Annotated in this window: 58 protein-coding genes (2 of these 58 cut by a window edge); 31 read left to right on the forward strand and 27 right to left on the reverse strand. The window is 61.0% G+C overall.

Features of this window, described 5'->3' with window-relative positions; all coding sequences use genetic code 11:
* Together AC1DON_RS18540 and AC1DON_RS18545 are read right to left on the reverse strand one after the other, a co-directional pair.
* On the reverse strand, positions 1–1,319 hold the 5' portion of the coding sequence (locus tag AC1DON_RS18540) for a PleD family two-component system response regulator (protein WP_476936298.1). 49 nt of this gene lie to the left of the window's left edge; only the first 1,319 of its 1,368 coding nucleotides appear in the window; it begins with the start codon at positions 1,317–1,319; its stop codon lies off the left edge, out of view.
* A gap of 9 nt (positions 1,320–1,328) precedes the next feature.
* Entirely contained in the window at positions 1,329–1,697 is a 369-nt protein-coding gene (locus AC1DON_RS18545) for a response regulator (RefSeq protein ID WP_476936467.1), read from the reverse strand.
* Between the two features lie 286 nt (positions 1,698–1,983).
* Between AC1DON_RS18545 and AC1DON_RS18550 the strand changes: the two genes are divergently transcribed.
* From AC1DON_RS18550 to AC1DON_RS18570, 5 genes are all read left to right on the forward strand, one after another.
* Positions 1,984–2,454, forward strand: coding sequence for a RidA family protein (locus AC1DON_RS18550; RefSeq protein WP_476936299.1), 471 nt, complete (start codon positions 1,984–1,986; stop codon positions 2,452–2,454).
* A gap of 25 nt (positions 2,455–2,479) precedes the next feature.
* Complete coding sequence (locus AC1DON_RS18555; RefSeq protein ID WP_476936300.1) at positions 2,480–4,186, forward strand: Hsp70 family protein; 1,707 nt, start codon at positions 2,480–2,482, stop codon at positions 4,184–4,186.
* Positions 4,183–5,892, forward strand: a complete 1,710-nt coding sequence (locus tag AC1DON_RS18560; RefSeq protein ID WP_476936301.1) for a hypothetical protein — start codon at positions 4,183–4,185, stop codon at positions 5,890–5,892. The genes AC1DON_RS18555 and AC1DON_RS18560 overlap by 4 nt, the downstream gene beginning before the upstream one ends.
* 61 nt (positions 5,893–5,953) lie before the next feature.
* Positions 5,954–7,087, forward strand: coding sequence for a GNAT family N-acetyltransferase (locus AC1DON_RS18565; RefSeq protein ID WP_476936302.1), 1,134 nt, complete (start codon positions 5,954–5,956; stop codon positions 7,085–7,087).
* 17 nt (positions 7,088–7,104) lie between these two features.
* Complete coding sequence (locus AC1DON_RS18570) at positions 7,105–7,431, forward strand: Mpo1-like protein (protein ID WP_476936303.1); 327 nt, start codon at positions 7,105–7,107, stop codon at positions 7,429–7,431.
* Here AC1DON_RS18570 and AC1DON_RS18575 read toward each other — a convergent pair.
* Genes AC1DON_RS18575 through crcB form a run of 4 tightly spaced genes read right to left on the reverse strand, consistent with a single transcriptional unit; the run spans position 7,418 to position 10,186 of the window.
* Positions 7,418–8,161 carry an ATP12 family chaperone protein gene (locus tag AC1DON_RS18575; protein WP_476936304.1) on the reverse strand — a complete coding sequence of 248 codons (744 nt, stop codon included), beginning with the start codon at positions 8,159–8,161 and terminating at the stop codon, positions 7,418–7,420. The two genes, AC1DON_RS18570 and AC1DON_RS18575, sit on opposite strands and share 14 nt — an antisense overlap.
* Positions 8,158–8,838 (reverse strand): HAD-IA family hydrolase, encoded by a 681-nt coding sequence (locus tag AC1DON_RS18580; RefSeq protein ID WP_476936305.1) that lies wholly within the window; start codon positions 8,836–8,838, stop codon positions 8,158–8,160. Before AC1DON_RS18580 ends, AC1DON_RS18575 begins: the two co-directional genes overlap by 4 nt.
* Positions 8,835–9,842, reverse strand: coding sequence for an RluA family pseudouridine synthase (locus tag AC1DON_RS18585; RefSeq protein ID WP_476936306.1), 1,008 nt, complete (start codon positions 9,840–9,842; stop codon positions 8,835–8,837). The genes AC1DON_RS18580 and AC1DON_RS18585 overlap by 4 nt, the downstream gene beginning before the upstream one ends.
* The gene (crcB, locus tag AC1DON_RS18590; RefSeq protein WP_476936307.1) at positions 9,839–10,186 is read right to left on the reverse strand and encodes a fluoride efflux transporter CrcB; all 348 of its coding nucleotides are present in this window, start codon (positions 10,184–10,186) and stop codon (positions 9,839–9,841) included. The genes AC1DON_RS18585 and crcB overlap by 4 nt, the downstream gene beginning before the upstream one ends.
* Before the next feature lie 96 nt (positions 10,187–10,282).
* Between crcB and AC1DON_RS18595 the strand changes: the two genes are divergently transcribed.
* Genes AC1DON_RS18595 through AC1DON_RS18605 form a run of 3 tightly spaced genes read left to right on the forward strand, consistent with a single transcriptional unit; the run spans position 10,283 to position 13,120 of the window.
* A complete protein-coding gene (locus tag AC1DON_RS18595) occupies positions 10,283–10,714 on the forward strand; it encodes an HIT family protein (protein WP_476936308.1) in 432 nt (143 codons plus the stop codon).
* 1 nt (position 10,715) lies between these two features.
* On the forward strand, positions 10,716–11,336 hold the full coding sequence (locus tag AC1DON_RS18600; protein WP_476936309.1) for a histidine phosphatase family protein: 621 nt from the start codon (positions 10,716–10,718) through the stop codon (positions 11,334–11,336).
* A gap of 47 nt (positions 11,337–11,383) precedes the next feature.
* Positions 11,384–13,120 carry a DUF4153 domain-containing protein gene (locus AC1DON_RS18605; protein WP_476936310.1) on the forward strand — a complete coding sequence of 579 codons (1,737 nt, stop codon included), beginning with the start codon at positions 11,384–11,386 and terminating at the stop codon, positions 13,118–13,120.
* On the opposite strand, the gene AC1DON_RS18610 is transcribed toward AC1DON_RS18605, so the two are convergent.
* Both AC1DON_RS18610 and AC1DON_RS18615 read right to left on the reverse strand, forming a co-directional pair.
* Entirely contained in the window at positions 13,121–14,122 is a 1,002-nt protein-coding gene (locus AC1DON_RS18610; protein WP_476936311.1) for an LLM class flavin-dependent oxidoreductase, read from the reverse strand.
* A 58-nt stretch (positions 14,123–14,180) separates the two neighbouring features.
* On the reverse strand, positions 14,181–14,312 hold the full coding sequence (locus AC1DON_RS18615) for a hypothetical protein (RefSeq protein ID WP_476936312.1): 132 nt from the start codon (positions 14,310–14,312) through the stop codon (positions 14,181–14,183).
* 151 nt (positions 14,313–14,463) lie between these two features.
* Here AC1DON_RS18615 and AC1DON_RS18620 point away from each other — a divergent pair, with 151 nt between their 5' ends.
* Positions 14,464–15,495 carry an aldo/keto reductase gene (locus AC1DON_RS18620; protein WP_476936313.1) on the forward strand — a complete coding sequence of 344 codons (1,032 nt, stop codon included), beginning with the start codon at positions 14,464–14,466 and terminating at the stop codon, positions 15,493–15,495.
* A gap of 58 nt (positions 15,496–15,553) precedes the next feature.
* The gene (locus AC1DON_RS18625; protein ID WP_476936314.1) at positions 15,554–16,849 is read left to right on the forward strand and encodes a hypothetical protein; all 1,296 of its coding nucleotides are present in this window, start codon (positions 15,554–15,556) and stop codon (positions 16,847–16,849) included.
* Positions 16,850–17,045: 196 nt separating this feature from the next.
* Here AC1DON_RS18625 and clpA read toward each other — a convergent pair whose 3' ends face one another.
* Both clpA and clpS read right to left on the reverse strand, forming a co-directional pair.
* Positions 17,046–19,382, reverse strand: coding sequence for an ATP-dependent Clp protease ATP-binding subunit ClpA (clpA, locus tag AC1DON_RS18630; RefSeq protein ID WP_476936315.1), 2,337 nt, complete (start codon positions 19,380–19,382; stop codon positions 17,046–17,048).
* A gap of 264 nt (positions 19,383–19,646) precedes the next feature.
* Positions 19,647–19,976: an ATP-dependent Clp protease adapter ClpS gene (clpS, locus tag AC1DON_RS18635; protein ID WP_476936468.1), complete on the reverse strand. Its 330-nt coding sequence runs from the start codon at positions 19,974–19,976 to the stop codon at positions 19,647–19,649.
* Between the two features lie 356 nt (positions 19,977–20,332).
* On the opposite strand from clpS, the gene AC1DON_RS18640 reads away from it, so the two are divergent.
* Entirely contained in the window at positions 20,333–21,763 is a 1,431-nt protein-coding gene (locus AC1DON_RS18640; RefSeq protein WP_476936316.1) for a cytochrome ubiquinol oxidase subunit I, read from the forward strand.
* Entirely contained in the window at positions 21,753–22,757 is a 1,005-nt protein-coding gene (cydB, locus tag AC1DON_RS18645) for a cytochrome d ubiquinol oxidase subunit II (protein ID WP_476936317.1), read from the forward strand. The genes AC1DON_RS18640 and cydB overlap by 11 nt, the downstream gene beginning before the upstream one ends.
* Before the next feature lie 164 nt (positions 22,758–22,921).
* Here the strand turns inward: cydB and AC1DON_RS18650 are convergent, their stop codons facing one another.
* Entirely contained in the window at positions 22,922–23,359 is a 438-nt protein-coding gene (locus AC1DON_RS18650; protein WP_476936318.1) for a phasin family protein, read from the reverse strand.
* Between the two features lie 435 nt (positions 23,360–23,794).
* Here AC1DON_RS18650 and AC1DON_RS18655 point away from each other — a divergent pair, with 435 nt between their 5' ends.
* Positions 23,795–25,516: a serine hydrolase gene (locus AC1DON_RS18655; RefSeq protein WP_476936319.1), complete on the forward strand. Its 1,722-nt coding sequence runs from the start codon at positions 23,795–23,797 to the stop codon at positions 25,514–25,516.
* Positions 25,517–25,646: 130 nt separating this feature from the next.
* Here AC1DON_RS18655 and AC1DON_RS18660 read toward each other — a convergent pair whose 3' ends face one another.
* The 3 genes from AC1DON_RS18660 to AC1DON_RS18670 all read right to left on the reverse strand — a co-directional run bounded on the left by AC1DON_RS18660 (position 25,647) and on the right by AC1DON_RS18670 (position 27,624).
* Positions 25,647–26,195, reverse strand: coding sequence for a hypothetical protein (locus tag AC1DON_RS18660; protein WP_476936320.1), 549 nt, complete (start codon positions 26,193–26,195; stop codon positions 25,647–25,649).
* A gap of 155 nt (positions 26,196–26,350) precedes the next feature.
* Positions 26,351–26,806, reverse strand: coding sequence for a J domain-containing protein (locus tag AC1DON_RS18665; protein WP_476936321.1), 456 nt, complete (start codon positions 26,804–26,806; stop codon positions 26,351–26,353).
* Complete coding sequence (locus tag AC1DON_RS18670) at positions 26,803–27,624, reverse strand: division plane positioning ATPase MipZ (protein WP_476936322.1); 822 nt, start codon at positions 27,622–27,624, stop codon at positions 26,803–26,805. Before AC1DON_RS18670 ends, AC1DON_RS18665 begins: the two co-directional genes overlap by 4 nt.
* A 164-nt stretch (positions 27,625–27,788) precedes the next feature.
* Between AC1DON_RS18670 and map the strand changes: the two genes are divergently transcribed.
* Both map and radC read left to right on the forward strand, forming a co-directional pair.
* Positions 27,789–28,592: a type I methionyl aminopeptidase gene (map, locus tag AC1DON_RS18675; protein WP_476936323.1), complete on the forward strand. Its 804-nt coding sequence runs from the start codon at positions 27,789–27,791 to the stop codon at positions 28,590–28,592.
* A gap of 62 nt (positions 28,593–28,654) precedes the next feature.
* Positions 28,655–29,392 carry a RadC family protein gene (gene radC / locus AC1DON_RS18680; protein ID WP_476936324.1) on the forward strand — a complete coding sequence of 246 codons (738 nt, stop codon included), beginning with the start codon at positions 28,655–28,657 and terminating at the stop codon, positions 29,390–29,392.
* 9 nt (positions 29,393–29,401) lie between these two features.
* Here the strand turns inward: radC and AC1DON_RS18685 are convergent, their stop codons facing one another.
* The 3 genes from AC1DON_RS18685 to AC1DON_RS18695 are packed head-to-tail and all read right to left on the reverse strand — an operon-like array spanning position 29,402 to position 31,382.
* Positions 29,402–29,689, reverse strand: a complete 288-nt coding sequence (locus AC1DON_RS18685) for a Dabb family protein (RefSeq protein WP_476936325.1) — start codon at positions 29,687–29,689, stop codon at positions 29,402–29,404.
* 45 nt (positions 29,690–29,734) lie between these two features.
* Complete coding sequence (locus AC1DON_RS18690; protein WP_476936326.1) at positions 29,735–30,025, reverse strand: putative quinol monooxygenase; 291 nt, start codon at positions 30,023–30,025, stop codon at positions 29,735–29,737.
* Between the two features lie 55 nt (positions 30,026–30,080).
* On the reverse strand, positions 30,081–31,382 hold the full coding sequence (locus AC1DON_RS18695; RefSeq protein WP_476936327.1) for a peptidoglycan-binding domain-containing protein: 1,302 nt from the start codon (positions 31,380–31,382) through the stop codon (positions 30,081–30,083).
* Positions 31,383–31,558: 176 nt separating this feature from the next.
* On the opposite strand from AC1DON_RS18695, the gene purB reads away from it, so the two are divergent.
* Entirely contained in the window at positions 31,559–32,860 is a 1,302-nt protein-coding gene (gene purB, locus AC1DON_RS18700) for an adenylosuccinate lyase (protein ID WP_476936328.1), read from the forward strand.
* A 133-nt stretch (positions 32,861–32,993) separates the two neighbouring features.
* Positions 32,994–33,683: a 2OG-Fe(II) oxygenase family protein gene (locus AC1DON_RS18705; protein ID WP_476936329.1), complete on the forward strand. Its 690-nt coding sequence runs from the start codon at positions 32,994–32,996 to the stop codon at positions 33,681–33,683.
* Here AC1DON_RS18705 and AC1DON_RS18710 read toward each other — a convergent pair.
* Together AC1DON_RS18710 and AC1DON_RS18715 are read right to left on the reverse strand one after the other, a co-directional pair.
* A complete protein-coding gene (locus AC1DON_RS18710; RefSeq protein WP_476936330.1) occupies positions 33,680–34,174 on the reverse strand; it encodes a hypothetical protein in 495 nt (164 codons plus the stop codon). The two genes, AC1DON_RS18705 and AC1DON_RS18710, sit on opposite strands and share 4 nt — an antisense overlap.
* A gap of 55 nt (positions 34,175–34,229) precedes the next feature.
* A complete protein-coding gene (locus AC1DON_RS18715) occupies positions 34,230–34,556 on the reverse strand; it encodes an ATPase inhibitor subunit zeta (RefSeq protein WP_476936331.1) in 327 nt (108 codons plus the stop codon).
* Positions 34,557–34,812: 256 nt separating this feature from the next.
* Here AC1DON_RS18715 and purC point away from each other — a divergent pair, with 256 nt between their 5' ends.
* From purC to purL, 8 genes are all read left to right on the forward strand, one after another.
* Positions 34,813–35,574: a phosphoribosylaminoimidazolesuccinocarboxamide synthase gene (gene purC / locus AC1DON_RS18720; RefSeq protein WP_476936332.1), complete on the forward strand. Its 762-nt coding sequence runs from the start codon at positions 34,813–34,815 to the stop codon at positions 35,572–35,574.
* Positions 35,574–35,813, forward strand: coding sequence for a phosphoribosylformylglycinamidine synthase subunit PurS (purS, locus tag AC1DON_RS18725; protein WP_476936333.1), 240 nt, complete (start codon positions 35,574–35,576; stop codon positions 35,811–35,813). The genes purC and purS overlap by 1 nt, the downstream gene beginning before the upstream one ends.
* Positions 35,813–36,490, forward strand: a complete 678-nt coding sequence (purQ, locus tag AC1DON_RS18730) for a phosphoribosylformylglycinamidine synthase subunit PurQ (RefSeq protein ID WP_476936334.1) — start codon at positions 35,813–35,815, stop codon at positions 36,488–36,490. The genes purS and purQ overlap by 1 nt, the downstream gene beginning before the upstream one ends.
* A 4-nt stretch (positions 36,491–36,494) precedes the next feature.
* Positions 36,495–36,923: a DUF3592 domain-containing protein gene (locus AC1DON_RS18735; RefSeq protein ID WP_476936335.1), complete on the forward strand. Its 429-nt coding sequence runs from the start codon at positions 36,495–36,497 to the stop codon at positions 36,921–36,923.
* A gap of 54 nt (positions 36,924–36,977) precedes the next feature.
* Positions 36,978–38,414, forward strand: a complete 1,437-nt coding sequence (locus tag AC1DON_RS18740) for an alpha/beta fold hydrolase (protein ID WP_476936336.1) — start codon at positions 36,978–36,980, stop codon at positions 38,412–38,414.
* A 166-nt stretch (positions 38,415–38,580) separates the two neighbouring features.
* Complete coding sequence (locus AC1DON_RS18745; RefSeq protein WP_476936337.1) at positions 38,581–39,306, forward strand: hypothetical protein; 726 nt, start codon at positions 38,581–38,583, stop codon at positions 39,304–39,306.
* Positions 39,303–40,181, forward strand: coding sequence for a hypothetical protein (locus AC1DON_RS18750; RefSeq protein WP_476936338.1), 879 nt, complete (start codon positions 39,303–39,305; stop codon positions 40,179–40,181). Before AC1DON_RS18745 ends, AC1DON_RS18750 begins: the two co-directional genes overlap by 4 nt.
* A gap of 51 nt (positions 40,182–40,232) precedes the next feature.
* Entirely contained in the window at positions 40,233–42,449 is a 2,217-nt protein-coding gene (purL, locus tag AC1DON_RS18755; protein WP_476936339.1) for a phosphoribosylformylglycinamidine synthase subunit PurL, read from the forward strand.
* Between the two features lie 4 nt (positions 42,450–42,453).
* On the opposite strand, the gene AC1DON_RS18760 is transcribed toward purL, so the two are convergent.
* The 3 genes from AC1DON_RS18760 to AC1DON_RS18770 all read right to left on the reverse strand — a co-directional run bounded on the left by AC1DON_RS18760 (position 42,454) and on the right by AC1DON_RS18770 (position 45,202).
* Complete coding sequence (locus AC1DON_RS18760) at positions 42,454–42,894, reverse strand: hypothetical protein (protein ID WP_476936340.1); 441 nt, start codon at positions 42,892–42,894, stop codon at positions 42,454–42,456.
* A gap of 124 nt (positions 42,895–43,018) precedes the next feature.
* Positions 43,019–43,813 (reverse strand): formyl transferase, encoded by a 795-nt coding sequence (locus AC1DON_RS18765; protein ID WP_476936341.1) that lies wholly within the window; start codon positions 43,811–43,813, stop codon positions 43,019–43,021.
* A gap of 48 nt (positions 43,814–43,861) precedes the next feature.
* Positions 43,862–45,202 carry a DUF4910 domain-containing protein gene (locus AC1DON_RS18770; protein ID WP_476936342.1) on the reverse strand — a complete coding sequence of 447 codons (1,341 nt, stop codon included), beginning with the start codon at positions 45,200–45,202 and terminating at the stop codon, positions 43,862–43,864.
* Between the two features lie 107 nt (positions 45,203–45,309).
* Here AC1DON_RS18770 and AC1DON_RS18775 point away from each other — a divergent pair, with 107 nt between their 5' ends.
* From AC1DON_RS18775 to AC1DON_RS18785, 3 genes are all read left to right on the forward strand, one after another.
* Entirely contained in the window at positions 45,310–46,221 is a 912-nt protein-coding gene (locus AC1DON_RS18775; RefSeq protein WP_476936343.1) for an aldo-keto reductase family protein, read from the forward strand.
* Positions 46,222–46,300: 79 nt separating this feature from the next.
* Complete coding sequence (gene grxD / locus AC1DON_RS18780; protein ID WP_476936344.1) at positions 46,301–46,630, forward strand: Grx4 family monothiol glutaredoxin; 330 nt, start codon at positions 46,301–46,303, stop codon at positions 46,628–46,630.
* A gap of 63 nt (positions 46,631–46,693) precedes the next feature.
* Complete coding sequence (locus tag AC1DON_RS18785; protein WP_476936345.1) at positions 46,694–48,250, forward strand: tetratricopeptide repeat protein; 1,557 nt, start codon at positions 46,694–46,696, stop codon at positions 48,248–48,250.
* Between the two features lie 162 nt (positions 48,251–48,412).
* Here AC1DON_RS18785 and rpsD read toward each other — a convergent pair whose 3' ends face one another.
* From rpsD to AC1DON_RS18810, 5 genes are all read right to left on the reverse strand, one after another.
* Positions 48,413–49,030, reverse strand: a complete 618-nt coding sequence (gene rpsD, locus AC1DON_RS18790; RefSeq protein ID WP_476936346.1) for a 30S ribosomal protein S4 — start codon at positions 49,028–49,030, stop codon at positions 48,413–48,415.
* A gap of 129 nt (positions 49,031–49,159) precedes the next feature.
* Positions 49,160–50,482, reverse strand: a complete 1,323-nt coding sequence (locus tag AC1DON_RS18795) for a hemolysin family protein (protein ID WP_476936347.1) — start codon at positions 50,480–50,482, stop codon at positions 49,160–49,162.
* 99 nt (positions 50,483–50,581) lie between these two features.
* Positions 50,582–51,091, reverse strand: a complete 510-nt coding sequence (locus tag AC1DON_RS18800) for a hypothetical protein (protein WP_476936348.1) — start codon at positions 51,089–51,091, stop codon at positions 50,582–50,584.
* A complete protein-coding gene (gene fghA, locus AC1DON_RS18805) occupies positions 51,088–51,954 on the reverse strand; it encodes an S-formylglutathione hydrolase (RefSeq protein ID WP_476936349.1) in 867 nt (288 codons plus the stop codon). The genes AC1DON_RS18800 and fghA overlap by 4 nt, the downstream gene beginning before the upstream one ends.
* 213 nt (positions 51,955–52,167) lie before the next feature.
* Complete coding sequence (locus AC1DON_RS18810) at positions 52,168–53,277, reverse strand: S-(hydroxymethyl)glutathione dehydrogenase/class III alcohol dehydrogenase (protein WP_476936350.1); 1,110 nt, start codon at positions 53,275–53,277, stop codon at positions 52,168–52,170.
* A gap of 154 nt (positions 53,278–53,431) precedes the next feature.
* On the opposite strand from AC1DON_RS18810, the gene AC1DON_RS18815 reads away from it, so the two are divergent.
* The 3 genes from AC1DON_RS18815 to AC1DON_RS18825 form a co-directional block, all read left to right on the forward strand.
* Entirely contained in the window at positions 53,432–54,250 is an 819-nt protein-coding gene (locus tag AC1DON_RS18815) for a HAMP domain-containing protein (RefSeq protein ID WP_476936351.1), read from the forward strand.
* A gap of 122 nt (positions 54,251–54,372) precedes the next feature.
* A complete protein-coding gene (locus AC1DON_RS18820) occupies positions 54,373–54,804 on the forward strand; it encodes a YciI family protein (RefSeq protein ID WP_476936352.1) in 432 nt (143 codons plus the stop codon).
* Between the two features lie 172 nt (positions 54,805–54,976).
* Positions 54,977–55,471, forward strand: partial view of an RNA polymerase sigma factor gene (locus AC1DON_RS18825; RefSeq protein ID WP_476936353.1) — the beginning only. It continues 747 nt past the right edge of the window; 495 of the gene's 1,242 nt are visible here — the first part of the coding sequence; its start codon is at positions 54,977–54,979; the stop codon falls past the right edge of the window.

Consider the following 55,471-nt stretch of genomic DNA (forward strand, 5'->3'; position numbering starts at 1 on the left):
TCATAAACGGCTTCGTCGGCGCGCTTCAGGAAAGCCTCGGGCGAGTCGCCGACGCCCTGCGATGTCGAGACACCTACGGAAACCGTGACATTCAACGCCCGGCCGTCGCCCAGGACAAATGGCGAATCGGCGACCTGCGCCCTCACCCGTTCAGCGATATGCGCGGCATCCGTGCCGTCGGTTTCCGGCATCAGGACAACGAACTCTTCGCCGCCGAACCGGCACGGCATGTCTATCGCGCGAACATTAAGCCCCAGCCGGCGGGCAAATTCTTTCAACACTTCGTCGCCGGCGTCGTGGCCATAGCCATCGTTGACCTTCTTGAAGAAATCGATGTCGAGCACCAGCAGCGATGGCGCCTGGCTGCCCTTGAAGTGGCGCGCCATCAACAGATTGAGCTGATGATCCAGGAAACGGCGATTGTTCAGCCCCGTCAGCGGGTCGGTTACCGCCAATTCAAGACTACGGTCCAGCGAGTTGCGCAGGAAGTCGCTATAGCGTTTCCGGCGGATCTGGGTGCGAGCGCGCGCCAGCATTTCCTGCATGTCGAGCGGTTTGCCAATAACGTCATTGACGCCCAGTTCCAGGCATTTCAGCAGCTTGTCACGGTCGTCGGGATTGATAATCCCCAGCACCGGCCGCTGACGCGTTGCTTCCTGTGAGCGCAACTGCGCCACCCAGCGCAATGGATCGAAAGCCTTGGCGGTCATGTTGAGCACGACCAGATCAACCCGGCCGGCCGCTACCTGAAGCGCGTGCGATGTATCCGTCAGATAGGCGCAGCGATGATCCTGGCCCAGTTGCAGCATCAGCCTCTCGGCCTGGCGTTCATTATCATCCAGAATCAGCACATTGCCGGTCGCCGAGATATGGCGCTGCAATTGTTCCGAATCGCTCAGTCCCGCCCGCCGCGACGAGGCTTCGCGCAGGCGGATGTCGTCGACCATCTGCTTCAGGCGCACTAATGCTTTCAGACGCGCCATCAGCACCATGTCGTCGAACGGCTTGGTCAGGAAGTCATCAGCGCCGGCCTCAAGGCCCGACAGGCGATCTTCGCGGCCATCGAGCGCGGTCACCAGAATAATCGGAATGTGCCGCGTGTCCGGATTATCCTTGAGCTGGCGGCAAACCTCATAGCCATCGATGCCGGGCATCATGACGTCGAGCAGAATAATGTCGGGTTGCGACTGTATGGCGGTTTCGATGGCGCCCAGGCCGTCGGCTGCCGTCAGGACCTCATAATAGTCCGCTTCCAGCTTGGCCTGGAGCAGGCGCACATTGGCGGCAATATCGTCAACGATCAGAACGCGCGCGGTCATAATCTAAACTCAGCCGAGATAGCGGCGAACCGTTTCCAGGAAATGCGTAACCGAGATTGGCTTGGAGATATAGGCCTCACAGCCGCCGTCACGGATACGCTCTTCGTCGCCCTTCATAGCGAAGGCGGTCACAGCCACAACGGGAATATGCGACAGGTCGTCGTCCTCTTTCAGCCACTTGGTGACTTCGAGGCCGGAGATTTCGGGCAGCTGGATATCCATGAGGATCAGATCCGGACGATGCAGGCGGGCAAGCGTCAGGGCCGACAGACCTTCACCTGTCTGAAACGTCTCATAGCCCTGCGCATCGAGCAGGTCATGAAACAGCTTCATGTTCAGTTCGTTGTCCTCAACGATGAGGACCTTCTTGTTGGTCATATCGACAACCTTTGTGCCCTCGAACATCTAAACCGCCACCTTAAGCAAGTGTCGAATCGGGGCGCAGCCGGATTCCGTAAGTCTTCTGAGAATGTTTAGCAGGGAGTCTCTTAAAGGCAGGTGAAGGGGAAGCTAACGAGAGGTAAAAATGCGTAGTTAATTCCTTAGCAAAACGTTAGTATATAAGGCTTTTTCACGTCCATTAGGGATATGTTTACCGCTCCTCGACAAGGCGGCAGATTCGGCTATAAGCGTGCCAATCTTACAGCCCGAAAAGGTGACCCTCATGTCCAAATGCGAAGAGCGTCTGAGCGCCCTCGGCCTCGCTCTGCCGACCCCGACCTCTCCCGTTGCCAACTATGTGCCGTTCGTACGCACCGGCAACTACGTCCACATCTCCGGTCAGCTGTCGAACGACGGCACGGGGCGGATCAAGGGCACGCTGGGCGTCGACGTCTCGATCGAGGAAGGCCAGGAAGCGGCGCGCCTGTGCGGCCTGAACCTGCTGGCGCAGATGAAGGCAGCCGCCGGCGGCGATCTCGAAAACATCGTCCGCGTTGTCAAACTCAATGCATTCGTCCAGGCGGGCCCGGACTTCTATGACATCCCCCAGGTTATCAATGGCTGCTCGGACCTGATGGTCGCCGTCCTGGGCGATGCCGGCCGCCACGCCCGTTCGGCCGTGGGCATGTACAAGATCCCGCTTGGCTTCGCCGTCGAGATCGATGCGTTCATCGAAGTCACTGACCGGCGCTAATATAAGGTCACAGGGGGGTATCAGCGTGATAATTGGCATCGATCTCGGCACCACAAACTCGGCCGCGGCGGTCTGGCGTGACGGCAAGGCGGAATTAATTCCGAACAGCCTTGGGCACTACCTCACGCCGTCCGCGGTGGGTCTTGACGACAACGGCGAATTGCTGGTCGGCCTGCCTGCGCGCGAACGCCAGTCCACGCACCCCCAACTGACGGCAACGGCCTTCAAACGTTATATGGGTAGCCAGCGCGCGACCCGTCTGGGCAAGGGCGTCTATGCGCCTGAAGAACTGTCGGCCATGGTATTGCGCAGCTTGAAAGCCGACGCCGAAGCTCTTCTCGCTGAACCGGTAACCGAGGCTGTCATTACCGTCCCGGCCTACTTTAATGACAAACAGCGCAAGGCCACGCGACGGGCGGGTGAGTTGGCAGGTCTCAAGGTCGAGCGACTGCTCAATGAACCGACAGCCGCCGCGCTCGCCTATGGGATTCATAATCTTGAGGACGAATCACGTCTCCTCGTCTTCGATCTCGGCGGCGGCACGTTCGACGTGTCGATTCTCGAAATCTTCGAAGGCGTTATCGAAGTGCGTGCCTCGACCGGCGATAACCGCCTGGGCGGCGAAGACTTCAACGACCTGCTTGTCCGGGCGACCCGCACCAGGTTCGCAAAGGAATTGACCTTCGTCAACGCGGCCGAAGAGGAAGCGCTCACCCAGATCGTGCGCGCCGCCGCCGAACGTGCCAGGCGCGCCCTCTCCTCGGAATCCACAGCCTCGCTGAACCTTGTCTGGAAGGACAAGGCCTACAGTCACGAAATCACGGCCGACCTGTTCGAGAGCCTGGCCGCTCCTCTGCTCGAACGCTTGAAAGAACCGGTGCTGCGGGCGGTGCGAGACAGCGATATGCGTCCTACCGACCTTAATGAGATCGTCCTGGTTGGCGGCGCGACGCGGATGCCGCTGGTTCGACGCACTGTTACGCGCATGTTCGACCGCTTCCCGTCGCACGCCGTCAATCCCGACGAAGCCGTGGCTTTGGGCGCCGCAGTCCAGGCCGGTTTGAAGGCACGCGACGCCGCCCTTCGCGAAGTCGCGGTTACCGACGTCTGCCCCTACAGCCTGGGCGTCGATATTTCGGAACGGCTGGACAACGGCAATATGCGGGGCGGGCTGTTCGCGCCTGTCATCGAACGCAATATTGCTGTCCCGGCCAGCCGGGTGGAAACCTTCTCGACGATGCAGAGCGGCCAAACCGTCGTCGAATTCGCCATCTATCAGGGCGAGTCGCGCTACGTCGCGGACAACATCAAGCTGGGAAATATCTCTGTCCCCGTGCCGCCACGGCCGGCCGGAGAGGTCCAGATCGAGTGCCGCTTTACATACGATATCAATGGCCTGATCGAAATCGATGTCCACGTGCCTTTAACCGGAGAACGACGCCAGCTTGTCATTGTGGATGATGACGGGCCGACCGGGGCCGACCTGGAAAAGCAGCGCAAGGCCTTGGAAAAGCTGAAGGTCCATCCGCGCGAAAGCGACGCCTCCCGCGCAGCGCTGGCACGCGCCAACCGCTGCTACGAAAATTTCCTCGGCGACAAACGCGCAATGGTCGGCCATCTGATCAGTCAGTTCGAGACCGTTCTCGACGCCCAGGATCCGCGCCAAATCGAACGTGCCCGCGCTGAACTCACACAGGCGCTGGACCGGCTCGAAGGCGAGACCTTCCTTTGAGTCGCCCGTCGATCTGGAAAACACTCGGCATATCGCGCAGCCAGGACCGCACCGAAATCCGCCGCGCCTATGCCAAAAAACTGAAAGTCACCAATCCGGAAGACGATCCCGAAGGGTTCAAGGTGCTGCGCGCCGCTTACGAAGAGGCGCTCGACTACGCCGACAACCGCTTTGTGACGCATGATCTGGACGAGACAGAGGACGAAGTTGCGGCGACGGACACAAACACGCACGACGGCCAGGTACCATTGCGCGCCGACGCGGCCGAGACCTACACGACGCCTGTCGTCGATGAGGTCACGGACAGCTTTTTCGCCGCCCGCGCAACGCTGGAAACCCAGTTGCAGGCTAGATCGGCTGCGAGTGAGGACGACCGCCTGGCGTCTCTCGCCCTGATCCTGTCCTCCCCCATGCTCGACAATATTGAAACGCGCAGCGCAGCGGAGATGTGGCTGGCCGACCTGGTGTCGCGCAATCAGCCAAGATCCGATGCGCTGATTCCAGGTCTGGTAGAACGCTTCGGCTGGAACAATCGCCGCATCGATCGTCATCGGGCCTATGCTGTCCTCCAGGTTTTGCAGCGCGAGGCCGATCTCGTCTTCTTACGCGCCGTCAGGCGGGGGACCGACCTCGACACCGACGCGTGGCAGATATTAAGCCGCCCCCCGGAGCCACCAACGCTGTGGCGCCGGCTATGGCCAAAGGTATCCCGATCCGAAATCAAAAACTTCCTTGACCGCATCCGCAACGATCATCCGACGGTTATCGATGACCTCAACGCGGACAGCATCCGCAGGTGGGAAAAGGATGGAGAGACACGCGACCTGTTCGACCAGGTTCGCATATGCTTGTTGGTCCTTTTTCCAATCGGCGTTTGCGCCATGCTGTGTGTCTGGTTGGGCTGGGGCTTGCATCCAGCGCTGATCGCCATTCCCGTGACAATCCCACTTCTGGCAGTCGGCGGCGTCCTGATCTTTGAGTACGGCTATTGCCGCACACGTCAGTGGTGGGCAGGCAACTGGCGCCTGCAACGGAACGGCTTTCTGGTGTTCGGCTGGGGACCGGCGCTTATCGCGATATTGTGTCTGGCAGCCGCACCGGCATCGATCTGGCTGACCGCCATTGTTGCCGTCCTGTCGGTTACCGTCGCATTGTGGGCCGCGATCGTCGGGGATCCCGACAAGAGCCAACATTCCTGGCCTTGGCAAATCCGCCTCTTCGTTGCCGAACTTTTCCTTGTGGCCTGGTGGGTTTGCGCGCTGTGGGACGTTCCAATGGCCGCCGCCGTGCAGATGACACCACCTGTCATTGCCGCAACCCTGGTCAGCGGCTTCGGTCGCATGCCGTTATTTCACAAGTGGTTGATAATCCATCCCTGGGGTCAGCGAGTCATCCTGGTCGCCCTGATGGCAGCCATAGCCGGGGCCATTCTTCTGCTGTGGCAAAGCTACGCCGTTGCCGACTGGAAGACGCCTGCCTTCGCTTGCGCCGCCATCATGGTCCTGCTGCATCGCGTTCCAACGCTCGCCATAGCCCACTGGACGGCCGGCTTTCGTTATGTCGTCGCCTACGGCGTGTTGTTTATCGCGCGTACGCAAGGCGGTGAGATGATGACTCTGGCTTTTGCCGGATCGGTCCTGCTGCTGTGGGCCGCGTTAAACTCCGTCCTGGCGCTGTACAACACGTGGCGCAAAGCCACCGGATAAGTTTACCGCTTATCACGTAAAGGCCCTTCACCCTGTGGAACGACAAGGCTATTGTCGGCACATGAGCTCCCCCGTCCTTTCCCTGCACGACCGCATCGCCGATATCGGTGAGGCCGCGTGGGATGCCCTGCTGCCCGATCAGAACCCCTTCACCACCTTCGCCTATCTCGAAGCGCTGGAAAGCACGGGCTGCGTCGGTGAAGAGTCTGGATGGCAGCCGGCGCACCTGGCCTTGCGTGACGGGGGGGCCGTCATCGGTGCCATGCCGCTCTACATCAAGTATCATTCGATGGGCGAATATGTCTTCGACCACGCCTGGGCGAAGGCCTATGAACAGGCCGGCGGTGACTATTATCCCAAGCTGCAATCGTCTATTCCGTTTACGCCCGTAACCGGTCCGCGTCTGCTCAGCCGCCATGCGGCGACACGCGCAGCCCTTCTCGACGCCGCCGTGCGCGTCTGCGATCAGAACCGCCTGTCGTCGCTGCACATCACCTTTCCGCTTGAAGACGAGTGGCTGAGCGCGGGCGAACAGAACATGCTGTTGCGCCAGGACCAGCAGTTCTGGTTCGACAATCCTGGCTATGGCAGCTTTGACGACTTCCTGGCCGCCCTGTCGTCCAACCGCCGCAAGGTCATCCGCCGCGAACGCCGCGACGTCCAGGCGCAGTTGTCATTCAAACTGCTGACCGGCCACGACATCACCGAAGGCCATCTCGACGAGATGTACGCCTTCATCCAGAACACCTATGACCGCAAATGGGGCCAGCCCTACCTGACGCGCGCCTTCTTCTCGGTCGTCACAGAACGGATGCGCGACCGCATTCTTCTGGTCTTTGCCTATGATGGCGAACAAGCCGTCGCCGGCGCCATCAACTTTATCGGCAGCGATATCCTCTATGGCCGCCAGTGGGGCGCCACGGTCGATGTCCCCTTCCTGCATTTCGAAGTCTGCTACTACCAGGCCATGGACTATGCCATCACCCACGGCCTCAAACGCGTCGAAGCCGGAACCCAGGGCGAACACAAGCTGATGCGCGGCTACCTGCCCCACCCCGTCTATTCCGCCCACTATATCCGCGATGCCCGCCTGCGCCGGCCGGTCGCCGACTACCTGGAACGCGAACGCGTCGCCGTCGTCGAACAGATGGAACTGATGGAGGCCGAAGCCTCGCCATTCAAAAAAGGCGAATAAGGGCGTATGATCGCCGAATGGACCGCCACCGCACCTATTCGGCCTTTTTCGACTTCTACCTCGGCGAACACAGCCGGCCGCTGACGCGCGCCCTGCACTATGTGGGCTCGAGTTGCGGCATCGCGGCGCTGATCGCCACCGTATGGACTGGCAATCCTTTATGGATATTGGCGGGGCTGCTGGCCGGATACGGCTGCGCCTGGATCGGGCATTTTTTCGTCGAGCACAACAGACCGGCGACGTTCAAATATCCGATGTGGTCGTTTATCGGCGACTACCACATGTTCTTCCTGTGGTTGGCCGGTCAGCTTGGCAAGCGCATGGCCCGCGCTAAAGCGCCCTGAACCAGACATCGAGGCTCTTCGCCTGAACCTGCATCGATGCCGCGCGTTTTGCGGCTTCTTCGTCGCGGCCCCAGGTCTCGGTCTGAAAATCCTCACCAACGCGCGATGCCGCAAAGGCCGCCTCGCCGTCGATCCGGCCTTTCCATACAGCCAGGGCCAGCACGACCGAACCAAACAATGGAATGGCCGACATCAGGCCTGCGCGCTCGTAGGCCGAAGCGTTTTCGACCAGCGCCGCAATGCGCGTGGCGGTTTCCGCCGGCTGCGGCCTATGGATCAGGGTGCGGTTCTGGTGAAATTCGAGGCCAAGCTCTTCCTTGGCCCAACCGAGCAAAGGCAGCCATGCGGCATCCTCGCGTTCGGTCAATGCCGTTGGATATTCCGATGGATAGCAGACCAGATCGGTCTCGGTATAGCGCAACACCTCGGCGACGGTTTCACCTACCAGCGTATCCATGCGATCGACTGCGGCAAAGCCCAGGCGCGTCAATGGCATGTCTTCATAGCCGACATATTCACCGACAGTGGCCCATTCCCCGGCAACCTGCCCGGCGACAGCCAGGGTCGGAAAGCGCAGCACGTGGCCCTGCGGCGTCTTGACTGCCCGGCCATCGAGGTGGATTTCGAACTCTTCCGCGACTTGGGCAGGCACAGCTTCGTGCCAGAAGCGCTTGGGGCGGTGGCCCAGTTGGTCACTCTTCTTCGAAGGGGCTTCGGCCTTGTAGGTCATGTCGCAGCCTTTACATCTTCGGGCACAAACGCATCCAGCGCAGCGTTCAGTTCGTCGAAATCGTGGACGATGATGTGGGCACCGGCGGCTTTCAGCTCGTCGACCGTATGAAAGCCCCACGACACGCCAATGGTATGGACGCCGGCGCTCAAACCCATGCGGATATCATGCGACGTATCGCCGATCATCACCGTCTGATGCGGATCGACACCGACATGATCGAGATTGCGCTCAAGCATATGCGGGTGCGGCTTGCTTGGGCCGTCATCGGCGCAGAAGCTGCAGTCGAAAATGCCGTGCCAGTCATAGACCGCAGTGTTGCGCTCGATGCCGCGGCGCGACTTACCCGTCGCCATGCCCATCAGCCAGCCCTCGGCCTTCAGGCGACGCAGGCAGGCATCGGCGCCATCATAGAGCGGCTCATGGAAATCGGGCTGGGCGTGCGCGCGGATAAAGGACTGCTTGTATTCGGAGGCGTAGCGCTCGGCGACATCCAGCGCCAGATCAGGCCGCATGCTCTGGATCGCTTCCAGCAAGGACAGGCCGACAATCTGGCGGACGTCCTCGTAAGTCGGCTCCGAAAGACCAAGTATCGCTGCTGCTTCCTGCAAGCCTTTCAGAATCGAGGCGCGGCTATCCACCAGCGTCCCATCGACATCCCAAACGGCTAGTCTCATCTACGGCTCTTCTTGCTCTTCTTCACAAACGGATCGGCTTCGGCATCATGCCAGTCGAAGCCGAAGCGTTCAAACCCCGCCTTGATAACCGGATCGAGCGGGGCTTCGACAATCAGCGTGCCCTGCGTCGGGTGCGGCAGTTCGATACGGCGGTGATGCAGTTGCAGCCCCAGACCTTGGGACAGGTCGCCACTCGCCTCGGTGCCGTATTTCGGATCGCCCAGAATGGGGTGACCCACGGCCTGCATGTGGGCCCGCAGCTGGTGCGTTCGGCCGGTATGCGGGCGCAAGCCCATCCAAGACACGCGCGGACCGGCGCGGCCGATGGTGACGTATTCGGTCTCGGCCACTTCTGCGCCCGGTTCCTTCGGGTCGGCGACCTGGACGATTTCACGGTCGTGGAAGCCCTTCTTGACCAGCGGCACGTCGATATAGCCATCTTCCGGCTTGGGGTTGCCGACGACCAAAGCCCAGTAGGTCTTGTTGGCCCGGCGCTTGGCAAACGCGCCGGCCAGGCGCGCGGCAGCCGCCGGAGACTTGCCCAGCAGCAGCACGCCCGACGTATCGCGGTCGAGACGGTGGACCAGGCGCGGGCGTTCCAGCCCTTCGCCCCACGCCGACAGCAGCCGGTCGATATGGTTCTTGGTCTTGGTTCCGCCCTGGACCGCCAGGCCCGACGGCTTGTTGAGGGCGATGACGTCCTCGTCCTCGTAGATGACCATGGAACGCGCGAACTTGATTTCCTGCGGGCTCAGCGTCGCGCGCTCGCGCTTCTGCTGGTCCTCGGTCGGCGCGTCCGGCAGCGGCGGTACGCGCACGGTCTGGCCCGTGGTCAGGCGGGTATCGGCCTTGACCCGGCCGCCGTCGACACGCACCTGCCCCGATCGGACCAGCTTGTTCAGTACGACGTGATTGATATGCGGCCAGCGGCGCTTGAAAAACTTGTCGAGGCGTACCCCGTCCTCGCCGTCCGTGACGTAGAGGGTTTTGACTTCTTTACTCATGCGGCAACCTTTCGCACGATGAACAGCCCCAGCGCAACCGCGCAGACCGATAATACCACCGACAGACCGGCATAAAGTAACGCCGGCATATACTCACGGCGCTCCAGCATCTGGACCGTCTCCAGCGAAAACGACGAAAAGGTCGTAAACCCGCCCAACACGCCCGTCGCAAGCAGCAGACGCATGCGTTCGCCTTCCCCGGGATTACGCAGGATAAAGCCCATGACCAGCCCCATCAGCAGCCCGCCCAGCACATTCGCAGCAAAGGTGCCGTAGGGCCAACTGCCGTTCAGCCAGCGTCCCAGGCCGTACCGCGCCCCCGATCCAAGGGTGCCACCTATCATGACAAGAAAAACATTCAGCATAAGGCGGTATTACGCCTCTTGGCCCAGGGTGCATAGTCCACTAAGTAGCCAATATTAAAATGAAGGACGCAACCCATGAGCCTCGATCTGACCTACGACGCCGGCAATATCTTCGCCAAGATTATCGCCGGCGATATCCCGTCCGCAAAGGTGCACGAGGATGATCGCACGCTCAGCTTCATGGACGCCTTTCCGCAGGCGAAGGGCCACACCCTGGTCATCCCCAAGGTCAATGCCTGCAACCTGTTCGACATCTCGCCAAAAGACCTGCGCGACCTGGTCGGCAAGACGCAGCGGATCGCCCGTGCCGTTCGCGATGCGCTTGAGCCCGACGGCGTGCGCATCATGCAGTTCAATGGTGAGGCAGCGGGGCAGACCGTCTTCCACCTCCACTTCCATATCCTGCCGGTGTGGAATGACACCGCCGACGGTAAGCATGCTTCGGGTAAGATGGCCGACCTGGGGGAATTGAACGCGTTGGCCGAACAGATCAGGGCCAAGCTGTAAGATGTTCTTCGTTCTTCGCCACGGCCAGACCGACTGGAACGTCGAAGCCCGCCTTCAGGGCTCGACCGACATTCCGCTCAACGAGACGGGCCGCAGACAGGCGCGCGCCGCTGCGGCCTTCTTCGCCGACAAAGGCCTGACGAAGATCGTTGCGAGCCCGCTGATCCGCGCCCATGAAACGGCGCGTCTGGTCGGCGAGCAACTGGGCCTGGAACCGGTCATCGACGCCCGGCTAATCGAGCGCAATTTCGGCCAGTTCGAAGGCATGACGATCGACGAAGTTCATCAGCACCGCGAAGAGATGCGCGAGCACATGAACCCGGCGGCGGACATCGACGGTAAGCACTATCCATGGAATGCCGAATCCTTGGCGTCTGTCATCGATCGCGTCTTCGACTGCGTCAACGCCTACCGCCATGACGACACCTGCCTGTTCGTCTGCCACGGCATCCCGTTCCGCGCCATTTCGCGCAAGTTCATCGACGACATGTATTCCAGCCCGAACTGCGCGCCGGTCATGTTCGATGATGCAGATGGCAAATGGCGCATGGTCGCGCTCGATCCCGACAATGCCCCGATCCAGCAGATCTACAATGCCCAGACCACCATGGGACGGATTTAACTGTCACCTATAGTGTGTTAACCTTTCCCCCAAATCAGGGGGATGACATGCCGGCCAACAGCACATTTACACCGCAACAGGCCTTCATCTTCAGGCTGGCGGTAGGTCTTGTCTTCGGCCTCGGGCTTGCCTGGCTTACCGATCAGCCCGGCGCTGCGCGGATGGAAAACTGGCATCCCGAAACCTGGCGCATCGCCGCCACCTCCACGCTTGGCCTAGGCGCCTTCATCTTCTGGGCCGGCGCCGGCGCCATGCGCCGCCTGAGCCTGACCGTGTGGGGCGTGGCCGCCCTGGCGCTTATCGCCTTTATCAGTTGGAGCCACGCTGCCGGCGACGCCACTTACGCCGCCTTCTTCAGCCAGAGCAGCTTCCTGATCTACCCCTTCCTGTTCATCATGCACGAACTGGTCAGCAGCGGCGACCAAGCGCGGAAAATCATCGCGCCCTATCCGACCTATTTCGACGAAGCGTGGAAGCGCGGTGTGCAACTGGCTCTGTCGATCCTGTTCACCGCACTGTTCTGGGCCATACTGTGGCTGGGAGCGGCGCTGCTCGGCTTTATAGGCTTCAACTGGCTGAAAGACCTGCTGAGCGAGTCGTACTTCGCGTGGCCGATGACGGGCCTCGCCTTTGCCGCAGCTGTGCATCTCGGTGACGTCCAGCCCAAGCTTATGGCCGGCTTCCGCGCCCTCGTCCTCGGCGTCCTGTCGTGGCTCCTGCCGGTCATCTCCCTGATAGGCGTCGTCTTTGCCGCCTCATTGTGCGTCAGCGGACTTGAGCCGCTGTGGAAGACCAAGGCCGCGACAGCGTCGCTGCTCGCCGCCTGCGTGGCGCTCGTCCTGCTGATCAACGCCGCCTATCAGCAAGGCGATGAAGAACGGCCGGTTCACACCATCATGAAGTGGTCGGCACGGCTGGCCTGCGGCTTGATGCTGGTCTTTTCGGTACTGGCCGCCTTCAGCCTCGCCCTCCGTGTCGGGCAATATGGCCTGACGCCCGAACGCGTCCTGGCCGGCGTTGGCGTCATTGTCGCCGTCATCTATGGTATTGGCTATACGATTGCCGCCGTCTGGCCGAAGGACCGCTGGCTGAACCTGCTGGAGCCGATCAATATCGGCCTGGCCTTTATCAAGGCCGTACTGCTTCTGGCGGTGCTGACGCCGGTCGCCGATCCGAACCGTCTGAGCGTCGAAAGCCAGGTGGCGCGTGTCCAATCCGGCAAGGTCACTACCGATCAGTTCGACTGGCAACTCCTGCGTTTCAATACCGGCGCCTATGGCCGCGATGCGCTGAAAACGCTGGCCACGACCGGCAAGACCGAAGCCATCCGCGCCGCGGCGCTGACGGCCAGCCAACTTAAGGCCGACGACCGTTACAACTCCGCCCCTGCGGACACCGCACTAAAAACGCCGTCCCCCAAGCAATTCACGGTCGTCTTCCCCCAAGGCGTGGCCGTACCGCAGGAGTTCTTTGCTCAACGGTTCCGTCTGTACACCCTGCCTGACTGCGCGACAGAAATGACAGCAACCCCGTCGTGCTTCGTAGCGCTGATCGACCTGTCACGCGATGGCAAGCCCGAAATGCTCGTCCTTGACGAGACTCAGGTGACCGTCTTTACGCGCGAAGCGCTCGCCTGGGAGAAGGCTGGAACACTAATCCTGTCGGATACGCAGGCAGCCGATTTCAAAGCTGGTAAGCTTGCAACGCAGCAACCTGAGTTCGACGACCTGAAGGTCGGTGACGCCCGCGTAGAGCGGATGTTTGATATGAAGTCGGCAAATTAGTCAGGCCGCCAGCTTCATGCCGTCGCGCACCTGAGCGAACAACTCGACGGACTTCAGCCGGGCGGCGATGTCGTGGATCGGCACGGAGACGATCAGTTCATCGGCTTCGGTCTGATTGAGGAAGTTACCCAGGCGCTTTGAAATCGTCGCTGTCGAGCCAACCATGGCGTAGCGTAGCATATGATCGATCATCGCCGTCTCTTCCGGCTTCAGATCGGCGACGGCATCGTAACTTGGCTTCGGAAACGGCACGCGGACATTGCGGCGCAGATTGGCGAAGGACTGTTGCATCGAGGTATAGAGGAACTCGGCCTCGGCGTCCGTGTCGGCCGCCACGCCCATGACACCGACCATGGTGTGCGGCTTTTTCAACGCCTCGGACGGCCTGAAATTGCTGCGATAGATGTGAAGCGCATCGAACAGAAGCTCCGGCGCGAAGTGCGAGGCAAAGGCGTAAGGCAGGCCAAGCTGCGCCGCCAGTTGCGCGCTGTAGAGCGATGAGCCCAGAAGCCAGATCGGCACATTGGCATTCATGCCAGGCACGGCCAGAATGCGCTGGTTGTCGTCGGGTGCACCGAAATAGGCCTGAAGTTCCAGAATATCCTGCGGGAAGCTGTCGACGCCATCTCCCATGTTCCGGCGGAGCGCTCGCGCGGTCATCATGTCAGTGCCAGGCGCACGCCCCAGCCCCAGGTCCACCCGGCCGGGAAACAGCGCCTCAAGTGTGCCGAACTGCTCGGCGATCACCAGGGGCGAATGGTTGGGCAGCATGATGCCGCCAGAGCCGATGCGGATCGTCTTTGTCGCCTGGCCGACATGGGCGATGACGATCGAGGTCGCCGCCGAGGCAATGGCCGGCATGCCGTGGTGCTCGGCCAGCCAGTAACGGTCATAGCCGTGCGCTTCCGCCGTCTGCGCCATCCGCGCCGAATTGGCCAAGGCATCGGATACCGTACCGCCTTCGGAAATCTGCGACAGGTCGAGGATGGAAAACGGGATCATGGCGGCACCTGATGAAAGTTATGCCGCTTATGTAGGTGATCCGGTTACGATTGTAAGGCTAGCGGAGGCCGTCAGTGAAACCTTCGCCCAGGCCGATGAAGAAGTCAGGAAACAAGGCGCGCATAATCCATAACAGGCAGAAAGCCGTCAGAATGAACGGAAAGGCACGCTTAGTGGTCGATTTCGCCATGACACTCCCCTCGGTTGCATATCCATCATGATGCAGACGCAGAAATTATCAACAGGAAAGCGTTATCGCGCCGTGGAAATACTCGCCAGTCCTTTGCACCCTGGAAATTGCCTTCCCAAATACAAAGCGCAATCAACCGATGGAGCCTCCCGTGGAATATCGTCAGCTTGGCCGGTCTGGCCTAAAAGTCCCCGTCCTCAGCTACGGCACCGGCACCTTCGGCGGCAAGGGCGATTTCTTTGAGAAGTGGGGCAATGCCGACGTCGCCGAGGCGACCCGGCTTGTCGATATCTGCCTCGACCACGGCATCAACTTCTTCGATACAGCCGACGTCTATTCACGCGGCGCCTCCGAGGAAATCCTGGGCGCGGCGCTGAAAGGCCGGCGCGACAACGCGCTGATCTCGACCAAGGCCAGCTTCACTATGGGCGATGGCCCCAACGACAAGGGCTCTTCGCGCTACCACCTGATCCGTTCGGCCGAAGCCAGTTTGAAGCGCCTCGGCACCGACCATATCGACCTCTACTTCATGCACGGTTTCGATGCGCTGACACCTGTCGATGAAGTGTTGCATACGCTCGATACGCTGATCACCTCGGGTAAGGTCCGCTATATCGGTGTTTCCAATTTCTCCGGCTGGCACCTGATGAAGGCACTGGCGACCTCCGAAAAATACGGCCTGGCGCGCTATGTCGCCTATCAGGGCTATTACTCATTGATCGGCCGCGACTACGAATGGGAGCTGATGCCGCTGGCCCAGGACCAGGGCGTCGGCACCATGGTTTGGTCGCCGCTGGGATGGGGGCGCCTGACCGGCAAGATCAAGCGTGGCCAGGTGCCAAGCGAAGGCCGCATTGCCTCGGGCGGCGAAGGGGGTGGCCCCGCAGTCGATGACGAAACCCTCTACAATGTCGTCGATGTGCTGGAAGAGATCGCGGGCGAAACCGGCAAGACGATCCCGCAGGTGGCGCTCAACTGGCTGCTGCAACGCCCGACCGTGTCCAATGTCGTTGTCGGCGCTCGCAACGAAGCGCAGCTGATCCAGAACCTCGGCGCCGTCGGCTGGAACCTGACGGCGGATCAGGTCGCGCGCCTCGATGCCGTCAGCCGCAAAGCCCCGCCCTACCCGTACTGGCACCAGACGGGTTACAATGATCGAAATCCCAAGCCGACGCAGTGGTAGGCTGATATTTTGTAATCCCCGCCTCCTGTGATAGCCTTTGCGCAAACAGGGGGTGGGAATGAAATACGCCATACGTGGCATCGGCGCCGTCGTCGCGCTGGCGATCATCTATCTTACAACAGCTTTTTTCGTTCCCGCCGCGCGCCTCGGGCCGGTATGCGCACCGATCTATGCGCTCGCCATTCACCTCGGACTTGTAGACGTCAAGTCCGCCGACTGGGGCTATCTCAAGCTGCGTTCCGCAGACTACGGAACCAAGGCTTTGCGCTGGATTGAACGCAACAGCGATCCAAAGACCGCACAGGTTTCCGTCGCCGTCCAAAATCAATGGTTCGAAGCTGGCCACGTCTTTGAAGGCGGACATCTGATTGGCGATACCACGCAGGAGAAGGAAACCACTTTCAAAGATCTCGTCATGCCACAGGACGCCCGGAAGCTCCCGCAAGCTCCTGACACCGGCCAATCCATCCCGGCCAGCTTCTGGCGCGATCAACGCTTTCGTGCCTGCGACCTCGAACCGGCCAACTGCACCTTGCGCATGGCGGACATCACCGGCGACGGAAAGCCGGAAGTGATTGTCGAGTGGCGATATGCAGGGACCTACACGCGCTTTTATGCCAATCCCGTATATGAGGTGGCTTGGGATGTCTTCGGACGGACAGACGATGAATGGACGCTCGTCGCGAAATATTACCCGTGCGAAGTTGAACAGTCTCTGACCGACGGCAAGATGAGGCCGTCCGACCAAAAACTCGATATGCTCTGGATCGACGGACACGCCGTCAATTTCTTCAGCGGAAAGTGTTTCTCATCGCAATCCACCGAAGTCCCAACCAAAGAGCACGATCTGGCGGCCCGCAATATCAAGGCTATCGAAACCTATCCACTTTTGCCGTCTTCTAAACCCCTGCCCCTGTCCCTCAAGGCGGCCATTCTGTCCCGGTCAATCGTGTTGCCACGCGCAGGCGGAGCCCCTATCCGGATGGAGCTGGAAGAGCGGGGTAAGGCCTACAGACCGGATTTCAAAGTCCTTCCGCCTTGTTTCACTGCTGCCCGGCAATGCAAGCTCCTTATCACAGATCTTGATCATGACGGCCGTGAGGATGTCATTGTTCTGGACGCAGATATACGTAGCGTTCGGGAAAGATACCGCGTCGCAAGCCTTCTTATGGAAAAGAAAGGCGCATGGCACCTGATCGACAATCACTCAGTTTGCGTCGAGGCACTATTTGAAGACATGAAGGTTGCGCTCAAACCGGCGAAGTGGCGGGCGCTTGAATTTGCTGGAAAGCTCGTACTGCCCGAAGAAGAAACGGATACCTGCTCAGAAGCTCACCTTTATCCTCTTCTGTAGCCGTGATTAAGAGCACCAGCCTCCTCCACCTCGATACTTTGGTAGTGAAGACTGAAATATCGCAGCCCAGGCTGCACAAATGAAAATCCCCAAGGCCCTGAAGCCTTGGGGATTTTCATTTGTATATCTTAAGCCGCCGGCGCTTCAATCTGCACCGTCAGCGTACGGGGTGCAGGGGACCATGTCCCCTGCAATCTTAATCAACGGCTTCGGTCTTGGAGCCGGCGTTGTCAACGCGGCCCTTGCTCGAGGGCGTGATGTCGAAGGCGATCTTGCCGTCGACCAGCTTGACCAGGATATGGCCGCCCTTGACCAGCTTGCCGAAGAGGATTTCGTCGGCCAGCGGCTTCTTGATGTTTTCCTGGATGACACGCGCCAGAGGACGGGCGCCATACAGTTCATCGTAGCCGTTTTCCGCCAGCCACTTACCCGCATCCTCGGTCAGCTCGATCGAGATATGACGGTCGGCCAGCTGCATTTCCAGCTGCAGGATGAACTTCTCGACGACCTTCGAGATGACTTCCGGCTTCAGTTGCTTGAACGTCACGATGGCGTCCAGGCGGTTGCGGAACTCCGGGGTGAACAGACGCTTGATCGCCTGTTCGTCTTCGCCAGAGACCTTTTCACGGCCAAAGCCGATCGAGTTCTTCTGGTTGTCCGAAGCCCCGGCATTGGTCGTCAGGATCAGAACGACATTGCGGAAGTCGACCTTCTTGCCCACCGCATCCGTCAGCTGGCCATGGTCCATGACCTGCAGCAGGATGTTGTAGATATCCTGGTGCGCCTTTTCGATTTCGTCGAGCAGGACGATCGCGTGCGGTTGTTGATCGACGGCGTCGGTCAACAGGCCGCCCTGGTCGTGGCCGACATAGCCCGGAGGCGCGCCGATGAGACGCGAAACCGTGTGGCGTTCCATGTATTCCGACATGTCGAAGCGCAGCAGGTCGATCCCGAGGGTCACCGCCAATTGCTTGGCGACTTCGGTCTTGCCGACGCCGGTCGGGCCGGAGAACAGGTAGCAGCCAATCGGCTTTTGCGGATCGCGCAGGCCGGCCCGCGACAGCTTGATGGCGGTCGAGAGCTGGTCGATGGCTTCGTCCTGGCCGAAGACAACCTGTTGCAGGTCGGTCTTCAGATCACGCAGCGACTGGGTGTCGTCGCGCGACACCGACTTGGACGGGACACGGGCGATCTTGGAGATGACATATTCGATCTCCTTGGGCCCGATGATCTTCTTACGCTTCGATTCCGGCAGGACCATCTGCAGCGCACCGGCTTCGTCGATCACGTCGATCGCCTTGTCCGGCAGCTTGCGGTCGGTGATATACCGCGCCGCCAGCTCGACGGCGGTCTTGATGGCGGCGTCGGTGTACTTCAGGTGGTGGAAGGTCTCATAGTAAGGCTTGAGACCCTTCAGGATCTTGATGGTGTCGTCGAGCGTCGGCTCATTGACATCGATCTTCTGGAAGCGGCGGACCAGAGCGCGGTCTTTTTCGAAGTGCTGGCGGTACTCCTTGTAGGTGGTGGAGCCCATGCAGCGCAACGTGCCCGCGGCCAGGGCCGGCTTCAGCAGGTTGGAGGCATCCATCGCCCCGCCTGACGTGGCGCCGGCGCCGATGACCGTATGGATTTCGTCGATGAACAGGACGGCATTGGGGTGCGCTTCCAGTTCCTTGACGACCTGCTTGACGCGCTCTTCGAAGTCACCGCGATAGCGGGTGCCTGCCAGCAGCGTGCCCATGTCGAGCGAGTAGATGGTGGCGCCGGCCAGGACTTCCGGAACATCGCCTTCGACGATCTTTTTGGCCAGACCTTCGGCGATGGCGGTCTTGCCGACGCCCGGATCACCGACCAGCAGCGGGTTGTTCTTGGTACGGCGGCACAGGATCTGAATGGCGCGCTCGACTTCGGGACCGCGGCCGATCAAGGGGTCAACCTTGCCGTGACGCGACTTTTCGTTGAGGTCGACGCAGTAGGCGGCCAGAGCGTCGGTCGAACCGGCCTTGCCACCCTTTTCCTCGGAATTGCCACCGCCAGACGGCGTGTTGCCTTCGTCGGTCGCGCCACGAACGGGACGCGGCTCAGAGGCGCCGGGCTTCTTGGCGATGCCGTGCGCGATGTAGTTGACCGCGTCGTAGCGCGTCATTTCCTGCTCCTGCAGGAAGAAGGCGGCGTGCGATTCGCGTTCGGAGAAGATAGCGACCAGGACGTTGGCACCGGTCACTTCGTCACGGCCCGAAGACTGGACGTGGATGACGGCACGTTGGATGACGCGCTGGAAGCCGGCGGTCGGCTTGGCCTCTTCCGAGGACGGCTCGACCAGCGATTTCAGGTCTGTTTCGATATAGGCGTCAAGCGCGGTCCGCAGCTTGGACAGATCCACATTACAGGCGCTCATGACGGCGGCGGCATCGACATCGTCGATCAGCGCCAGCAGGAGGTGCTCAAGAGTGGCGTACTCATGATGATGGGCATTGGCGTGACCGACTGCGCGATGCAGGGTCTCTTCTAATGCGCTGGAAAATGATGGCATGACGACCTCCTAAACCTCAAGCCTACGGTACTGTATACGGCAAAAACTCTAACTTACGGTTTAGGACGTTTTACCTCGTTCAAACTGAACCCGACCTGAACCCAAACTTCACGATAGCCCTCATCATCCGCCCTATTTCCTGACTCAAGAATTAACAAACGCGCTCTCCGGCGCAATTATAGTTAACCCTTTACCCCCATCAGTCTTTCTCCATGGTGCACTGGAGAGGGTGCTGATGGCGGCATCCTTGTTTTGTCGCCATCATCAGTCTTTCTCCATGGTACATTGGAGAGGGTGCTGATGGCGACGGGCCATATCCACCACTTGCGCCACCTTCGTTTCGGCGACCTCATAGGTGTACACACCGCATACGCCCACACCCGTCTGATGGACGTGCAGCATCACCCGCGTCGCGTCCTCGCGCGACTTGTTGAAGAAGCGCTCCAGGACATAGACGACAAATTCCATGGGCGTGTAGTCATCATTGAGGATGAGCACACGATAAAGAGACGGCTTTTGGGGCTTCGGCTTGGCCTCAACCACAGCCAGTGGTGCGCCGGCCGGACGGGTCGATCCCTTGTCCGCTGCCGTAATGCCCAAATAGGTGTCTTCGTTTAAGTCTTCAGATAGCCAAGCGCGCAACAATCGAAACCTCATCTTACCTTTTCGGCCATCTAATGACCCGGCGTCCCGGGGTGATCCTATAGATAGGCCGCTGCATGCGAAGTACAAGATAGCCCAAACCGGGACGCTGCAAATAGGAAATCGCCAATCCGGGTGATCACAGTTTTTTATGAGACGTGACAGAAGGGTGACGAACTGTCGATCGCAATCGCGGCATCCCTGCGGCAAGCGGCCGCGCGGCATGCCGCCACAACGCATAAAGCCTTCCGCGTGGCTATTTTTGCCCTATAATTCGCAAACCGCGTCCCATACGGGGAGCCAAGCATATGCCCGATCTCGATCTTACCGCCGAAATGCTGGCGCGCATCCAGTTCGCCTTCACCGTTTCGTTTCACTTCCTGTTTCCCGCCTTTACCATCGGCCTGGCCTCGTATCTGGCCGTGCTCAACGGCCTGTTCCTGTGGAAGAAGGACGCGGTTTACCTGCGCCTCTTCAATTTCTGGAAGACGATCTTTGCCGTGACCTTCGGCATGGGCGTCGTGTCCGGCATCGTCATGAGCTACCAGTTCGGCACCAACTGGGGCGCGTTCTCGGACAAGGCCGGCGCCGTGATAGGCCCGCTCATGGGCTACGAAGTCCTGACCGCCTTCTTCCTCGAAGCCGGCTTCTTAGGGATCATGCTGTTCGGCCTGAAGCGGGTTGGCCCTAAGCTGCACTTCTTCGCGACCTGCATGGTGGCGGCCGGCACATTGATGTCAGCCTTCTGGATCCTGGCGGCCAACAGCTGGATGCAGACGCCACAGGGCCACGTCCTGACGCCGGAAGGCCTGTTCCAGCCGAAGAGCTGGGTCGAGATCATCTTCAATCCGTCCTTCCCCTACCGCCTTACCCACACTGTCATTGCCGCCTATCTGACGACGGCGTTTGCGGTCGGTGGTGTCGGCGCCTGCCATCTGCTGCGCGATAAGGAGAATCGCCAGGCGCGCATCATGTTCTCGATGGCCATGTGGATGGCGGCGATCGTCACGCCGGTTCAGATCTTTGTCGGCGACCTGCACGGGCTGAACACGCTGGAGCATCAACCCGCCAAGATCGCGGCGATGGAAGGTCACTACGAGACGCACAAGGGCGCTCCGCTGATTCTGTTCGGCATCCCCGACGACAATGCAGAAAAAACGCACTATGCGGTCGAGGTGCCGAAACTGGGCTCGCTCATCCTGGCCCACGATCCGGACGCCGAAATCAAGGGCCTGAAGGAATGGAAGCGTGAGGACCGCCCGCCAGCGCTTATTCCCTTCTTCGCCTTCCGCATAATGGTGGGGCTGGGGCTGCTGATGCTGGCGGTCGGGCTCTGGTCGCTGTGGGCGCGTTACCGCAAGACGCTGTTCAGCGATCGCTGGCTGCACAAGGCCGCCGTGTTTGCCGGTCCAGCCGGATTTATCGCCGTCCTGGCGGGTTGGGTGACCACAGAGGTCGGCCGCCAACCCTATACGGTCTACGGCCTGCTCAGGCGATCGGACAGCCTGTCGAATATCGATGCCCCGGCGGCCGCGGCTTCGCTGATCGCCTTTGTCGTCGTCTACTTCTTCGTCTTCGGCGCCGGCACGTTTTACATCTTTCGCCTGATGGGCACGACGCCGCGCGACACCGACACGCCAGTCCACGAACTGGAAAAGGGCCCGATTCGCGCCAGCGGCATCGCGCCCGGCCCGGCCCAGGGCGAAGGATCGCACCCGGAGAACCACGATGGCCTTTGATCTTCCCACCATCTGGGCAGGCCTGATCGCCTTTGCCGTCCTGGCCTACGTCGTGCTCGACGGCTTTGACCTCGGCGTTGGCATCCTGTTCGCCGTCTTCCCCAACAGGCACGACCGCGATGTGATGACCAATTCGGTAGCACCCGTGTGGGACGGTAACGAAACCTGGCTGGTGCTGGGCGGCGGCGGGCTTCTGGCCGTCTTCCCCCTCGCCTACGCCACAGTCATGCCGGCCCTGTATGCCCCGATCATCGCCATGTTGCTGGCGCTGGTTTTCCGGGGCGTGGCCTTCGAATTCCGCTGGCGGACCGAGCGCTGGCGCCCGGTCTGGGACATGGGTTTCATGCTGGGTTCCGCAGTCGCCGCCTTCACACAGGGCATCGCCCTGGGGGCACTGATCCAGGGCATCCGTATCGAAGACCGCGCCTATGCCGGTGGCTGGTGGGACTGGCTGACGCCTTTCAGCCTGACGACAGGCGTTGCAGTTGTCGTCGGCTATACCTTGCTGGGCGCGACCTGGCTTAACCTGAAGACGCTGGGCGACGTCCAGGTGAAGGCGCGCAAATGGGCGCTGATCACCGCCGTCGGGACGTTGGTGCTCATCGGCGTGGTCAGCCTGTGGACGCCGTTTATCAACCGGCTCTATTTCGAGCGCTGGTTCGGCTGGCCAACCGCCTTCTTCTCGGCCTTCGTGCCGCTGCTGCTGGCGATCTGCGCCTTCCTGCTGTGGCATGGCCTGAAAACCGGCAAGCACCTGCAGCCCTTCCTGGCGGCGCTTGGGCTGTTTGTCCTCAGCTATGCCGGCATAGGTATCAGCTTCTTCCCGTACATTGTTCCGGGCGCCCTGACCTTCCAGCAGGCGGCCGGGCCGGACAAGTCGCTGGGCTTCCTGCTGGTCGGTGCGGCCGTGCTCATCCCGGTGATCCTTGCCTATACCGCCTACGCCTACTGGGTGTTCCGCGGCAAGATCGACCCGAACGAGGGCTATCACTGATGACAAAGAAGCTTATGTGGTTTGCCGGGCTGTGGCTGGCGGGCGTGGCGACTGTGGGGGCGGTCGCGATGGTAATCAAGCTCGCTTTAGGCCAATAAAAAGCCCCGGACGTTTCCGTCCGGGGCTTTTCAATTCAAGTGTCGAACCGGATTAGCGGCCCAATCTTAACGGTAGGACTGGAACTTCTCGACGGCGGCGGTCATGCGCGCGTTGATCGGCTTGAAGGTGTCCTTGAACGAGGTCGACAGGGTCTCGGTCAGCTGGTTCATTTCAGCGACATAGGATTCCATCGACGACTTGGCGTAGCGCGACTGGAGCTCGAGGACTTCCTGGACGCTCTTGGCGCCCTGGAGGGTCTTGCCGGCGGTGACGGCTTCTTCCCAGTTCTTCTTCGCGAAGGCGACAGTCTGCGCGCCGATCGTTTCCGCGCCCTTGGTGGCGGCGGTCAGCGATTCGACGACGGCTTCGACATTGCCCTTCGACAGCGAGTTAACTTCGTTCAGAGCGCCAAGGGTCTTCTCGATCGAATCCTTGAAAGCCTGGTTGCCGGCCAGCGACATGCGCTCGACGGTATTCTTGATGGTGTCTTCGCCCGTTTCCATAGCAGAACTCCGGTTTGGTTTTGTTGGCACTCAATATCCGTGGCGACCGGCCTCAACCTCCAGGGCGCCTCGGTAACTTGGTTATCATATATCGCAGGTGCAGCAAGAGGTCAAGCTTTATTGTGCACCGCACAAAACGTTAACATTATCGTGAAGGCAATATTCGCCCCATATGGGAGATTCTTATCGCAACGGCGCGCATAGTGATTGTCTGTGTTAGCGCTAGCTCAAGGGTCAATGACCTTTTCGTGTCAGGAACCTGGGCAAAGTGTGAGTGGACGCATTGCGGTCACCTTTATATGTTCTTTATGGGGTTTAAGGGTTGCTTAATGACCCGCCGACATTCTGGGTGTAAGGTAACCGGAAAGACGCAACAAACGCCTTTCCCACGTCCAGAACGGGCAGGTTTTTTGTATGAGTTTGAGGACAGCTTTGATGGGTAAAATCCGGCAGGCAGGCGATATCGGGCAGGGGGAGCAAACCGGTCTTGGTGCATCTACGCGCCAGGCAGTATTTGGCGTCCGTAACGGTCTGATGACCTTTCTGGCGGCCGCTGCTGCATTGACCGCCGTCCCCGCAGCCGTCCAGGCGCAGGACATTCCAACCAACAGCAAATACGCCGCCATCGTCGTCGACGCACAGTCGGGCGAAGTGCTTTACGCCAACCGCGCCGATTCCGTGCGCTACCCGGCGTCGCTGACCAAGATCATGACCCTGTACATGGCGTTCGATGCCCTGGCCCAGGGCAAGCTGAAGCCGACCGACACGATCACCATCAGCCAGAAGGCCGCCTCGCAGGCGCCGGTCAAGGTGTATCTCAAGCCCGGCGACACCATCGACGTCGACACCGCCATGCGCCTGACGGCGCTCTATTCCGCCAACGACCTCGCCGTCGCCCTGGCCGAAAAGATCGGCGGCACCGAAGAGCGCTTCGCCGCCCTGATGACCATTCGCGCCCAGTCGCTGGGCATGAGCAATACCCGCTTCGTCAACGCCAATGGCCTGCCGGACGCCCGTCAGCTGTCGTCGGCGCGCGACATGGCGATCCTGGCCCGCGCCGTGATGCGCGACTATCCGCAATACTACAGCTACTTCAATGTCGAGAGCATGCAGTATCGTGGCCGGACCTACGTCAACCACAACCCGCTGAAGGGGCTGCCCGGCGTGGACGGCCTCAAGACGGGCTTCACCAACGCCGCCGGCTATAATCTCGTTGCCTCTCAGGTGAAGGGCAATCACCGCCTGATCAGTGTCATGCTGGGCGGCTCCAACAAGGTGCAGCGCCGTGAGCACGTCTCCGACCTGATGTCGGTCGGCTTCGACGTCATGGAACGTCGCGACCGCGGCGAGGTCATCACCGTCGCCCAGGCCGAGTTCACCCGCCGCGCGCCGGAACCCGAAGCCAAGACAACGGATGGCCCGACCCCCTACACCCTGCTGGCCAGCAACAAGAGTCCTTTGACCGATTCGCAGTTGCGTGAAGCACTCGAGGACAGCGAAGAAGCCAATGCCACGGATATCGACGTCCAGCGCGTCAGCGCCATGGTCAAGGCGCCGGATGTGGTCCAGGCCCTGACCCAGGACAACACCTCGGATGCCGCCGGTCCGCAGCCCTATCTGGCGCTGAAGGCCGCTGTCGCCGCCCCTGCTTATGAGCCGATCCCGCAGGTGGCGCACGCCACCGAAGACGCGCCGAAGCCGGTGAAGGCCGTCAACAAGTCGGAAGCCAACAAGGCGGCGGCCATCGAGGCCAACCGCAAAGCGCTTGCCGACAAAACTTCGACCAGCAAAACGGCTGACAAGGCAATGTCTGCCGCTGAGAAGAAGAAGGCCGATGCCAAGACGAAGCTGGCGGCTGCCGACGACGAAGACGACAGCAAAACGGCCAAGGGTAAGAAGGCCAAGAAAAACGCCAAGGCGCAGTGGGCCGTTCAGGTCGGCGCCTTCAAGGACAAGTCGATGGCGTCAGACTGGGTCAAGAGCGTCCAGATGCGCTTTGACGACGCCCTGGCCGACGGCACGTCGCAGGTGTCGAAGAACGAAAATGGCTGGTATCGCACTCGCTTCGCCGACCTGACCAAGGAACAGGCGGAAAAGGCGTGCAAGAGCATGAGCGCCAAGAGGCTCGACTGCATGGTGATCAAGCCCAACGCGTAAAACTTATGGGGTTTGGGACCTGCGGTCCCAAGTCTTGCTGATACCAAAGAAAAAGCCTGGCCCCAAAAGGCCGGGCTTTTTCTTTGGTATCAACAAGGTTTGTGGAGGCACGGCCCCCACACCCCGTAACTTAAGGCGCCTGCATAACCACCTTCGCCGTCGCGTCTTCGCGATAGTCAAAGCCCCCAGCTTCGACCCATTGGCCGTCCTTCTCCCTCTTCCCCCGGGTCCGGTAAATGCCGTCCGCGCCCAGGACGCCTGTTGATCGCAGCGCGGCAAGGCCTTTGACGCCATGGACTGCCTCCTCCATCTCGTAGGCTGCAGGCCCGGTCGGACGGATCGTACCGGTCGTGTGAAACCCACCGGTCGTAAAATAATGGAAGATATAGTCGCCGCTATCCTTGTCGCGGAAGATCAGCGACTCGCCGGCATAGGCGCCGTTATTCACCGAGTGCACGATGCGTATGGCGTGCCCGCCAATCGCCCATTCCCAGCGCTGGATATCCTCCGTCTTGGCATCCTTTGTTCCCTGGCCCCGCCAGGTCTTGCCGACCATCGGCTCGAACGGCGCATAGGCCGCCCAGCCACTCATGGCTTCAGGCAAGGGCGCGGGTTGCGCCCAGACGACCACAGGCACAGACAGGGCAATTACAGATACAAGGATAAGCTTGCGGATCATGATCGATGCCTCCCAACCGCGACAGAACACGCGCAAGACGCCGTTATGTCAAGCTGGAGCGATATGCCAAAAAGTGTGCAGCGGTTTTTGGCTAAATATCGCGACAAAACAAAAACCTAGAGCATGATGGCGGTTCGACCTAAACGCATCATGCTCTAGCGCCGGCGCAGCAGCAGGTCTCGCGCGGCATTCAATGCGCTGGCGCGTTTGACATCGCCGCCTTGATCCGGGTGCGCAGACTTCATCAGTCGTTTCCACGCCTCCTTGACCGCCCGGCGATCGGCGCCAACGGGCAGATCGAGCGTCTGATAGGCGCGCACCTCTTCCGGCGTGAAGCTGCTGGCGGACTGCGGCTGGGCTGGCCGGAATGGCGTGGCGAAGCGCACCGAGCTGGAAACCATCAGCGATACGACCGCCAGCGCGAGACCGACGGCCCAGGCGCCGCGCGCCAACTGTGTAATCGCCAGCGTCATAAGTACAAAGCCGATGACTCCGCGCACCGCCCGGAACTGTTGGAACCATGGTCCGGACTTCAACTTGCCCAGCCGTACCTCACGCCCCAGCCAGGCCAGCAACAGGAATACGGTGATTGCCCCAACCAGCCAGATCACGCCACGGCCTCGGTCGTCGCATTTTCAAGGCCAAGCGACTGCATCAGGGCCAAAAGCTCCTGACGCGCGGCGACATGGCTCATCGTCAGCGCCACCGGCTTCACATCAGCCGACAGATCGGCGACCGTCAGGCCGAATGGAAACAGCTCGCGGTATATAACGCGGTCGCGCAGGCCCGAAAGGACGCTGAAACCAACACGACGGCCCAGAGCGTGGACCTTTTCGTCGACGCGCCGCCGGTTACGCGCCTCGGTGGCGGCCAGACGGTTGCGCAGCACGATCCAGTCGATCGACTTGCCATCCCAGGACGCGCGTTGCTTGCGTGAATTCCACACGGTTTCAGCATAGATCGACGGCCTGCGGATATCGAGCGTCACCGGATCGATCTCCCCCAGCAGGTCGAAGTCGATAAAGCTGTCATTCATCGGCGTAATGATCAGGTGCGCAGCCGCGTGAGCCCGGCGCGACAGGACGTGATCGCCGCCCGGCGTGTCGATCAGGATGAAGTCGGCGTCCAAGGCTTCATTGAGCGCGCGGTCAAAAGCGCGCCTGGCGTCCGCCTCGGGCGCCTCCAGCAACTTTGCCGGTTTATCGGCGAGAAAAGGCTCGACGGCGTGTGGCAGGGCCTTTTCATTAGCCGCCGACCATTGCAGGCGATTCGAGAAAAACCGCGCCAGCGAACGTTGCCGCAGGTCGAGGTCGATAAAGGCGACGCGCCGGCCCTGATGCAGCAGATGAACGGCCACGTGCATGGCGACGGTGGACTTGCCGGCCCCGCCCTTTTCATTGCCGAAAACCAGAATACGCGCGTTGGACATTCCGAACTCCTGCCCTGTCATACACGACTCACGGGACAGATGCTAATTAGGCGCTTGGCCCCAGGCCTGCCAGAGCGTGCCTGGCAATTCCACGTGGGTAAGTCTGGCGGCAAACTTGCGCCCGCCTCTAGCGCCCGCGAGGCGGTAGGGCTATATTGTCACACATGAACACAGATTCCGATTACCTGGTCCGCGCCGAATCCATCCGCATCCATACGCACGAGGACTTCGAGGGCATGCGCAAGGCCGGCCGCATCGCTGCCGGCTGTCTCGACATGCTGATCCCCCACGTCGTGCCGGGCGTGCGCACCTCGCATCTCGACGACCTGGCGCGGGAATACATTTACGACCATGGCGCCCTGCCCGCCTGCCTGTACTACCGCGGTTATCAGCACACGGTCTGTATCTCGCCGAACCACATCGTCTGCCACGGCATTCCTTCGGAAAAGACGCTGCGCGATGGCGACATCGTCAATATCGACGTCACCGCCATTATCGATGGCTGGCACGGCGACACGTCGCGCATGTACGACGTCGGCCAGGTCGCTCCCAAGGCCAAGCGCCTCGTCGACATCACCTACGAATCGCTGCGCCTCGGCCTGGAACAGGTCAAACCCGGCAACACCTTCGGTGACATCGCCCATGCCATCCAGAAATACGCCGAGGCCCAGCGCTGCTCGGTCGTGCGTGAGTTCTGCGGCCACGGCCTGGGCCGCGTCTTCCACGACAACCCTAATGTCTTGCATTTCGGCAAAGCCGGCACAGGCCCACGCCTGGAAAAGGGCATGTTCTTCACGATCGAACCGATGATCAATCTCGGCAAGCCCGATGTGAAGGTGCTCAGCGACGGCTGGACCGCTGTGACCCGCGACAAGAGCCTGACGGCGCAGTGCGAACACAGCGTCGGCGTCACGGATACGGGCGTCGAGATCTTTACCGCCTCGCAGACCGACCGCTTCCGCCCCTGAGAAAATCACAACCCTGAGGAAGCGCTGGCTTTCCGCGCAGGCTCAGGTTAGGTTCCCGAGGCATGGGGGAGATAACCTTGGCCGAAGACAGCGCACCCACCCTGCCCGATCACGGCGGGCATCGTCAGCGGCTGCGTGACCGGGCGCGTAAAGGCGGCGTGTCAGCGCTTCCGGAATACGAACTGCTCGAACTCTTCCTGTTTCGCTCGATCCCCCAGCGCGACGTCAAGCCGCTGGCCAAGGCCCTGCTTGCGCGCTTTGGCTCGCTGTCCGCGGCCTTGTCGGCGCCGCTTGAAGACATGCTTCAGGTCTCGGCGCTCGACGGCAAGGGCCGCGCGCTCAAGGTCACGCCGGATATCGCGCTTGACTTAGCCTTGATGTTCGAAGCGACCCGGCGCCTGGTCGCCGAGCCTTTGAGACGCACGACCGTCATCGCCTCATGGTCCGCGCTGGTGTCCTATCTCCGGGTAACGCTGGCCCACGAACCGCGCGAACAGTTCCGCGTCCTGTTTCTCGACAAGAAGAACCAGTTGATCGCTGATGAGGTCATGGGGGTTGGCACGGTCGACCATGCTCCGGCCTATCCGCGCGAAATCATGCGCCGGGCGCTGGAGCTGTCGGCCAGCAATATCATACTGGTCCACAACCACCCGTCGGGTGATCCTCAGCCCAGCCAGGGCGATATCGAGATGACGCGGCTGATCGTCAAGGCTGGCCAGCCGCTGAAGATCACTATCCACGACCACCTGATCGTCGGCCGCGAAGGCGTTACCAGCCTCCAGCAGTTGGGCGTGATGTAAGGTCTCGCCTCAGTAGACGAAGTCGATTTCCGTAAAAGCCACAACTTCCGGCAACCACCGGCCCTGCACGAAAGCGACGTGATCGGGGTGGTCATTATAAGCCTGATAGGTGTCGTTCGAAGCAAACTCCATCGAGACGCCGTGCGTAAACTCGTTCTTGCGGCTGATCTGCGGCATGACCTGGAGGTTCAGCACGCCTGGAATATCTGCCAGCTTCGCCAGCGCCTTGAGAAAATCCGCCTCCTCGGGCGAGCCGCTGGCGTGTTTCAGGCGGAACGGAACGATATGCCGGATCATTGAGAGCCTCTTGCGTGGTCTTCGGGAAAGACAACGGCCCGGGCATTACAACCCGTAGCCGCCGATGGGTTCCGTGACCGTATGCTGCCCAAAGCTCGCGATCAAGGGCATTGCCGACTTGATCGTCTCGGCCACCGCGACCATGGCCAGAGAGGCCTTATGGCTTTCAGCCGTATCCCAGACCTCGGTGACCCAGACGGTATCCGGGTCCTGCGGATCCTTCGCCACGACATAGCTCTTGCAGCCCGGCATATCGCCAACACTGCCCGTCATCAGCGCGATCAATTCATCGCGTTTACCCGGATGCGCCTTGAAGCTTCCGATCAGTCCGTACATGTCATGCCTCCGTTACAGGATCACGAAACCCTATACGCTCGGCAGCACGAATATGTCAGTTGCGCGTCACCGGATCGATGCCGAGCGCCTGCACGGCCTCGATCGAGACCTGGCCCTGCGGCAAGTCATTGTCGGCCTGGAACTTCTGCATGGCGGCGACCGTCGCCGGTCCCAGATTGCCATCGACGCCACCGGGATTGTAGCCCTTGGCGGCCAGGGCGCGCTGGACCATCATGATCAGCTTGGGCGACGCATTTCGGTCGCACAGGACCTGGCGCCAGACGCCTTCGGCGCGACCAGTGATGCGGGTCTTCTCGACGTCCTTGTAGACCGCGGGAACCGTGTAGGTCTTGACCTGTTCCTCGGCGACAACTTCCTTGACCGTGCGCTTCTCATAGAGCGCCGGGACGGTGTACTCCTCGACGCGCTCCGGACGCTCGACGACCTGGCGCGTGACCTGACGCGTGATGGCCGGCACCTCAATGCGGCGGACGCGCTCGGGCTCGACCATGACCTTGCGCTTTTCCGCGCGATATTCGGCCGGAATGTCCTTCAGGCACCACACTTCCGGCGGATTGCCGCTTTCGAGATAGCGGCGGCCTTCGCGATCGGCTTCGACGCGCACCGGCTCCTTGCCTGGCCACGCCAGGTAACCGTCTTCGCGGTAACGCACCGGCCGGTGATCGCCCGGCGTAACCAGCGGCGCATCCAGAGGCTCGCCCACCGTCTTCACCCACTCCTGACGGGCCGGCGACACCATGACCTGCTCGACGCGGACTTCGTAGCGGGCGGGAATCACTTCCTCGCGGAAGCCAGCTTCGCGGACGACCTCGGTTTCCACGCGCGTCGTGACGACGGCCGGAATGACGCGCTTCTCAATTCGCTCGGGCTTAACCAGCACGTCCTTCTGGACCATACGGACTTCGGCCGGCAGGGTGCGCTTCTCAACGCGTTCGGGCGTGACCAGCACCCGCTCATTATAGATTTCGCTATGTGGCCCCAGCAGCAGGCGGGCATAGCACTCACCCGGCTTGGCGGCGCGGCGGACGTCTTCGGGCAGTTCCCGCCAGGCGGCATCCTTTTCGTCGCAGGCAATGATCTTGCCGTCGATATCGCGCTTTACCGCAGGCAGCGGATTATCGCGCGCGTCAACGGGCGCCGCCGTGCTGGTACCGGTCGCGAAAACCTTGCCAGTCTGTTTGGCGGCGTTCCTGGAGTCCTTCTTGAAGGTCTCGCTGACGACCGGCTTGGCGGGTTTTGCGAAGGCATCGGCGGAGATACCAAAACCTGCCAGCGCAACAACGACCAGCAAGGCCGCCCCCGATTTCAATTCGTGACGCAGCAAGGACGTGGACACAGCAGCAACCCCAGTATGACTAAACACAATGGTCAAATTTTAACGCTTTTTAAACCGCAACGCCAACCCCTCTCGCTTGAGACGGGTAAATTAAACGCGTTTTCCTGCTTGACTTCCACCCCCACATTCCCAATCAAGCGCCAACTTTCGTTTTCCCCGCTTCAAGGTCCCCGATCATGATCTCCCGTTACGCCCGCAAGGAAGCCGCCGCCATCTGGGACGCGGACACCAAATACAAGATCTGGTTCGAGATCGAGGCACACGCCGCGACCAAGATGGCCGAACTCGGCGTCATCCCGACCGACGCTGCCGAAACCCTGTGGGCCAAGGGCAAGGACGCGGCGTTCGATTCCGACCGCATCGACGAGATCGAACGCACCGTAAAGCACGACGTCATCGCCTTCCTGACCCACGTCTCGGAAATCGTCGGCCCGGAAGCCCGCTTCCTGCACCAGGGCATGACGTCGTCGGACGTGCTCGACACCTGCTTCGCCGTCCAGCTCCAGCGCTCGGCCGACCTCTTGATCGAAGGCGTCGATCTGGTCCTGAAGGGCCTGAAGCGCCGCGCCGAAGAGCACAAGTTCACCCCCACGGTTGGCCGCAGCCATGGCATCCACGCCGAGCCGGTGACCTTTGGCCTGAAGCTGGCCGGCTATTACGCTGAGTTCGTCCGCGCCCGTAAGCGTCTGGAAGTCGCGCGCGAAGAGATCTCGACCTGCGCCATTTCGGGCGCCGTCGGTACCTTTGCCAATGTCTCCCCCGAAGTCGAAGTCTATGTCGCCGACAAGATGGGCCTCAGCATCGAGCCCGTCTCGACCCAGGTCATCCCTCGCGACCGCCACGCCGCTTTCTTTGCGGCGCTGGGCATCGTCGCCTCGTCGATCGAACGCCTGGCTGTCGAAATCCGCCACCTGCAACGCACCGAAGTCCTGGAAGTCGAGGAGTTCTTCTCGGCCGGCCAGAAGGGCTCGTCGGCCATGCCGCACAAGCGCAACCCGGTCCTGACCGAGAACCTGACCGGCCTGGCGCGCCTCGTGCGTTCGGCTGTCGTGCCGGCGATGGAGAACGTCGCCCTGTGGCACGAGCGCGATATTTCGCACAGCTCGGTCGAACGTGGCATCGCGCCGGACGCCTGCGTGCATCTGGATTTCGCCCTGCGCCGCCTGGCCAATGTCATCGAGAACCTGCTGGTCTATCCGGAAAACATGCAGAAGAACCTCGACCGCCTGGGCGGCCTGGTGCACTCGCAACGCGTCCTGCTGGCTCTGACGCAAAAGGGGATGTCGCGCGAAGACAGCTATTCGGCGGTCCAGCGCAACGCCATGAAGGTGTGGCGCGGCGAAGGCAACTTCCTCGACTTCCTGGCCGCTGACGAAGACGTGTCGAAATTCTTCACGCGCGCCGAGCTGGAACCATTTTTCAACATTGATTATCACACCAAGCACGTCGACACGATCTTCCAGCGCGTGTTTGGCTGAGTACTACCCCTCCGGCGAGACAAGCTCGCCACCTCCCCATCTTCGATAGGGAGGAGATTTCTCCCCTTCTCCTCCCCATGTCATGGGGAGGGGGACCGCATAGCGGTGGAGGGGTACGCCACGCGAGTGAACCATGCCCATTACCCTCCTCTCCGACGCCTTCGACATAGCCGGCTATGTCAGCCGCTTTACCAACAAGGGGCGCGTCCGCCTCGAAGGCGCTGTGTCCGCGACGGACGCCGACGCCATCCACCACGCGCTCGAGCAGGAAACGCCGTGGGAACTGCAACTGGTGTCGAAGGAAGGCCGGCCAGAAATCATCAACCGGCGCGAGCTCAATGCCTTGCCCGAATCGGAAATCCAGCAGAGGCTTCAGGACGCCGCCGAGCGTGCGCAATCGGGTCTGTCGTGGCTGCGTCTGGGCGTGAACCTGCTTGACAAGTCAGATGAAGACTTTCCGCTAACGCGTTTCGCCAGCTTGTTAAAATCGTCGCAATTCGCGCAGTTCTGTGGCGATCTGACCGGTCTGTCCGACCTGACCCTGACCGAGTTGTCCGCCGTCTGTTACCGTCCTGGCGACTTCTTCACTCAGCACACCGACTTGGCCGCGCGCCTGTGTTTCGAATGGAATTTCAGCCGCGACTGGCGCGCCGACTGGGGCGGTCAGGTCTTATTTCACTCCCCATCGGGCGATATCGAAGGCGGTATATCTCCTCGCCTCAACGACCTGTCGCTCTATGCCGGCGACCAGCCGCGCTCGATCGCTTCAATCGCGGCCTACGCCGGCAGTCCCAGGTTTTCCATTGTCGGGCGCTTTGCCTAATCCGAAATAATCGTCTCTTTGAAACCCTTGCCGTCCCACGCATAGAGGATGGCGCCTGCCTCAAAGACAACAACCAGAACCGTGTCACGTGTGGTTGTTATCGACGGTTCGCACGGCGCGCTATCGTCACCGCTTCCCTTGCCGCAGGCCGTTTGAAATGTTGCAGGCCCGGCAGTCATGAGCCCCATGCGCGGCATCTGCGTCCGCAAGTCGAGCCCTGCCTCCAGCTGATAAACCCGTCCGGCGCCACCCAGGGTCACGATTGCTTCTGCGTGCGCATTCGACGTCTTGATAAAAGCGGCACTGTCCTTGACGCCGTCGCCATCATAATCGCCCTCATCAAACAGATAGAGGTGCGGATGTGACTGCCGAAGCTTCATATCTTCGTGGTTACTGACGTCATCCTTGTTGACGCGCACGGACGCGCCGCTCACTGCCGTCGCGGGCATCATCAGAGCGCCAAGCAGGATCGCAACGTTTAAAACTGTCATCAGCAGCCCCTCAGCGGCAAAACCCAGGGCACGGGCGCTCCAGCCAAGGTGGCGCTTACGAGCCTGCCTTGATCGCTTCGCGCGACTGGGCCAGGAATTCGGCCGCCTTGACGCGGACCTCGGCTTCACGGATCACGATGCGCGAAGCCGTCAGATCACCCACGATCTTGCGGATTACGTCTTCTTCGGAGGCATTGGTCGATTTGCCGAGCGCCAGAGCATAGCTCTCGATCGATTCGCCGCTCAGGCCCATTTTCTCGCCAGCCCAGAGACCGATCAGCCGGTTACGGCGTTCAGCGGCCAGAAATTCGAACCCTTTCGCCGCATCGTCCGGCTTTGGGGCCGGTGACACTTCGGAAATACGCTCGTTCATACTGGACATTTTGGGCAAACCTTTCAGGCAGGGTTCTGTTTTAATTCTCCTAAGCCTCCGGCGCAACAAGAAGTGTCATTTACATGGCAAAAGTTTTTGTTTATTTGCGGCGGCGAACGGCATCCCCTATGATGCTTTAGGTCAAATCACGGATGGCCCGGGCCCGCCCCAACGCTTTGAGAGCCTTATGTTTGCGCCCGCTGCCCCCAGCGCGGCGCGAATCGTCAATTCAAGCGTCGCCCTCCGCTCAAGGAAGTCAGGTCACATGACCACCACGCGCCGCAAGAAAATCTACGAAGGCAAGGCCAAGATTCTGTATGAAGGCCCTGAGCCCGGCACGCTCGTCCAGTATTTCAAGGACGACGCCACTGCGTTCAATGCGCAGAAAAAGGCCGTTCTCGAAGGCAAGGGCGTGATCAACAACCGCATCTCCGAATTCGTCATGACCAAGCTGACGAATATCGGCGTGCAGAACCATTTCATCAAGCGTCTGAACCTGCGCGAGCAGCTGATCCGCGAAGTCGAGATCATTCCGCTGGAAGTCGTCTGCCGCAACGTCGTCGCCGGTTCGATGGCCAAGCGCTTCGGCTTGCCGGAAGGCCAGCAGCTGCCGCGTTCGATCATCGAATTTTACTACAAGAACGACGCCCTCGAAGACCCGATGGTCACCGAAGAGCATGTGACGGCGTTCAACTGGGCCAACACCCAGGAAATCGACGACATCCTGGCGACCACCCTGCGCGTCAACGATTTCCTCAGCGGCATGTTCGCCGCCGTCGGCATCACCCTGGTCGACTTCAAGATCGAATATGGCCGCCTGTTCGAAGGCGAATTCTCGCGCGTCATCCTGGCCGACGAGATCAGCCCGGATTCGTGCCGCCTGTGGGATGCCCAGACGAACGAGAAGCTGGACAAGGACCGCTTCCGCCGCGACATGGGCAATGTCATCGAGAGCTATACCGAGGTCGCCAAGCGTCTCGGCATCATGGGCGATATGCCCAAGGTCATTGAAGGCGGAATGCAGTAATGAAAGCGAAAGTCCACGTGTTCCTGAAACCCGGCGTCCTCGACGTCCAGGGCAAGGCCGTCGAAGGCGCCTTGCACGGTCTCGGCTGGGATGGCGTTTCGAACGTCCGCGTCGGCAAGGTGCTGGAATTCGACATGGCCGGCGCCGACCAGGACACCGCCAAGGCCGAGCTGAAGGCCATGTGCGAAAAGCTTCTGGCCAATACGGTCATCGAATCCTACAAGGTCGAGGTGGCGTAATGGCCCTAAAAGCCGCCGTCCTCGTCTTCCCCGGTTCCAACTGCGACCGCGACTGCAAGACGGCCGTGGAAACCACTGTCGGCGGCAAGGTCGAAATGGTGTGGCACCAGGAAACCGCCCTGCCTTCAGGCCTGGACCTGATCGTCGTTCCGGGTGGCTTTTCCTACGGCGACTACCTGCGCTGCGGCGCCATGGCGTCGCTGTCGCCCGTGATGCAGGCCGTCAGGGCCGAAGCTGAACGCGGCGTATCGGTCCTCGGCATCTGCAACGGCTTCCAGATCCTGTGCGAAGCCGGCCTGTTGCCCGGTGCCCTGCTGCGCAACGCCCAGCTCAAATATGTCTGCAAGCCGATCGAGCTGACGATCGAGAACCGCAATACGCGCTTCACCAGCGCCTATGGCAACAGGCAGACCGTCTGGATGACCCAGGGCAATGGCGACGGCAACTTCTTCGCGGATCCCGATACGCTGAAGGCCATCGAAGACAACGACCAGGTCGTCTTCCGCTACGTCGAAAACCCCAACGGATCGTTGAACGGCATCGCCGGCATCGTCAATAAGGGCGGCAATGTGCTGGGCATGATGCCGCACCCGGACCGCGCCTTCGAGCCGGCCCTGGGGTCGGCCGACGGCGCGCCGATGTTCCACAGCCTGGTCAGCGCGCTGCAGACCGCCTGACACGATGAAACGGTGGAAAGCTGCGGGACTTGTTGGGGCCGGAGTTTTCACCATCGGGCTTCTGGTCTTTGGCCTTCCCACCTGGCTTCGCTGGCAGGATGAGAAAGCACTGGATCAGTCAGCCGTCGCAGCCGAAGGCACCATCGTTCGCCTGATCCCCCACAATCATAACACCTGCAAATACGCGTACGATGCCGACGGGAAGCCTTATACCGGCATCGGCGCTTCATGCGGGGACGCACGGATCGGGGACAAGATCGACATCTGGTACGCGCGCACCGATCCGGAGAACTCGGCGAATGAGGAACCCGGCAGCTGGCGATTTCCCGTTGTCTGGCTGGCCTGGATCCTGGTGGTAATGCCGGCCTTTGCGGCCTTTGGCATCCTTTATTCTCGCCGGCCGATGCGTAATGACCAACCGCCCGAGAATTGACTTTGATCGTTAACAATGAAAGCATCTCCGGAATTACTTCCGGAGTATTTTCTTATGTGGCGTCGTATCGGACTGGCAGTTATCGCAACCCTGGCTGTGACGGGGTGTACCCAGAAGGACAAGGCGCCGGATACGATGGCGCTCGGCTACCACAAGGAAGCCTGCCCCGCGACATTGACCGACGTCAAGAACGCCGAGTGCGGTAAGCTGGTCGTTGAGGAAAGACGTGGCGCCAATAATGGCCGCACCGTCACCCTGCCCGTCGTCATCATCCGCGCCACCGCCGCCACCAAGAAGGCCGATCCGGTCATCTTCCTGCACGGTGGCCCGGGCGGCAGCGTGATCGCAGGCCTGCCGCGCCGCCTGGCACGCACGCCCAGCGTCATCACCGCCGACCGCGACTGGATCTTCTTTGACCACCGCGGTACGGGTCAGTCGACGCCGTCGCTCGATTGCGGCACCGCGCCGCTGTCCGACGCAGGCATCACCAGCGATGCAGGCGTAAAGGCGCTTCAGGACTGCGGGAAAAAATGGGCCGCCGAAGGCGTTGACCTCAGCCAGTACAATTCCGCAGTCATCGTCAAGGACATCCGCGACCTGCGCAAGGCATTGGGCATCACTACCTATAACCTCTACGGCGGCTCCTACGGCACGCGCGTCGCCATGGCCGTCATGCAGCACGACCCTGAGGGCCTGCGCGCCGCCGTGCTGAACTCGACCTGGTCGCCGGAAGGCATAGCCACCGCGCCCCTGCCCGGCCTGGTGTCGCAGGAGGTCCGTCAGGTCCTGGCCTATTGCGCTGCCGATGCGACGTGCAACGGCAAGTATCCCGATCTGGAGCGCCGGCTCGACACGCGCATGACCGAGTGGCTGAAAACCCCGGTCAGCAAGGATGGCCAGACGCACACGGCCGACGACATGGGTGCCTTCCTGCTTGAGACCATCTACAGCGACCGCGGCGCGCGCAGCCTGCCCATGTTGCTCGACGATATCCTGAAAGGCGATTACGCCAGCCTCATTGCATTCAAGACGGAATACGCCGGCTATACCGAAGGCCAGTTCCTGACAACCCTGTGCAACGAAGAGTTTTCCTTCGAAACGCCAGCCGCCGTGACCGCCGCGCTGAACAGCACCGATCCAATCGCCGTCGCGGTGTCGCGCGACACGCTGCGCTTCTTCCCGGCCTGCGAAGGCTGGGCGACCGGCAAGGGCGCGGCTGTCGAGAACCAGCCCCTGACCAGCGCTATCCCGACGCTCATGCTGTCGGCCGACATCGATGCCGGCTGTCCGGCCGAGATGTCCGAACAGGTCGTCACCCGCCTCAGCAAGGGCAAGAACTACATGTTCAGGAACCGCATGCACACCATCCAGGGCAGCGACTGCGCCAAGGCCATGGTCGCGCAGTTCCTGGAGACCGCTGATCCCAATGTCGATGCCAGCTGCATGGCCGACGATCGACCAACCTTTCCGTTCATCTACGACAAGAGCTGAGACGATTTAAATTTTGTCGCGATACTTAAACCGAAACCGCTCACACGTTCGGCGTATCGCTTCGTACCTGTGAAAAACCCTTATCGCGCCGCAATAATTCCATAATTGGCCGTCAGGACTGCTCCCTCTGTCGCGGGGGCGGTCCAGGCTCATTCAGGAACCCTGTATGCAGGACCCGATAACGTCGCTCGTCGTCCATCTGTTTTCCGCACCCGGCGTGGCCCTGTGGCTGGCGGGCGGCCTCCTCGCCTTTGCCGTCGGTCTGATCGTCCGGAGCGGATGGATCGGCTATCGCCCCCTGCGCTCGGCGCTTAATGACCGCTGGAACAAATTGTCGGCCCTGAACCTGCGGCATCTCGACGAAACGCAGTTCCCGGAAGTCGACCGCGTCTTCTCAAGCACCGACGTGCCCGAATTGACCGAAGGCTGGCTGCACTACCGCAGCCTGCTGACGCTCCAGCCCGACGGGCGCTATGCCACTTCGATCCACGCCGCCGAAGCATTCGACCATCTCGATGATCCGGCCAGGACACTGGAATGGTGGTCGAACATCCTGGTCGCCACGGGCCTTGTCGTGACCTTCCTCGGGATCGTCGCCGCGCTGAGTGAAGCGACAGCCACGATCGGCCAGGGCGCTGTGGCCGAAGGCGCCCTTCTCGGTCTGCTGGCAGTGGCTGCCACCAAGTTCTGGACGTCGATCGCCGGGGTGGCAGGCTCGATCCTGCTGCGCATTACTGCCCGCCACTGGCGGCGCCGCATAGAGCTGAACGCGCGCCTGCTGTTTACACAGCTCGACGCTGGCGTCGTCTTTCTGCCGCCGGAGAAGGCCCTGTTGGAGCAACTGAGCGCGCTCAATCGCATCGAGACGGCGTTGCAGGCGCGTGCGTCATGAGTTTGCGTCTGCGCCGAGTGTCTGCTCAACGCACGGAAACCACCGAGCCGGAGAGCGACTATATCGCCATGACCGACATGATGGTCGGCGTGTTGTTCATCTTCATCATCATGCTGTGCTTCTTCGCACTCCAGTACAAAAAGACGACCGCTACGCTGACCACCGCCAAGGATGCCCAGACGACGGCCCTGCTCCAGACGGCGAACGCCTTGAGCCCTGAGACGATCCGGGCCGAAATCGACCGCCAGGCGCATGTGGTCTGCCTGCCGGGAACCTTGTTCGGCGATACGGGCTCGGGCGAGACGCGCCGGTGCTTTGCCTATACCGGCGACAAGCCGGTCGCGGCCGACCCCGCAGACCGTCAGACGCAGATCGCTGCTGCCGACCGGGCGTCACTGATGGGGGCCATCGACAACGACATGCGCGGTTCAAGCGTGCCGGCTACGGTCGGCATCGACAATGCGACCATGGTCATGCCGGCGGACCGCGTGTTTGCCGCCAACAGCGCCACACTCACACCGGAAGGCCAGGTAACCGTGGCGCAGGTCGCCCGAAGCCTGAAGACGCAATTACCGTGCTATGCAGAAGGCGCGGTGTCAGCGAGCGGCTGCAGCAACGCTGCCCGCATGAACAGCGTCAATATTCAGATCAACGCCAGCTTCGACGCATTCACCGCCGAAGGCCGTGCTGCGTCCGCCCTGGCCTTGCAACGGTCGGTCGCTTTCCACGACGCCCTGGTTGCCGTGGCACCGGAACTCAGGCAATTGCGCAGTCCCTCCGGGACTGATCCCCTGCTGCGCGTTGCGAGCTATCAGCAATCGCGAACCGGCGGCCAAAATCAGGATCTCGTCATTCAGTTCGATATCACGCCGTAAGCCGCGTCTTTTCGGCTGACACGACAGGCTGAATCCGCTACATGCGCGCGCATGACCACAAGCACCGCCCCCGCGCAAAAAACCATGGCCCAAAAGGCCGCCGAATATGGCCTGAAGTCCGACGAGTATCAGGTCGTCCTCGACCGCCTCGGCCGCGAGCCCAATGACGTCGAACTGGGCGTCTTCAGTGTCATGTGGTCGGAGCACTGCTCGTACAAATCCTCGCGCATGCACCTGCGCAAATTCCCGGTAACCGGCCCGCGCGTCATCTGCGGTCCAGGCGAAAACGCCGGCGTCATCGATATCGACGACGGCCAGGCCTGCATCTTCAAGATGGAGTCGCACAACCACCCGTCCTATATCGAGCCCTATCAGGGCGCGGCGACGGGCGTCGGCGGCATCATGCGCGACGTCTTCACCATGGGCGCGCGCCCGGTGGCCCTGCTCAACGCCCTGCGCTTCGGCGATCCAGACCACCCCAAGACCCGTCGTCTGGTCGAAGGCGTTGTCGCCGGCATCGGCGGCTATGGCAATTGCGTCGGCGTGCCGACGGTGGCCGGTGAGACCAACTTCCACAGCGGCTATAACGGCAACATACTGGTCAACGCCATGTGCGTCGGCCTGGCCGATGCCGACAAAATCTTCTATTCGGCCGCACCCGAGCCCGGCCTGCCCGTCGTCTATTTCGGCTCCAAGACCGGCCGCGACGGCATCCACGGCGCGACCATGTCGTCGGCGGAATTCTCGGAAGACTCCGAAGAGAAGCGCCCGACCGTCCAGGTCGGCGATCCGTTTGCCGAAAAGCTTTTGATCGAAGCGACGTTGGAGCTGATGGCTTCGGGCGCGGTTGCCGCCATCCAGGACATGGGCGCCGCCGGCCTCACCTCGTCGTCGGTCGAAATGGCCGGCAAGGGGGGGCTCGGCATTACGCTCGACCTCGACAAGGTGCCGCAGCGCGAAACCGGCATGACGGCCTACGAGATGATGCTGTCCGAATCGCAGGAGCGCATGCTGGCAATCCTCAAGCCCGGTCGCGAGGCCGACGGCCAGCGCATCTTTGAAAAGTGGGGCCTCGACGCCGCCGTCATCGGCGAAACCAATACATCGGGCCATATCGTCCTGCTGCACAAGGGCGAGGTCGTCTGCGACCTGCCGCTGTCGCCGCTGTCCGACGACGCCCCGCTCTACGACCGTCCGTGGGTCGAGCCGGCGAAGGAACCTGAACTGAACGCTGGCGATGTCCCGGCGCACGATCTGAACGACGCCCTGCTGAAGGTCATCTCCTGCCCCGACGAAGCATCGAAGCGCTGGTTGTGGGAACAATACGACCGCCACGTCATGGCTGACACCCTGTCGGACAGCTCGACCGGCCACGACGCCGGCATGGTCCGCGTCCACGGCACCAAGAAAGCCCTGGCCGTCACCTCGGACTGCACGCCGCGCTACGTCAAGGCCAACCCCTATGAGGGCGGCAAGCAGGCCGTCGCCGAAGCCTGGCGCAACCTGACCGCCGTCGGCGCTGAGCCGATCGCCATCACCGACAACCTGAACTTCGGTAATCCGGAAAAGCCCGAGATCATGGGCCAGATCGTCCGCGCCATCGACGGCATGGCCGAAGCCTGCCGCGAGCTGTCCTTCCCGGTCGTGTCGGGCAACGTCTCGCTCTACAATGAGACCAACGGCCAGGCCATTCCGCCAACGCCGACCGTCGGCGCCGTCGGCCTGCTCAAGGACTACGACCAGCGCGTCGGCTTCAACGCCGTTCGTCACGGCCAGGTGCTGATCCTGATCGGTGAGACCAAGGGTGAGATGGGCTCGACGCTCTACCTGCGCGAAGTGCTGAACCGCGAAGACGGCGCCCCGCCCAAGGTCAATCTGGAAGACGAAAAGGCCAACGGCACCCTAGTGCGCCGCCTGATCAAGTCCGGCGTCGCCAAGGGCGTCCACGACCTGTCGGACGGCGGCCTGCTGTCGGCCGCGGTCGATATGGCGCTGGCCTCGAAAGTCGGCCTGGAACTGAAGAACCCGACAGACCTCGCCGACCACGTCTTCGGCTTTGCCGAGGACCAGGCGCGCTACTTGATCGCCGTCGATGAAGCCGCCGCGCATCTGGTGACGGCCCAGGCCGCCGAAGCCGACGTCAAGGCGTCCGTCATCGGCGTCGCCACGGGTTCGGACCTGACCTATGCCGGCCTGTCCTTAAGCCTTACAAAGCTGCGTGAAACGAACGAGCACTGGCTGCCGGCCTATATGGCAGGCAAGGCCTAACGCCTTACAGCGTCCCGATGCCCGTGATTTCCCACTTGCATCGGGTCGTGTAGCTGAAGCTCAGCTGAAGCTCGTCATTGGTATTGGCGTTGACGAAGACCGTGGCGCGCAGGTTGCGTTCGTCCAGTTGTGCGTCGGTCGGCCCGCTGCGGAAGAAGTGGCGCAAGGGACCGGCCTTGTTGCCGCAGGAAAACAGATCGCAGTAATAGCCGGTCTTATTGGCAAACTGGCTCGACAGGGCGGCATGCGACACAAACGCACCATCCGCGCCGATGGTCACGCCATCGTGGCTGATCAGGTTCAGCAGGGCCGACGGATTGTTGCCGGACACGGCCGAAATCGTCGATGATACCGTGCGCTTCAGCGATGCATCGTAATTGCGATCGCAGGTCTGGCCGTTGGCCTGGGTGATCAGCGACATGGCCAGAACAATCCCGATACCCATGGCCGCTCCTGTTTTCAGCTTGCTGTCCATCTTGTCACCCCTGCTGCGTCGGTTAACTATAGCGCAGCTTGCGCCACCGTCAAAACATACGGCACAGCGCTTGAACCGGCGATGAACAAAGGGATTAAAACTGGCGGGTGAGCTTCGGCTCGGTATGGCCGAACCGGCCATCGAGGTAGTGATCGACGATACGATCGCCGTAGACCTCATAGATCAGGTGCAGGTGCTCAGGCCGCCAGTCGACCGAGCGCCAGATACGCCCTGTCGTCCCCTGTTTATGCGGCGCTCTTGTGTTGCCGTCGGACACAACGCGCATCAGTTGCGGCATTTCCTGCCCCAAAGCCGTAACCGCCCGGCAGGCCAGGTCGTGCAGGCCATCGCCGCGGACCAGTCCAGCCACGCTCTGGTGGACGACCGCCCCTCCATCGATGGCTTCGGTCGTCTCGTGCATCGTCATGCCGGTCATCTGGGGTTCAAGGAAATAGCTCGGCCAGAAGTGCGTTGTCACGCCGCGATACCACGGCGACAACCCGCCATGGATATTCCATTTGCGCGGACACGAGATGCCGTTCAGCGTCTCGGGCGTCAGTTTATGAACACCATAGGACAGCACCAGATCGGGCTTGAGATCGTTGATAAAGGCGACGGTTTCCGGCGTGTTGAGCGCATCGATGGTGACATCGCGTTGTGCCGCCTTCGGCAGGACCGTGCCGCCGAAAAAACGCCGCTCGGCATCGTCGCGTGCGGCAAAGTGCTTGCGAAACAGGCTGCGCGTCTCGAGCGGAATGTCGAGCGGCGGCTCCGGAATAAAGCTTTCGCGCTGTTCGATGACCAGTCCGACCAGGACGCCGGCGGCCTGCAGGCTGCGCGCCATGAAGGCGTGACGCGGATGCGAGCCCGTTAAAAAGACGACTTTCATGTGCGGATTCAATATGCTGTTCTCGGCGCGTTTGTGGCGGATGAACCGCTAAGTTTCCAATGCGGACTTGAGCAGCCCGCCATCTTCCAGCCGTGCGACGACCTGCAGAAGATCACGGACGCTACAGCCGGCCTTATCGGCAATGGCGATCAGGTCATGCGCACCATCACTGTAGTTCAGCACCGTCAGGATGCGCTCGAGGATTTTGCGGCCGTCGAAGACCTCGTCGCTGCTGGCGGCCCAGGTCGCGGCGGAATTAATGTTGGGGTAGAGCCCGCGCCGCCCCAGTTGCGGCTCGCCATACGGCGACAGATTCGTCCAGGGCCCAACCATGTCGAGCTCCTTCAGGAAGGCCTCGATCTCGTCGACACTTTGGACCAGCGCCTCGATCGTCATGAAATCCTTGCTGTCGAGCGAGTTGTGATAGCCGTCATAGTCGCCATAGGCGCAGCGGGCAAACTGGCCGACCGGCAGATTGAAACCGGGCGAGCAGTATTGCCGCTCATCCGATCCGCTGACCGGTGTAAAGGGCCTTAAACGCAGGGGCTCCCCCCGTCCCTGCCAGTGCCGCGCCAGGCGATCGACAGTCGCCGTTTCGCGGCGACTCGCCTTGTAGGTCAGGCTGCCTGGCCCACCGAGGCAGGTCAGGACCAAGCCAGCATCCATGCGCGTCATCAACGCGTCACCGTGCAGGTGCAGGTAACACAGACTGCCGATGGTTTCCGGGTTGAGCACGAAGCGGAAGCGATGACGGCGGCGCGGCCAGGCCTTGAGGCGATGATACAGGCCCAGCAGGACCAGCGGCCCGCTAAGCTCGTTATTGGCCAGCGACGGGTGACACAGATAGCTGGAGATCAGGATTTCGCGGTCGCTGCCGCCGTCGAGAAAGCTATGGGCCAATGGCACGCGGCCCTGGCTGAAGTCGGCATCGATGCGCACGCGATAGGTTCCGGGCTTCAGGGCCTGGCGTTGCGTCTGGCTCAGGCAGAAGCCCCAGGTGCGGTAATAATAGCTGGTGACATAGGGCACGGCGCCCGGTAGATGCGGCAGGCTGTGCAGGTGCGGCTGGAGGTCATCCAGGCTTAGCTGGCGATCAACACCTTCGGAATAGTTGACGACGTGCAGGTTGGACTGGCCGATGTCGCAGATCACCTCGCCATCCGGCCCCGTCAAGCATGCGCTGCGGCAGTTCCACTGCTGCGGCGTCTCCCAGTCGAAGACTTTCGTGCCCGACGCAACGCCAAAAATGTCGAGCGGCATGGCCTCGGCCATGATCGCCAAAGACTGCTCGATACCTTCACCCGTGATCGAGCGCATAAGCGGAAACAAGCGGTCGTACAGGGTGTCGAGCCGCGCATGATCGTCTTGCTGCTGCATGTCATAGGCCATGGGAAACTCCGGTCAGGGTGAGAGACTCAAGGTTCACCGTTAAAATTCCATGACCGCCCGGATCGTTATTAATGCGCTTTTAACGCAAGTCGGGCCATCTGAAAGGCATGCGTTATCGCCCCTTTGGACATTCCGGGATTGCCCTGTCGGCCGTGGGACTGCGGCTGTCAACGGCAAAGCTTGCCGGCAACCTCGGGCTGGCCGAAAAGCTGGTCATGGGCGGCCTGGAGAATGGCATCAATATCTACCATTTCGACGGCCTGAACCTGGAATTCCTGCGCCGCATGGCCGCCATCTTCTCGCTGGTCGACCGCAAGCTGCTGTTTATCAGCCTGGCGCCCGACACGCCGGGCGCACCTGGTGACATCGCCGACTACACCATGCCGGGCCTGAAAGAAAATCTGCGCGGCGCCATCAAGGATTCCGGCTTTCAGTGGCTCGACCTCCTGACGTTCGGCCAGCCCGGCGTCAACTACCTGCCGGCCGACAGCCTCCGTTTCCTCAAGGACCTCAAGCGCGCGCGCATGGTCCGCCATCTCGGCGCCACGGCGGGGGTCGGCGAGATCCGCCCTGTGGTCGAAAGCGGCGCCTTCAATGTCATCCAGACAGGCTTCGATATCGATTCGACGTGGGAAAAGCGCCACGAGATTGATTACGCCATCCGCCACGACATGTGCATTATCGGTTCCGACTTTTTCCCGGACATCTATCGCAAGGAGTCCGATGTCGTCCCGAAGCCGGCGCGCCGTGGATTCTTCGGCGGCAAGCCCGCCAATCCGCTGGCTGGCGCGGGCACGCACGCCTTCCTGCACCAGACCTCCGACTGGACGCCTGAGGAGTTGTGTCTCGGTTACGCCCTGTCCCTGCCGTCGCTTTCGTGCATCCTGATCGAGCCTGAAACACCGGAAAAACTGGAAACTCTGGCCATCGTGCCCGAGCGGCACCTGCCTTCCTCGGTCCCCGCCCAGATCGAAATGGCGCGTTTCACGGCGCACATCCCCAAAAGCGCCCAAAACTGAACGATCTGCTTGAACGGTCGGGCTGGATTTCCCGTGCCGCCTGCCCTATATGCTTCGATATTCTATAGGAGTACCGGCGATGAGCACCGAAGTTCACGATTTTATCGACAAGGCCGTCAAGGATCACGATGTGGTCCTGTTCTTGAAGGGCACGCCCGAGCAGCCGCGCTGCGGTTTTTCCAGCACGGTCGTCCAGATCCTGGACCATCTCGGCGTCGAATATGTCGGCGTCGACGTACTGCAGGACGAAGGCTTGCGCGAAGGCATCAAGGCCTACAGCGACTGGCCGACCATCCCACAGCTCTACCTCAAGGGCGAGTTCATCGGCGGCTGCGATATCGTGCGTGAGATGTTCCAGTCGGGCGAACTGAAGACAGCGCTCGACGAAAAGGGCCTGCTGCCGGCCTGATCCTACCTCTTTCCCGACGGCGCGAGTTGTCATATGCTACGCGCCGTAGCGGGGGGAACCGGGATGACTCTAAGATTACGATCTATTGTAACGGCCGGCACCTTGATGCTGGCCGTTTGCCTGTCTGCACTGACGGCGCCGGCAACCGCCGCAAGTAAATGGATACGAACGGAATCCGACAACTTTATCATCTACAGCAACGCGTCCGAGAAAACGACCCGGGACTATGCCAAGAAACTGGAAGCGTTCCGGGGACTGACCAATCTTCTGCTCGGGTCCGCGGATAAATCGGCCAAGGTCAAGTTCGATATCATTCTGTTGAACAATGACGACCAGATGCTGTTGGTCCGGCCTAACTTCTCCAAGCATGTCGCGGGCGTTTATTTTTCCTGCGGCGAAGGGAACAGCGCCTTCAGCGCACTACAATCCAGCAATGGCGATTTGCTGGACGAGCAGGACCAAAGCCTCGTCGTCCTCTTCCACGAATACAGCCACTACATAATGTCTCAGCACGCCAAATCCTATTATCCGGCGTGGTATGTGGAAGGTTTTGCCGACTTCCTGGCGACTGCGGCGCCGGAAAAGGGCAATATTACCATTGGCGAAGCCTCGCGAATGCGGACGTGGACCCTGGCGGAAGACCGGTGGATCGGCTTCGAAAAGGTACTGAAACCGACCTTCGGATTTACCGGGGACCGCAGCAACAACGAATGGGAAATTTCCAGTTTCTATGCCCAGTCGTGGCTGCTGACCCATTACATGCTGAGTGATTCCAACCGGGCCAAGATGCTGAACGCCTATTTCGCCGACCTGGGCATGGGCGGCGATCCGGTAACGAGTTTTGAAAGCCGCACAGGCCTCAAGGTCAAGGAACTCAGGACGACGCTGCAGCGTTATCGCGACAAGATGTATTATATGAGCTTGCCCATGGCAGACTATGCCGAGGCGAAAATCCAGACCACACAGCTTCCTGCCGACACGGACAACTTCATTCTCCAACGGTCCCTGCTTACCACCTGCATGCCGCCGGAGCAGGGCAAGGCGGTCCTTGCCCAATTGAGCGCGAAAAAAGCGCAGCTGGGCGGCAATATCGACTATCGCCTCGCCTTGGTCAGGGCGCATCTACTCTATGGCAATGTGACGGATGCGGAAGCGGAAATCGGTCCGCTGATTGACACGCATCCCGACAATTTCGAGGCCAACTATCTGATGGGCCGGATTTATTACCGCATGGCCCAGACCGCAAAAGGGCAGGATCGCAACGACCTGATCGATGCCGCCCGGGGATTTTTCCTGACGGCCTACAAGGTCAACAAGCTGAATGCGCCCAACCTTTACTCTGTGGCGCTAAGCTTTGAGAACCAGCCGGGCTTTCCTGACACTAACGCGCTCAATGCCGCCAATGGCGCCCATATCCTGGCACCGGGCGTGCCCGATTACGCTGTCTTCGCCGCCTTCGCAAATCTGAGTAACGGCAAGCGCGATGAGGCCGTAGCCATGTTGACCCCGTTCGTCAGCAATCCGCACGACCGGGCACAGGCCGAACGCTTCCAGAAAGCGATAGACGCCATCAAGGCGGGCAAGCCAACCCACGAAGCCATGCGCACTCTCGAACAATAATAAAAACCCCGGAAGCCAGGCTTCCGGGGTTTTTATATTCACGATAGCTCGTGTTGCTATGATGTGGCGAAAATGTCTGGCTTTCGAGACCCGAAGCGGAGCGTACTTGAGTACGTGAGCATCGGATCGCAGAAAGACGGGCATTTGCAGCCCGTCAGAGCATCACGACGAGTAATATTCGACGATCAGGTTCGGTTCCATCTTCACCGGGTACGGCACTTCGGACAGGCCCGGGGCGCGAACGAAGCGCGCCTTCATGCCCTTGGCATCGAGCTCGATATAGTCCGGCACGTCGCGTTCCGGCGACTGCAGGGCTTCGAGAACCAGGGCCATGCTGCGCGAACGCTCACGGACTTCGACAACGTCGTCAGCCTGTACGCGGTACGAAGGGATGTTGACGCGCTTGCCATTCACCAGGACGTGGCCGTGGTTGACGAACTGGCGGGCAGCCCAGACGGTCGGCACGAACTTCGAACGGTAAACAACGGCGTCCAGACGCGATTCCAGCAGGGCGACCAGGTTTTCCGAGGTGTTGCCCTTACGGCGATCGGCCTCTTCGTAGGTGCGCAGGAACTGCTTTTCAGTGATGTTGCCGTAGTAGCCCTTCAGCTTCTGCTTGGCCTTCAGCTGCAGACCAAAGTCCGAAACCTTGGACTTGCGGCGCTGGCCGTGCTGGCCGGGGCCATACGAGCGCTTGTTGACGGGGGACTTGGGACGGCCCCACAGGTTTTCACCCATGACGCGGTCGAGCTTGTACTTGGCGCTATGGCGCTTTGACATGTCGTACCTTATAAATTTATTCCAGCTGGCAACCCCATAAGGATTGCGATCGCAACGGCAGCGCGGAATGGCCCGTAATCATCCCCTGTAAAGAGGAAGCGCGGCTTATGGCAAAAAGCTTTGCACGAGTCAACCGTTGTCGAACACGGCTTCCTTGGGTTTTTCAACGCGCCGCGTGAACAACAGCTTGTCGATACGACGTTCGTCCATATCGACGATTTCGACGTCGAAATGCCCCAGCCGCACCTTCTCGCCCGCCTTGGGGATATGGCCTAGGCGGTGGAGGATCAGGCCGGCCACCGTATGATAGCCGCCCGAGGTCTCGAAATGGTCGCCAATCGTCTCCCCCAACTCGAACAGGTCGGTGCGGCCGTCGATCAGGAAGGAACCGTCCTCGCGCCGGAAGATCATCGGATCGTCGTCGTCGTGCTCTTCGTTGAAGTCACCTGCGATCATTTCCAGCAGGTCGGTGGGCGTCAGCACGCCTTCGATGCCGCCGAACTCGTTGACCACAAAGGCCATGTGGATCTTGGACGATTTGAAGGTCTCAAGCGCCTGGAGCAGCGACGTCGTTTCCGGGATAAAGATCGGCTCCTGGGTCAGGGCCGCGATGTCCAACGCTTCGCCCGCGAGAATGACGTCGGCGACGTCACGCTTGTGCAGGATACCAACCGGTGTTTCCAGGTCGTTGCCGCGTACGACGACCAGGCGCGAATAGGGACAGTTGCGGATTTCGTCGCGCACCGAGCCGTCCGCATCGTCGAGCGACACCCAGTAGACCTCCGGACGAGGGGTCATGGCGCTGCGGACCTGGCGGTCGGTCAGGCGCAGGACCTCGGTCATCATCGCCTGCTCAGCGGGCTCGAAGACCCCTGCGCTGGTGCCTTCGGCCAGGGCGCTTTCGACCTCTTCCTTGGTGATGGCATCGCCCTTTTTGTCGCGAATGCCGAGTATCTTGAGCACCAGGCTGGTCGAACCCGTCAGCAGGTTCACAAACGGCGTCAGCAGAAAGGCCATGAAGGACAGTGGCCGTGATACGGCGCCGGCGATCGTTTCCGGGAACAGCATGGCCAGGCGCTTGGGCACCAGTTCGCCCACGATCAGCGACAGGTAGGTCAGCAGGACGACGACGATGCCGGTCGATATGGCTTCGGCCGTATCCTCGCCTATGTGAGCCGTCGTGACGATTATCTTTTCCAGTTCCCCGGCGATCGTCGCCTGGCCATAGGCGCCAGCCAGGATGCCGATCAGGGTGATGCCAACCTGGACGGCCGACAGGAAGCGCGTCGGCTCCTCGGCCAGTTGCAGCGCCTTTTCGGCGCCCCGGTCGCCCTTGTCAGCACGGGTCTGGAGTTTGGCGCGGCGGGAAGAGACGACCGCAAGTTCCGACATGGCGAATATGCCATTGAGGAATATAAGCGCGAGCACAACAGCGCAGGCGAAGAGGAGCATTAAAGATGTCCAAGGCGATGCATACGCATCAGAGAGACACAGGTTAACGGAATCGCACGCGATCCCTTGTCACAACTGCGTGAAACGCGGTCTTATGCGTTATTTTGCTACCGCGGCGATGACGACCGTGGCCTTTGGGGCATTGGATATCTGCACCGTGTAGTGGCTAGGATCGAGCTGGAAATCGACCACCTTGCGAATCGTCGAACAATAGGGGCCGTGGCCGTGGCCCGACGATTTAACAACCTTGCCGTCGCGGACAATGTCGATCCAGCCGGCCTGATCGAGCCCGATCGTGTAGACGCCGGCCTTCTCGACAGTCAGCATGAACAGGCCACCAAAGGTGCCACCTGTGACCTTCTTCGGTTGGACGCTATAGTTTATTGAACCTGTGGCCTTTAGCGGGGCGTTGTAAGCCTGGCCGAGCCGGATTTCCGGCTGGGTGGCCGGTGTCACCGCGGCTGGCACGGTTTCCGGCGTCGCCCAGTCGCTCCAGGCCGCCGGCAGGGCCGAGTTCAGCGCGGTCGAACAGACGGGTTTGACCGCGTCGTCGGCAAAAGCCCCGCAGGGCATCACGGCTAGGAAGGCGATAGCGATCAGCCGTTTCATGCGTCTACTTCCTCTGCGGCCGCCGCCTTCAGACGTTCGGCGTGGAAGGCCAGGTGATCGTCGATAAAGCTCTGGATGAAGTAGTAGGAGTGGTCGTAGCCAGGCTGATAGCGCAGGGTCAGCCCCTGCCCCGAAGCTGCGGCGGCCTGTTCGAGCAACTGCGGCATCAGTTGGTTGTCGAGGAAGGGATCGGCCTGGCCCTGATCGATCAATATGGTGTCATAGGCTTTACCCTTGCCTTCCGCGATCAGCAAGGCCGCGTCATAGCGTTCCCAGGCGACACGGTCACTGCCCATATAGGCGATCAGGGCCTTCTCGCCCCACGGCGCACGCATGGCCGAACTGATCGGCGCAAAGGCCGATACCGAATGGAAGAGATGGGCGTGGTTCATAGCGATGGTCAGCGCACCATGGCCCCCCATCGAGTGGCCGGCAATGCCCCGGCGCTGTGGATCGGCCGGAAAGTTGGCCTCGACCGTCTCGATCAGGTCCCTGGTGACATAGGTTTCCATCTGGAAGTTGTTCTTCCATGGGCCCTGGGTGGCGTCGACATAGAAGCCGGCGCCCTGGCCCAAGTCACCAGCTGGATCGTTCGGCAGGGTCGATCCGCGCGGGCTGGTATCCGGCGCGACGACGATCAGGCCCAATTCGGCGGCCTTGCGGTAGGCACCGGATTTTTCGGTGAAGTTGTTGGCCGTGCAGGTCAGGCCCGATAGCCAGTAGAGCGTCGGCAGCTTGCCCTCGGCATCGGGGACGAAGATGGTGAAGGCCATCTGGCCGGTGACCGCCGCGCTCTTGTGGCTGACGAAATAGAGGGTGCCGCCGTGCGTGCGGTGCTGTTCGGTGATCTCGATCTCGGACATGGCCGGCCCTCTTCAGAATGCGCCTGACACGCTTACACGGCAAGGCGCAGAAATGTCAGCGGAAATCGAACGGAAACCCGCAAGTTTTCAGTAAGGCAACGCGCCCAGAGCTTGGTCACCCGACAGTAGGCCTCGCCCACCGCCTTCGGCGGCCCCCCTCCCCATAAATGGGAAAGGGGGGCATCTGCGGAGCAGATGTTGGGCGGGGCCTCTTTAGAACACCACCACTGACCGAATGCTCTCGCCGGCATGCATGAGGTCGAACGCCTTGTTGATGTCTTCCAAGGCGAAGGTGTGGGTGATCATCGAATCGATCTCGATCTTGCCGTCCATATACCAATCGACGATCTTCGGTACATCCGTGCGGCCCCTCGCTCCGCCGAATGCCGAGCCCTTCCAGACTCGGCCAGTGACCAGTTGGAACGGACGTGTCCTGATCTCGGTGCCCGATGGCGCCACGCCGATGATGATGCTCTCTCCCCAGCCACGGTGACAAGCCTCAAGCGCCGTCCGCATGACATCGACGTTGCCGGTGCAGTCGAACGTATAGTCCGCGCCGCCACCGGTCAGTTCGACCAGGTACGCGACCAGATCGCCGGAGACCTTGGTCGGATTGACGAAATGGGTCATGCCGAAGCGCTTACCCCACTCGGCCTTGCTGTCATTGATATCGACACCGACGATCTTATCGGCGCCGACCATCTTCAGGCCCTGGATAACGTTGAGGCCGATCCCGCCGAGTCCGAAGACGACCGCGTTGGCACCCGGTTCGACACCGGCTGTATTGACCACCGCGCCGACACCCGTCGTCACGCCGCAGCCGATGTAGCAGGCCTTATCAAAGGGCGCATCGTCGCGGATCTTCGCCAGGGCGATTTCCGGCAGCACCGTATGATTGGCGAAGGTCGAGCAGCCCATATAGTGATGGATCGTCTGGCCCTTGTACGAGAAACGCGAGGTATTGTCGGGCATCAGCCCCTTGCCCTGCGTAGCGCGGATGGCGGTGCACAGGTTTGTCTTACGCGACAGGCACGACTTACACTGGCGGCATTCGGGCGTATAAAGCGGGATGACGTGATCGCCGGGCTTGAGCGAGGTTACACCGGCGCCAACTTCAACGACAACGCCCGCGCCTTCGTGGCCAAGAATTGAGGGAAACAGGCCCTCACTGTCGAGACCGTCGAGCGTGTAGGCGTCGGTATGGCATATGCCGGTGGCCTTGATCTCAACCAGAACCTCTCCGGCACGGGGACCTTCCAGGTCGACTTCGACGATTTCCAGGGGTTTCTTGGCTTCGAAAGCAACAGCGGCGCGGGTCTTCATGGCATTTCCCTTTGTAAGAGATGTCAGGCTTAGGCAGATGCGTTTCCCGCGTCAACACCATAGCGGCGTTACGGCCACATGCTACCGCAGACGGGTTATTAATCAAAGAGTTGTAGGCTCAGACACCCCGGTTCAGCATTCCCCTGTTGCATACATGATGACCATCAAAGCCAAGATCCTGTCGCTTGTCGCTGCTTTCGCCGTGATGGCCATGGCCATAACCGGTCTTAGCCTGCTGACCATGGCGCATTATGACAGGGTGATCGCAGATTATACGCGTGCATCCAACAACGCCTTCCGCGCCGAGCAGCTGAATCTGCTGCTGTCCAAGGGCGTCATTTCAGTTCGCAACGTCTACATCGCCAAGACACCGGAACAGCTTGAAGCGCGCATAGCCGCTATGGACGCCCGCATGAGAGAGGTCGATAGTCTGCTTAGGGCGTGGAAGGCTGACCTGGAGCCCGGCGAAATCCCGCAGTTCGCTGCCATCGAGAAGGATGCCCGTGTCGTCATTGACTTCACCGGCAAGGTCGCCGAGGTGGCGCGCACAAAATCGCCGCGCGAAGCCGAGCGCCTTGGTGCGACCGACGGCGCCCTGGCCTGGCGTGAAGCCTTCCAAGACCGGCTCGACGCCATGGTCACCGGCATCAAGGCCACTCTCACCAATCGCCAGACCCGGCTTGAAGCCTACCAGGCCCAGCGCAGCCGCGATTTCGTTGTTATTGCGGGCTCTGGCATCCTGCTGGTCCTGCTGGCTTCGCTGTGGGCGGCCATCCGTTCGATCGCCAATCCGCTCAACCGCGTGACACAATCGATCATGAAGCTGTCCGAAGGCGCCTATGACACCGCCATTCCGGCCGCCAAGGGCCAGGACGAAATCTCACGCCTGTGGGGCGCCCTGAGCATCCTCAAGGCCCATGCCATCGAAGCCAAGAAGATCAACGACCAGAAGCTGGAACTGCATCTCGACTAAAAAATCGCGCCGTCGGAAAATTTTTCAGACCGGCTGTCGATTCTCGCATCTCCCGTTCGATGAGGTTACATAGCCGGTGCTGATGGTCAGCCCCCCGGCAGCCAACCTCAAAGGAGATGCATATGAAAGTCATCGTTTTCGTCAAGGCGACTGCCGATTCCGAAGCCGCTCGTCCCCCCAGCGTCGAGCTGATGACGGCCATGGGCAATTACAACGAAGAGCTCGTCAAGGCCGGCATCATGCTGGGCGGCGAAGGCCTGAAGCCTACGTCTTTTGCCAAGCGCGTCCACTTCGATGGCGCTGACCGCACCGTGATCGACGGCCCCTTCACCGAGACCAAGGAACTGGTCGCCGGCTTCTGGATCTGGGAAGTCCGCAGCATGGAAGAAGCCGTCGAATGGGTAAAGCGCTGCCCCAACCCGATGTTCGGCCCCAGCGATATCGACATCCGCCCGATGTATGGCATGGACGATTATAAAGAATGGGACAAGGACGGCGGCTGGCTTGAACAGGAAGAGCGACTGCGCGCCGAGATTGAGGCCAAGAACGCTTAGTTGATCAAGCTCAGACGCCGCATGGCGCCTCGCCCATAGCGAAGCGCTAACGCTTCGCTCCCTTGAGCGCAAAGCCTCGGGCGGCCAAGATCGTTTTTTGGCGGCCTTGCCAAGCGCTTTCACCGCTTGGAATCTCGCTTGGCTTCTCTAAAAATCTGAATATGGTCCGGGCATGACCACAGCGATTGCCCGGACCATCGACGCCATCTGGAAGATGGAAGCCGCACGCATCATCGGCGGCCTGGCCCGCAGGGTCCGCGACGTCGGCCTGGCCGAGGACCTGGCGCAGGACGCCCTGATTGCCGCGCTGGAACAATGGCCGGCCAAGGGCATTCCACCCAATCCCGGCGCCTGGCTGGCCATGACGGCGAAGAACAAGGCGATCGACCGCCTGCGCCGTGACGCCAATCTGCGCCGCAAGCTCGATGAACTGAGCCATGAACTTGATGAGGCCACCATGCCCGCCGATATCGCGGAAGGCATTCAGGACGATGTGCTGCGGTTGATTTTCACCGCCTGCCATCCCCTGCTGCCGCATGAAGCCCAGATCGCCCTCACCCTGCGCATCGTCTGTGGCCTGACCACCGAAGAAATCGCCCGCGCCCAACTGGTGCCCGAAACGACCGTCCAGCAGCGCATCGTCCGCGCCAAGAAGAAGCTGGCCGAC

The sequence above is a fragment of the Asticcacaulis sp. P4_H10 genome (assembly GCF_056400965.1).

Excerpts from the sequence above, each read along its gene's own strand:
- AC1DON_RS18545 (WP_476936467.1), bottom strand. The coding sequence starts at position 1,697 with ATGACCAACAAGAAGGTCCTCATCGTTGAGGACAACGAACTGAACATG.
- AC1DON_RS18550 (WP_476936299.1), top strand. The coding sequence starts at position 1,984 with ATGTCCAAATGCGAAGAGCGTCTGAGCGCCCTCGGCCTCGCTCTGCCG.
- AC1DON_RS18565 (WP_476936302.1), top strand. The coding sequence starts at position 5,954 with ATGAGCTCCCCCGTCCTTTCCCTGCACGACCGCATCGCCGATATCGGT.
- AC1DON_RS18570 (WP_476936303.1), top strand. The coding sequence starts at position 7,105 with ATGGACCGCCACCGCACCTATTCGGCCTTTTTCGACTTCTACCTCGGC.
- AC1DON_RS18575 (WP_476936304.1), bottom strand. The coding sequence starts at position 8,161 with ATGACCTACAAGGCCGAAGCCCCTTCGAAGAAGAGTGACCAACTGGGC.
- AC1DON_RS18580 (WP_476936305.1), bottom strand. The coding sequence starts at position 8,838 with ATGAGACTAGCCGTTTGGGATGTCGATGGGACGCTGGTGGATAGCCGC.
- AC1DON_RS18585 (WP_476936306.1), bottom strand. The coding sequence starts at position 9,842 with ATGAGTAAAGAAGTCAAAACCCTCTACGTCACGGACGGCGAGGACGGG.
- crcB (WP_476936307.1), bottom strand. The coding sequence starts at position 10,186 with ATGATAGGTGGCACCCTTGGATCGGGGGCGCGGTACGGCCTGGGACGC.
- AC1DON_RS18595 (WP_476936308.1), top strand. The coding sequence starts at position 10,283 with ATGAGCCTCGATCTGACCTACGACGCCGGCAATATCTTCGCCAAGATT.
- AC1DON_RS18600 (WP_476936309.1), top strand. The coding sequence starts at position 10,716 with ATGTTCTTCGTTCTTCGCCACGGCCAGACCGACTGGAACGTCGAAGCC.
- AC1DON_RS18605 (WP_476936310.1), top strand. The coding sequence starts at position 11,384 with ATGCCGGCCAACAGCACATTTACACCGCAACAGGCCTTCATCTTCAGG.
- AC1DON_RS18610 (WP_476936311.1), bottom strand. The coding sequence starts at position 14,122 with ATGATCCCGTTTTCCATCCTCGACCTGTCGCAGATTTCCGAAGGCGGT.
- AC1DON_RS18615 (WP_476936312.1), bottom strand. The coding sequence starts at position 14,312 with ATGGCGAAATCGACCACTAAGCGTGCCTTTCCGTTCATTCTGACGGCT.
- AC1DON_RS18625 (WP_476936314.1), top strand. The coding sequence starts at position 15,554 with ATGAAATACGCCATACGTGGCATCGGCGCCGTCGTCGCGCTGGCGATC.
- clpA (WP_476936315.1), bottom strand. The coding sequence starts at position 19,382 with ATGCCATCATTTTCCAGCGCATTAGAAGAGACCCTGCATCGCGCAGTC.
- AC1DON_RS18640 (WP_476936316.1), top strand. The coding sequence starts at position 20,333 with ATGCCCGATCTCGATCTTACCGCCGAAATGCTGGCGCGCATCCAGTTC.
- cydB (WP_476936317.1), top strand. The coding sequence starts at position 21,753 with ATGGCCTTTGATCTTCCCACCATCTGGGCAGGCCTGATCGCCTTTGCC.
- AC1DON_RS18650 (WP_476936318.1), bottom strand. The coding sequence starts at position 23,359 with ATGGAAACGGGCGAAGACACCATCAAGAATACCGTCGAGCGCATGTCG.
- AC1DON_RS18655 (WP_476936319.1), top strand. The coding sequence starts at position 23,795 with ATGGGTAAAATCCGGCAGGCAGGCGATATCGGGCAGGGGGAGCAAACC.
- AC1DON_RS18660 (WP_476936320.1), bottom strand. The coding sequence starts at position 26,195 with ATGATCCGCAAGCTTATCCTTGTATCTGTAATTGCCCTGTCTGTGCCT.
- AC1DON_RS18670 (WP_476936322.1), bottom strand. The coding sequence starts at position 27,624 with ATGTCCAACGCGCGTATTCTGGTTTTCGGCAATGAAAAGGGCGGGGCC.
- map (WP_476936323.1), top strand. The coding sequence starts at position 27,789 with ATGAACACAGATTCCGATTACCTGGTCCGCGCCGAATCCATCCGCATC.
- radC (WP_476936324.1), top strand. The coding sequence starts at position 28,655 with ATGGGGGAGATAACCTTGGCCGAAGACAGCGCACCCACCCTGCCCGAT.
- AC1DON_RS18685 (WP_476936325.1), bottom strand. The coding sequence starts at position 29,689 with ATGATCCGGCATATCGTTCCGTTCCGCCTGAAACACGCCAGCGGCTCG.
- AC1DON_RS18690 (WP_476936326.1), bottom strand. The coding sequence starts at position 30,025 with ATGTACGGACTGATCGGAAGCTTCAAGGCGCATCCGGGTAAACGCGAT.
- purB (WP_476936328.1), top strand. The coding sequence starts at position 31,559 with ATGATCTCCCGTTACGCCCGCAAGGAAGCCGCCGCCATCTGGGACGCG.
- AC1DON_RS18705 (WP_476936329.1), top strand. The coding sequence starts at position 32,994 with ATGCCCATTACCCTCCTCTCCGACGCCTTCGACATAGCCGGCTATGTC.
- AC1DON_RS18710 (WP_476936330.1), bottom strand. The coding sequence starts at position 34,174 with ATGACAGTTTTAAACGTTGCGATCCTGCTTGGCGCTCTGATGATGCCC.
- AC1DON_RS18715 (WP_476936331.1), bottom strand. The coding sequence starts at position 34,556 with ATGTCCAGTATGAACGAGCGTATTTCCGAAGTGTCACCGGCCCCAAAG.
- purC (WP_476936332.1), top strand. The coding sequence starts at position 34,813 with ATGACCACCACGCGCCGCAAGAAAATCTACGAAGGCAAGGCCAAGATT.
- purS (WP_476936333.1), top strand. The coding sequence starts at position 35,574 with ATGAAAGCGAAAGTCCACGTGTTCCTGAAACCCGGCGTCCTCGACGTC.
- purQ (WP_476936334.1), top strand. The coding sequence starts at position 35,813 with ATGGCCCTAAAAGCCGCCGTCCTCGTCTTCCCCGGTTCCAACTGCGAC.
- AC1DON_RS18735 (WP_476936335.1), top strand. The coding sequence starts at position 36,495 with ATGAAACGGTGGAAAGCTGCGGGACTTGTTGGGGCCGGAGTTTTCACC.
- AC1DON_RS18740 (WP_476936336.1), top strand. The coding sequence starts at position 36,978 with ATGTGGCGTCGTATCGGACTGGCAGTTATCGCAACCCTGGCTGTGACG.
- AC1DON_RS18745 (WP_476936337.1), top strand. The coding sequence starts at position 38,581 with ATGCAGGACCCGATAACGTCGCTCGTCGTCCATCTGTTTTCCGCACCC.
- AC1DON_RS18750 (WP_476936338.1), top strand. The coding sequence starts at position 39,303 with ATGAGTTTGCGTCTGCGCCGAGTGTCTGCTCAACGCACGGAAACCACC.
- purL (WP_476936339.1), top strand. The coding sequence starts at position 40,233 with ATGACCACAAGCACCGCCCCCGCGCAAAAAACCATGGCCCAAAAGGCC.
- AC1DON_RS18760 (WP_476936340.1), bottom strand. The coding sequence starts at position 42,894 with ATGGGTATCGGGATTGTTCTGGCCATGTCGCTGATCACCCAGGCCAAC.
- AC1DON_RS18765 (WP_476936341.1), bottom strand. The coding sequence starts at position 43,813 with ATGAAAGTCGTCTTTTTAACGGGCTCGCATCCGCGTCACGCCTTCATG.
- AC1DON_RS18770 (WP_476936342.1), bottom strand. The coding sequence starts at position 45,202 with ATGGCCTATGACATGCAGCAGCAAGACGATCATGCGCGGCTCGACACC.
- AC1DON_RS18775 (WP_476936343.1), top strand. The coding sequence starts at position 45,310 with ATGCGTTATCGCCCCTTTGGACATTCCGGGATTGCCCTGTCGGCCGTG.
- grxD (WP_476936344.1), top strand. The coding sequence starts at position 46,301 with ATGAGCACCGAAGTTCACGATTTTATCGACAAGGCCGTCAAGGATCAC.
- AC1DON_RS18785 (WP_476936345.1), top strand. The coding sequence starts at position 46,694 with ATGACTCTAAGATTACGATCTATTGTAACGGCCGGCACCTTGATGCTG.
- rpsD (WP_476936346.1), bottom strand. The coding sequence starts at position 49,030 with ATGTCAAAGCGCCATAGCGCCAAGTACAAGCTCGACCGCGTCATGGGT.
- AC1DON_RS18795 (WP_476936347.1), bottom strand. The coding sequence starts at position 50,482 with ATGCTCCTCTTCGCCTGCGCTGTTGTGCTCGCGCTTATATTCCTCAAT.
- AC1DON_RS18800 (WP_476936348.1), bottom strand. The coding sequence starts at position 51,091 with ATGAAACGGCTGATCGCTATCGCCTTCCTAGCCGTGATGCCCTGCGGG.
- fghA (WP_476936349.1), bottom strand. The coding sequence starts at position 51,954 with ATGTCCGAGATCGAGATCACCGAACAGCACCGCACGCACGGCGGCACC.
- AC1DON_RS18810 (WP_476936350.1), bottom strand. The coding sequence starts at position 53,277 with ATGAAGACCCGCGCCGCTGTTGCTTTCGAAGCCAAGAAACCCCTGGAA.
- AC1DON_RS18815 (WP_476936351.1), top strand. The coding sequence starts at position 53,432 with ATGATGACCATCAAAGCCAAGATCCTGTCGCTTGTCGCTGCTTTCGCC.
- AC1DON_RS18820 (WP_476936352.1), top strand. The coding sequence starts at position 54,373 with ATGAAAGTCATCGTTTTCGTCAAGGCGACTGCCGATTCCGAAGCCGCT.